The sequence below is a fragment of the Streptomyces aurantiacus genome (genome assembly GCF_001418335.1).
Lineage (GTDB): Bacteria > Actinomycetota > Actinomycetes > Streptomycetales > Streptomycetaceae > Streptomyces > Streptomyces aurantiacus.
The window spans coordinates 1-43,909 of sequence record NZ_LIPP01000124.1 but is presented as its reverse complement, the minus strand read 5'-3'; the positions used below and the strand labels follow the sequence as shown (position 1 = coordinate 43,909).

Annotated in this window: 44 protein-coding genes and 1 riboswitch; of the genes, 21 read left to right on the top strand and 23 right to left on the bottom strand. The window is 69.3% G+C overall.

Annotated elements, in window-relative coordinates; genetic code table 11:
- The first annotated feature begins 395 nt into the window (after positions 1–395).
- From AOK01_RS18060 to AOK01_RS18040, 5 genes are all read left to right on the top strand, one after another.
- A complete protein-coding gene (locus AOK01_RS18060) occupies positions 396–785 on the top strand; it encodes a roadblock/LC7 domain-containing protein (protein WP_055512861.1) in 390 nt (129 codons plus the stop codon).
- 158 nt (positions 786–943) lie between these two features.
- Entirely contained in the window at positions 944–1,951 is a 1,008-nt protein-coding gene (locus AOK01_RS18055; protein WP_055512858.1) for a tetratricopeptide repeat protein, read from the top strand.
- A 227-nt stretch (positions 1,952–2,178) separates the two neighbouring features.
- Entirely contained in the window at positions 2,179–2,829 is a 651-nt protein-coding gene (gene def / locus AOK01_RS18050) for a peptide deformylase (protein WP_055512857.1), read from the top strand.
- Positions 2,830–3,191: 362 nt separating this feature from the next.
- Positions 3,192–4,277, top strand: coding sequence for an epi-isozizaene synthase (cyc1, locus tag AOK01_RS18045; protein ID WP_107099839.1), 1,086 nt, complete (start codon positions 3,192–3,194; stop codon positions 4,275–4,277).
- On the top strand, positions 4,274–5,644 hold the full coding sequence (locus tag AOK01_RS18040; RefSeq protein WP_055512855.1) for a bifunctional albaflavenone monooxygenase/terpene synthase: 1,371 nt from the start codon (positions 4,274–4,276) through the stop codon (positions 5,642–5,644). Before cyc1 ends, AOK01_RS18040 begins: the two co-directional genes overlap by 4 nt.
- Before the next feature lie 34 nt (positions 5,645–5,678).
- Here AOK01_RS18040 and AOK01_RS18035 read toward each other — a convergent pair whose 3' ends face one another.
- On the bottom strand, positions 5,679–6,644 hold the full coding sequence (locus AOK01_RS18035; protein ID WP_055512873.1) for a helix-turn-helix domain-containing protein: 966 nt from the start codon (positions 6,642–6,644) through the stop codon (positions 5,679–5,681).
- Between the two features lie 93 nt (positions 6,645–6,737).
- Here AOK01_RS18035 and AOK01_RS41270 point away from each other — a divergent pair, with 93 nt between their 5' ends.
- Complete coding sequence (locus AOK01_RS41270; protein ID WP_190850267.1) at positions 6,738–6,998, top strand: hypothetical protein; 261 nt, start codon at positions 6,738–6,740, stop codon at positions 6,996–6,998.
- On the opposite strand, the gene AOK01_RS18025 is transcribed toward AOK01_RS41270, so the two are convergent.
- From AOK01_RS18025 to AOK01_RS17990, 8 genes are all read right to left on the bottom strand, one after another.
- On the bottom strand, positions 6,911–7,936 hold the full coding sequence (locus AOK01_RS18025; RefSeq protein WP_055512851.1) for a ribonucleotide-diphosphate reductase subunit beta: 1,026 nt from the start codon (positions 7,934–7,936) through the stop codon (positions 6,911–6,913). The two genes, AOK01_RS41270 and AOK01_RS18025, sit on opposite strands and share 88 nt — an antisense overlap.
- A complete protein-coding gene (locus AOK01_RS18020) occupies positions 7,936–10,431 on the bottom strand; it encodes a ribonucleoside-diphosphate reductase subunit alpha (protein ID WP_425424742.1) in 2,496 nt (831 codons plus the stop codon). The genes AOK01_RS18025 and AOK01_RS18020 overlap by 1 nt, the downstream gene beginning before the upstream one ends.
- A 138-nt stretch (positions 10,432–10,569) precedes the next feature.
- Positions 10,570–10,729: riboswitch (cobalamin riboswitch) on the bottom strand.
- Positions 10,730–10,817: 88 nt separating this feature from the next.
- Entirely contained in the window at positions 10,818–11,342 is a 525-nt protein-coding gene (locus AOK01_RS18015; protein ID WP_055512849.1) for a GNAT family N-acetyltransferase, read from the bottom strand.
- 61 nt (positions 11,343–11,403) lie between these two features.
- Positions 11,404–13,032 (bottom strand): monocarboxylate uptake permease MctP, encoded by a 1,629-nt coding sequence (gene mctP, locus AOK01_RS18010; RefSeq protein WP_055512848.1) that lies wholly within the window; start codon positions 13,030–13,032, stop codon positions 11,404–11,406.
- Positions 13,029–13,310 (bottom strand): DUF3311 domain-containing protein, encoded by a 282-nt coding sequence (locus AOK01_RS18005; RefSeq protein WP_079103502.1) that lies wholly within the window; start codon positions 13,308–13,310, stop codon positions 13,029–13,031. The genes mctP and AOK01_RS18005 overlap by 4 nt, the downstream gene beginning before the upstream one ends.
- A gap of 160 nt (positions 13,311–13,470) precedes the next feature.
- Positions 13,471–13,671 carry a CstA-like transporter-associated (seleno)protein gene (locus tag AOK01_RS18000; protein WP_055512844.1) on the bottom strand — a complete coding sequence of 67 codons (201 nt, stop codon included), beginning with the start codon at positions 13,669–13,671 and terminating at the stop codon, positions 13,471–13,473.
- Positions 13,643–15,796 (bottom strand): carbon starvation CstA family protein, encoded by a 2,154-nt coding sequence (locus AOK01_RS17995; RefSeq protein ID WP_055512843.1) that lies wholly within the window; start codon positions 15,794–15,796, stop codon positions 13,643–13,645. The genes AOK01_RS18000 and AOK01_RS17995 overlap by 29 nt, the downstream gene beginning before the upstream one ends.
- Positions 15,797–16,085: 289 nt before the next feature.
- Entirely contained in the window at positions 16,086–16,850 is a 765-nt protein-coding gene (locus tag AOK01_RS17990; protein ID WP_055512840.1) for a GntR family transcriptional regulator, read from the bottom strand.
- A 420-nt stretch (positions 16,851–17,270) separates the two neighbouring features.
- Between AOK01_RS17990 and AOK01_RS17985 the strand changes: the two genes are divergently transcribed.
- The 4 genes from AOK01_RS17985 (at position 17,271) to AOK01_RS17970 (ending at position 22,054) form a co-directional block, all read left to right on the top strand.
- A complete protein-coding gene (locus AOK01_RS17985) occupies positions 17,271–18,548 on the top strand; it encodes an extracellular solute-binding protein (protein WP_055512838.1) in 1,278 nt (425 codons plus the stop codon).
- Positions 18,549–18,641: 93 nt separating this feature from the next.
- A complete protein-coding gene (locus AOK01_RS17980) occupies positions 18,642–19,643 on the top strand; it encodes a carbohydrate ABC transporter permease (RefSeq protein ID WP_055512868.1) in 1,002 nt (333 codons plus the stop codon).
- A complete protein-coding gene (locus tag AOK01_RS17975) occupies positions 19,640–20,470 on the top strand; it encodes a carbohydrate ABC transporter permease (RefSeq protein ID WP_055512836.1) in 831 nt (276 codons plus the stop codon). The genes AOK01_RS17980 and AOK01_RS17975 overlap by 4 nt, the downstream gene beginning before the upstream one ends.
- Positions 20,471–20,479: 9 nt before the next feature.
- On the top strand, positions 20,480–22,054 hold the full coding sequence (locus AOK01_RS17970; protein WP_055512833.1) for a glycoside hydrolase family 3 protein: 1,575 nt from the start codon (positions 20,480–20,482) through the stop codon (positions 22,052–22,054).
- A 122-nt stretch (positions 22,055–22,176) separates the two neighbouring features.
- Here the strand turns inward: AOK01_RS17970 and nagB are convergent, their stop codons facing one another.
- On the bottom strand, positions 22,177–22,962 hold the full coding sequence (gene nagB, locus AOK01_RS17965) for a glucosamine-6-phosphate deaminase (RefSeq protein WP_055512831.1): 786 nt from the start codon (positions 22,960–22,962) through the stop codon (positions 22,177–22,179).
- A 177-nt stretch (positions 22,963–23,139) separates the two neighbouring features.
- Complete coding sequence (locus AOK01_RS17960; RefSeq protein ID WP_055512829.1) at positions 23,140–23,892, bottom strand: SDR family oxidoreductase; 753 nt, start codon at positions 23,890–23,892, stop codon at positions 23,140–23,142.
- A gap of 95 nt (positions 23,893–23,987) precedes the next feature.
- Between AOK01_RS17960 and AOK01_RS17955 the strand changes: the two genes are divergently transcribed.
- Positions 23,988–24,632, top strand: coding sequence for a TetR/AcrR family transcriptional regulator (locus AOK01_RS17955; RefSeq protein WP_055512825.1), 645 nt, complete (start codon positions 23,988–23,990; stop codon positions 24,630–24,632).
- A gap of 438 nt (positions 24,633–25,070) precedes the next feature.
- The gene (locus AOK01_RS17950) at positions 25,071–26,546 is read left to right on the top strand and encodes a sensor histidine kinase (RefSeq protein WP_055512866.1); all 1,476 of its coding nucleotides are present in this window, start codon (positions 25,071–25,073) and stop codon (positions 26,544–26,546) included.
- Positions 26,547–26,977: 431 nt separating this feature from the next.
- Here the strand turns inward: AOK01_RS17950 and AOK01_RS17945 are convergent, their stop codons facing one another.
- Both AOK01_RS17945 and AOK01_RS17940 read right to left on the bottom strand, forming a co-directional pair.
- The gene (locus AOK01_RS17945) at positions 26,978–27,235 is read right to left on the bottom strand and encodes a WhiB family transcriptional regulator (RefSeq protein WP_016639615.1); all 258 of its coding nucleotides are present in this window, start codon (positions 27,233–27,235) and stop codon (positions 26,978–26,980) included.
- A 317-nt stretch (positions 27,236–27,552) separates the two neighbouring features.
- Complete coding sequence (locus tag AOK01_RS17940) at positions 27,553–28,521, bottom strand: diacylglycerol/lipid kinase family protein (protein WP_055512823.1); 969 nt, start codon at positions 28,519–28,521, stop codon at positions 27,553–27,555.
- A 137-nt stretch (positions 28,522–28,658) separates the two neighbouring features.
- Between AOK01_RS17940 and AOK01_RS17935 the strand changes: the two genes are divergently transcribed.
- A complete protein-coding gene (locus tag AOK01_RS17935; RefSeq protein WP_055512821.1) occupies positions 28,659–29,108 on the top strand; it encodes a hypothetical protein in 450 nt (149 codons plus the stop codon).
- Positions 29,109–29,224: 116 nt separating this feature from the next.
- Here AOK01_RS17935 and AOK01_RS17930 read toward each other — a convergent pair whose 3' ends face one another.
- From AOK01_RS17930 to AOK01_RS17920, 3 genes are all read right to left on the bottom strand, one after another.
- Positions 29,225–30,349, bottom strand: coding sequence for an RNA polymerase sigma factor SigF (locus AOK01_RS17930; protein ID WP_245702296.1), 1,125 nt, complete (start codon positions 30,347–30,349; stop codon positions 29,225–29,227).
- Positions 30,350–30,366: 17 nt separating this feature from the next.
- Entirely contained in the window at positions 30,367–30,780 is a 414-nt protein-coding gene (locus tag AOK01_RS17925; protein ID WP_055512819.1) for an ATP-binding protein, read from the bottom strand.
- Positions 30,781–31,031: 251 nt separating this feature from the next.
- Positions 31,032–31,292, bottom strand: coding sequence for a UBP-type zinc finger domain-containing protein (locus AOK01_RS17920; RefSeq protein ID WP_055512817.1), 261 nt, complete (start codon positions 31,290–31,292; stop codon positions 31,032–31,034).
- A gap of 61 nt (positions 31,293–31,353) precedes the next feature.
- Here AOK01_RS17920 and AOK01_RS17915 point away from each other — a divergent pair, with 61 nt between their 5' ends.
- Positions 31,354–32,949 (top strand): Na+/H+ antiporter, encoded by a 1,596-nt coding sequence (locus AOK01_RS17915; protein WP_055512816.1) that lies wholly within the window; start codon positions 31,354–31,356, stop codon positions 32,947–32,949.
- On the opposite strand, the gene AOK01_RS17910 is transcribed toward AOK01_RS17915, so the two are convergent.
- From AOK01_RS17910 to AOK01_RS17900, 3 genes are all read right to left on the bottom strand, one after another.
- Positions 32,946–33,905: a 1-aminocyclopropane-1-carboxylate deaminase/D-cysteine desulfhydrase gene (locus AOK01_RS17910; RefSeq protein WP_055512863.1), complete on the bottom strand. Its 960-nt coding sequence runs from the start codon at positions 33,903–33,905 to the stop codon at positions 32,946–32,948. The genes AOK01_RS17915 and AOK01_RS17910 overlap by 4 nt on opposite strands.
- A gap of 77 nt (positions 33,906–33,982) precedes the next feature.
- Complete coding sequence (locus tag AOK01_RS17905; RefSeq protein ID WP_055512814.1) at positions 33,983–34,561, bottom strand: N-acetylmuramoyl-L-alanine amidase; 579 nt, start codon at positions 34,559–34,561, stop codon at positions 33,983–33,985.
- A gap of 169 nt (positions 34,562–34,730) precedes the next feature.
- Complete coding sequence (locus tag AOK01_RS17900; RefSeq protein ID WP_055512813.1) at positions 34,731–34,964, bottom strand: hypothetical protein; 234 nt, start codon at positions 34,962–34,964, stop codon at positions 34,731–34,733.
- A gap of 235 nt (positions 34,965–35,199) precedes the next feature.
- On the opposite strand from AOK01_RS17900, the gene AOK01_RS17895 reads away from it, so the two are divergent.
- The 5 genes from AOK01_RS17895 to AOK01_RS17880 all read left to right on the top strand — a co-directional run bounded on the left by AOK01_RS17895 (position 35,200) and on the right by AOK01_RS17880 (position 40,279).
- Positions 35,200–36,606: a family 2B encapsulin nanocompartment shell protein gene (locus AOK01_RS17895; protein WP_055512812.1), complete on the top strand. Its 1,407-nt coding sequence runs from the start codon at positions 35,200–35,202 to the stop codon at positions 36,604–36,606.
- Between the two features lie 52 nt (positions 36,607–36,658).
- Positions 36,659–37,786, top strand: coding sequence for a family 2 encapsulin nanocompartment cargo protein polyprenyl transferase (locus tag AOK01_RS17890; RefSeq protein ID WP_055512811.1), 1,128 nt, complete (start codon positions 36,659–36,661; stop codon positions 37,784–37,786).
- A gap of 365 nt (positions 37,787–38,151) precedes the next feature.
- The gene (locus tag AOK01_RS41265) at positions 38,152–38,415 is read left to right on the top strand and encodes a hypothetical protein (protein ID WP_079103500.1); all 264 of its coding nucleotides are present in this window, start codon (positions 38,152–38,154) and stop codon (positions 38,413–38,415) included.
- A gap of 185 nt (positions 38,416–38,600) precedes the next feature.
- The gene (locus AOK01_RS17885) at positions 38,601–39,014 is read left to right on the top strand and encodes a YciI family protein (protein ID WP_055512810.1); all 414 of its coding nucleotides are present in this window, start codon (positions 38,601–38,603) and stop codon (positions 39,012–39,014) included.
- Positions 39,011–40,279 carry an RNA polymerase sigma factor gene (locus AOK01_RS17880; protein ID WP_055512808.1) on the top strand — a complete coding sequence of 423 codons (1,269 nt, stop codon included), beginning with the start codon at positions 39,011–39,013 and terminating at the stop codon, positions 40,277–40,279. The genes AOK01_RS17885 and AOK01_RS17880 overlap by 4 nt, the downstream gene beginning before the upstream one ends.
- 14 nt (positions 40,280–40,293) lie before the next feature.
- Here the strand turns inward: AOK01_RS17880 and AOK01_RS17875 are convergent, their stop codons facing one another.
- The 3 genes from AOK01_RS17875 to sodN form a co-directional block, all read right to left on the bottom strand.
- On the bottom strand, positions 40,294–40,707 hold the full coding sequence (locus tag AOK01_RS17875) for a VOC family protein (protein ID WP_055512806.1): 414 nt from the start codon (positions 40,705–40,707) through the stop codon (positions 40,294–40,296).
- A 4-nt stretch (positions 40,708–40,711) separates the two neighbouring features.
- Positions 40,712–41,125, bottom strand: a complete 414-nt coding sequence (locus AOK01_RS17870; protein ID WP_055512803.1) for a helix-turn-helix transcriptional regulator — start codon at positions 41,123–41,125, stop codon at positions 40,712–40,714.
- 197 nt (positions 41,126–41,322) lie between these two features.
- On the bottom strand, positions 41,323–41,718 hold the full coding sequence (gene sodN / locus AOK01_RS17865) for a superoxide dismutase, Ni (protein ID WP_055512801.1): 396 nt from the start codon (positions 41,716–41,718) through the stop codon (positions 41,323–41,325).
- A 145-nt stretch (positions 41,719–41,863) separates the two neighbouring features.
- Between sodN and sodX the strand changes: the two genes are divergently transcribed.
- Complete coding sequence (sodX, locus tag AOK01_RS17860; RefSeq protein WP_055512796.1) at positions 41,864–42,298, top strand: nickel-type superoxide dismutase maturation protease; 435 nt, start codon at positions 41,864–41,866, stop codon at positions 42,296–42,298.
- Here the strand turns inward: sodX and AOK01_RS17855 are convergent.
- Positions 42,202–42,831, bottom strand: coding sequence for a CGNR zinc finger domain-containing protein (locus AOK01_RS17855; protein WP_055512795.1), 630 nt, complete (start codon positions 42,829–42,831; stop codon positions 42,202–42,204). The two genes, sodX and AOK01_RS17855, sit on opposite strands and share 97 nt — an antisense overlap.
- A 98-nt stretch (positions 42,832–42,929) precedes the next feature.
- On the opposite strand from AOK01_RS17855, the gene AOK01_RS17850 reads away from it, so the two are divergent.
- The gene (locus AOK01_RS17850) at positions 42,930–43,688 is read left to right on the top strand and encodes a class I SAM-dependent methyltransferase (protein ID WP_055512793.1); all 759 of its coding nucleotides are present in this window, start codon (positions 42,930–42,932) and stop codon (positions 43,686–43,688) included.
- Positions 43,689–43,909: the final 221 nt, after the last annotated feature.

Here is a 43,909-nt window from a genome sequence, read left to right as displayed (position 1 = left end):
GGCGGCGAAGCGTCTTCGGCAGGGCAGGGGGAGAGGCGCGGGCAGAGGCAGGGGCAGGGGTGCGGGTGCCGCGTCCAGCACTTCGACTGCCGGTACCCCGACTGCCGGTACCCCGAGTGCCGGTACCTCGCCTGCCGGCGCCGCGCGTGCCGGCGCCGCGACTGCCGGTACCCCGACAGCTCACGGACCGCCGCCGCTGCCCGTACGGGGCGCGCCTTTGTCCTCCGGGGCGCCGGCCTTCGCTTTGCCCGTGCTGTCGGCCGAGCAGTTGGCCGCCGATCAGCCCTCCCTCGACATGCTGCACCGGGTCCGCCGGGGTCTGAGAGCCATTCCGGATCCCGACTGACGCCGCTCCGACCGCACCACGACCATCCATGCACGCAGCAAGGAGCGCCATGAGCGACACGTCGCCGCCCCATCCCCTCACCGAGATCCTGACCTCTCTGCGTGACCGGGTGATGGGAGTCTCCGAGAGCGTTCTGTCCACGGCGGACGGCCTCCTTGTCGTCGCCGACACGGACTCCTCGCACGCCGAGTCCGTCGCCGCGCTCGCCGCCGCGACCCTCGGTGTGGGCCGCCGGATGGCCGACCAGGCCGGTGTCGGCGCGCTGCGCGAGGTGGTGGCGAGGTGCGGCTCGGGGCACGTCATCGTGATGGCCGTGGGCGACCGGGCGCTGCTGACCGTCATGGGGGACGACGGCCTCGACCTCGCCGCGCTGCAACGGGAGTCGCCCGCCACGGTGGAGCGGTTGAGCCGGGCGCTCGCGGCCGACGTGGCCCGGTGAGCCGCTGAAGAGACGGTCTTACCTTGCCCCCGGGTGGGTAACCCATGGGTAATGAGCGCCTGTCCGACCGTCCGTGGTTGGATGCGAGGAAGAGGACATCAGGGGGCACAGTCCAGCCCGAGGCTGCACGCTCTTCAACGAACTGGCAGGCGGGAATCGTGAGGATCTTCGGCAAGGGGCGGCACCGGCCCTCCGCCTCATGGCGGCAGGCCACCGACCGTGCGTTCACACTGATCGGCGACGGCCGGTACGAGGACGCGGGGGCGCTGCTGACACGTGCGGCGGACCTGGAGCCCTGGCTGTCCGAGTCCTGGTTCAACCTCGCGCTGCTGCACAAGTTCCGGCACGACTGGGAGCAGGCGCGAGCCGCCGGTCTGCGGGCCGTGGCCCTGCTCGACCGGGAGACCGGGGCCCCCGATTGGTGGAACGTGGGCATCGCGGCGACCGCCCTCCAGGACTGGCCGCTGGCCCGGCGGGCCTGGCAGGCGTACGGCCTGCGGGTGCCGGGCGGTGCCTCCCGGCCCAAGGCCGGCGCGGGCGCCGCCGCCTCCGGTGAGCCGGTGGGCATGGACCTGGGCAGCGCGGCCGTACGGCTGTCGCCCGAGGGCGAGGCCGAGGTCGTGTGGGGGCGGCGGCTCGACCCCGCCCGTGTGGAGGTCCTCTCCATCCCGCTGCCGTCCTCCGGGCGGCGCTGGGGCGAGGTCGTCCTGCACGACGGAGTTCCCCACGGGGAGCGGACGACCACCGCCGGGCACGCCTATCCCGTCTTCGACGAGATCGAGCTGTGGGCGCCCTCGCCGGTGCCCACCTGGGTCGTGCTCCTGGAGGCGGAGACCGAGGACGACCGGGACGCCCTGGAGCGGCTCGCGGCCGACGCCGGGTTCGCCGCCGAGGACTGGTCGTCCTCGGTGCGGCTGCTCTGCCGGATGTGCTCCGAGTCGCGGATGCCGTCCGACGAGGGCGACGGTGAGCATCTCGACCCGCACGACCACAGCGAGCCGGGGCATCCCGGTCCCCTCGGGCACCGTACCGACGGGCAGCTGTGGGTGCCGGAGCGCGAGTGCGGGCTTGCGGCCCCCGCCTCGTTGGTGAGGGGGCTGTTGGACGGGTGGGTCGCCGACAGTCCGGATTCCCGGGACTGGCGGGATCTTGAAGAGGTCTGTTAGGTCTGACAGGTCTGACAAGCCTGACAGACCTGTCAGGTGGGGGTTGTCGGGGGTGCCTGGGTGGTTCGCGGGCCGCGGGCCGCGGGTCGTCCGTGGCCGGTCGCGCAGTTCCCCGCGCCCCTTGAAGCACGCCCCCTTCAGGAGCGTGTGAGTTCCGGTCGGGGTGCGCCCCGTACCCTGTATGAGCATTGCAACCCCCTGTTTTCCGAGGAAGGCTTACGTCGGTCATGGCGCAGCAGGACACTGAGCAGCAGCACTCCGGAGTGCTCCCCGTGGACGACGAGGGCTTCGTCATCGACACCGAGAACTCGGCGGAGCGCGAGGCCGCCTACCGCGGGCGCGGAACCTCCCGGCCCATCACGGTCGTCGGGAACCCGGTGCTGCAGAAGGAGTGCAAGGACGTCACGGAGTTCGGTGACGAGCTCGCCGGGCTGGTCGACGACATGTTCGCCAGCCAGCACATCGCCGAGGGCGTGGGCCTGGCCGCCAACCAGGTCGGCGTCGACCTCAAGGTCTTCGTCTACGACTGCCCGGACGACGAGGGGAAGCGGCACACGGGAGTGATCTGCAACCCCGTGCTCGTCGAGCTGCCCGCCGAGCGGCGTCACCTGGACGAGAGCAACGAGGGCTGCCTCTCGGTGCCGACCGCGTACGCGCCGCTGGCCCGCCCCGACTACGCCGAGGTCACCGGGCAGGACGAGAAGGGCAACCCGGTCAAGGTGCGCGGCACGGGTTACTTCGCGCGCTGCCTCCAGCACGAGACGGACCACCTGTACGGGTACCTCTACATCGACCGGCTCTCCAAGCGCGAGCGCAAGGACGCGCTGCGCCAGATGGCCGAGAACGAACCGCGGTACCCCATCGTCGCGAACGACTGAACACCCGCGAACCTCTGTAGACGTTTGTGAACGTCTGAACGTTCATGAACGTCCGTGAACGCCTGTGGCAGAACACGACAGCCGGGGCGCGTGCGTTTCTCCCCACGGCGCCTGGTCGGATTCCCTTCCGACCAGGCGCCGTTCGTCTGTGCGTCGCACGTTCGATCTAATGTGCGCCCTTAATGATCCAAATTCAGTCACACATAGGGAGATTCTCGGCACGGCGGGGTAGTGAGTGAAGCAAATCCGTTCCCAGAACGGTCGGTTGTGGTGCTGAATGGGAAGGCGGGGATACGCAACGGCGCACGCCCGGCACCGCGGGAGGGGTGTGGCGCCAACAGGCGGCTGAAAGGGGTTTGTTCGTGCCTGCTTTCTCACCGAGCACCACAACGAAGCACACCTCGGCCCTCGTTCCACCGGCGCTCTCTCTCCCGGTGATCGAGACCGAGTTTCCCCGTCGACTTCATCCGTATTGGCCGAAGCTCCAGGAGAAGACCAGGGGCTGGCTCCTGGAAATGCGCCTCATGCCGGCGGCCAAGGTCGAGGCATATGCCGACGGTCTCTGCTACACCGACCTCATGGCGGGCTACTACATTGGCGCGCCCGACGAGGTCCTCCAGGCGATAGCGGACTACAGCGCGTGGTTCTTCGTCTGGGACGACCGCCACGACCGTGACGTCGTCCACGGCAGGCCGGCGGCCTGGCAGCGGCTCAGGAACCGGCTGCACACGGCACTCGACTCCCCGAAGGACCATCTGTACCACCAGGACCCCCTGGTAGCGGGGTTCGCGGACAGTGTGGTGCGGCTGTACTCGTTCCTGGGCGAGGGGTGGAACGCGCGGTTCGCGGGCCACTTCCACGCCGTCATCGAGGCGTATGACCGAGAATTCCGCAACCGTACGTCGGGCACCGTGCCGACCGTCGAGGAATACCTCGAACTGCGGCGGAATACTTTCGCGCACTGGATCTGGCTCGACCTGCTCGAACCGAGCGCGGAGTACGAACTGCCCGCCACCGTGCGGGAGAACGCCGCGTACCGGCGGGCCGCTCTGCTGTGCCAGGATTTCGCCGCCTGGTACAACGACCTGTGTTCGCTGCCCAAGGAAATAGCGGGCGCCGAGGTCCACAATCTCGGCATCAGTCTCATTCATCACGAGGGAATGCGGCTTGAGGAATCGGTCAGAGAAGTCAGACGTCGTGTCGAGGAATGCATCACCGAATTCCTCGACGTCGAGAAGGAGGTACTGAGGTACGTGGAAAGGATTGACAACGGATCCGCCCGGGACGCTGAACTAGCGGCCGCCGTACGGGCGTGTCTGTGCAATATGCGGAACTGGTTCAGCTCCGTGTACTGGTTCCACCACGAGTCGGGACGGTACATGGTCGACAGCTGGGACGACCGCTCCACACCCCCGTACGTCAACAACGAAGCGGCAGGTGAGAAATGACCGTCGAGTCCGTACGGTCCGCTGCACACCAAGCGGCAGAACTGTCCGTCCCGCCCCTCGCCGGGGGCCGTGTCCCCGGCCTCGGGCACGGTCTGAAACTGGTCCGCGACCCGCTGGGCTTCCTCACCCGGCTGCGCGACGAGGGCGACGTCGTCCGGCTGAAGCTGGGCCCCAAGACCGTGTACGCGGTCACGACGCCGGCCCTCACGGGAGAACTGGCGCTGAACCCCGACTTCAAAATCGACGGCCCCCTGTGGGAGTCCCTCGAAGGCCTGCTCGGCAAGGAGGGAGTGGCGACCGCCAACGGGCCGCGGCACCGGCGTCAGCGGCGCACGATCCAGCCCGCGTTCCGGCTGGACATCATCCCCGAGTACGGGCCGATCATGGAGGAGGAGGCGCACGGCCTCGCGGAGCGCTGGCGGCCCGGCGAGACGATCGACGGCACCGCGGAGTCGTTCCGCGTCGCCGTCCGCATCGCCGCCCGCTGCCTGCTGCGCGGCGACTTCATGGACGAGCGGGCCGAGCGGCTGAGCATCGCGCTCGCCACCGTGTTCCGGGGCATGTACCGCCGCATGGTGATCCCGGCCGGTCCGTTCTATCGGCTGCCGCTTCCGGCCCATCGCCAATTCGACCGCGCCTTGGCCGATTTGCACCTCCTCGTCGACGAAATCGTGGCCGAACGCCGCACATCAGGTCAGAAGCCGGACGATTTGCTGACGGCATTGCTGGCAGCGAAGGACGAGAATGGCGAGCCCATCGGGGAACAGGAGATACACGACCAGGTGGTCGCGATACTCACCCCCGGCAGCGAAACCGTCGCCTCCACCATCATGTGGCTCCTACAGGTACTCGCCGAACACCCGGAACACGCGGACCGGGTGCGCGAAGAGGTGGAATCGGTCGCGGGTGGCCGTCCGGTCGCATTCGCGGACGTGCGGAAGCTGTCCCACACGAACAATGTCGTCGTCGAGGCCATGCGGCTGCGCCCCGCCGTATGGATATTGACGCGCCGGGCCGTGTCCGAAACCGCACTCGGCGGGTATCGCATTCCGGCCGGAGCCGACATCGTCTACAGTCCGTACGCGATCCAGCGCGATGCGCGTTCGTACGACGGGCATCTGGAGTTCGACCCCGACCGCTGGCTTCCGGAACGCGCCAAGGACGTACCGAAGTACGCGATGAGCCCCTTCAGTGTGGGCAACCGGAAGTGCCCGAGCGACCACTTCTCGATGGCCCAGCTCGGCCTCGTCACGGCGGCGGTGGCCTCACGCTGGCGTCTTGAACAGGTGTCCGAGTCCAACGACACCACACGGGTCGGCATCACCCTGCGACCGCACCGGCTGCTGCTGAGGGCCGTACCGCGGTGATCACTCGGTGACCTGACCACCGCGCGGCGCACGTTCAGGCGGCCTGCGGGCCCCTGAACGTGCGCCGGTACGCGTGCGGGGTCGTCCCCAGCGAGCGGACGAACTGATGGCGCAGCGCGGCCGCGGTCCCGAACCCCGCGCGGTCCGCGATGAAGTCCATCGTCTCGTCCGTGGCCTCCAGCAACTCCTGGGCCAGCAGCACCCGTTGCCGCAGCAGCCAGCGGTACGGCGTGGTCCCCGTCTCCTGCTGGAAGCGGCGGGCGAAGGTGCGCGGGGACATGTGCGCGCGAGTGGCGAGCTGTTCGACGGTCACCTCCTCGTCGAGGTGGCGGTCCATCCAGACGAGCACCTCGCCGACCGTGTCGCACTGCGAGCGCGGCAGCGGCCGCGCGACGTACTGGGCCTGCCCGCCGTCCCGGTGCGGAGGCACCACCATGCGGCGCGCGATGCTGTTGGCGACCTCCGGGCCCTGCTCCTTGCGGACGATGTGCAGACAGGCGTCGATGCCGGCGGCGGTGCCCGCCGAGGTGATCACCGGGTCCTCGTCCACGTACAGCACGTCCGGTTCGACCTTCGCGCGCGGATGGCGCTTGGCCAGGGTCTCGGCGTGCCGCCAGTGGACCGCGCAGCGCCGCCCGTCGAGCAGCCCGGCGGCGCCGAGCACGAAGACCCCGGAGCAGACGCTGAGCACCTTGGTGCCCCGGTCGGCCGCCCGCACGAGGGAGTCGAGCAGTTCGGGCGGATAGGTGCGCCCGATGTAGTGGCTCCCGGCGGGCACGACGATCAGGTCGGCCTCCTCAAGCCGGTCGAGACCGTACGGAGTGGAGAGCGTGAACCCCGGGACGTGTGTGGCGAGGTCGGGTCCCTCGGCCGAGGCGACGGCGAAGTCGTACACCGGCAGTCCGTCGTCGCTGCGGTCGAGTCCGAACACCTCGCACACGACGCCGAGTTCGAATGGATGCGCACCGTCGAGCAGGACGGCGGCCACGTTGGTCAGCATGCTGCCAGTGTGCACCGGATGTGGCAGGAAATCGAGGATGTGCGGCAGTACTGCCACTCACGGTCAGGACCGTTCGGCGGGACAGTGGTGTCCATGAACACAACACAGCTGGAAGGCCTGATCGGAATGCTCGCAGTCCTCGGAATCCTCGTCCTGCTCGTCCTCCCCTCGGTGTACGGCATCGTGCGCGACAGGCGCATCGACCGTCAGCTCAGGGAGGCCGAGCACGTCAGGGAGGCCGAGCGCGAGCACGGTCGCCGGCAGGATCAGAAGTCCTCGTCGAGGTCGACCGTTCCCTCCACCGCCACCTGGTACGCCGAGGCACGGCGCTCGAAGAAGTTGGTCAGCTCCTGAACCCCCTGCAGCTCCATGAACGAGAAGGGGTTCTCGGAGCCGTACACCGGGGCGAGGCCGAGCCGCTGCAGGCGCTGGTCGGCCACGCACTCCAGGTACTGCCGCATCGATTCGGTGTTCATGCCCGGGAGGCCCTCACCGCACAGGTCGCGGCCGAACTGCAGCTCGGCCTCGACAGCCTCCCGGAGCATGTCGGTGACCTGCTGCCGCAGCTCGTCGTCGAAGAGGTCCGGCTCCTCCTTGCGGACGGTGTCGACCACCTCGAAGGCGAAGGACATGTGCATCGTCTCGTCGCGGAACACCCAGTTGGTGCCGGTCGCCAGACCGTGGAGCAGGCCCCGGCTGCGGAACCAGTAGACGTACGCGAAGGCCCCGTAGAAGAACAGCCCCTCGATGCACGCGGCGAAGCAGATGAGGTTCAGCAGGAAGCGGCGCCGGTCGGCCTTCGTCTCCAGCCGGTCCAGCTTTTCTACCGAGTCCATCCACTTGAAGCAGAACTCGGCCTTCTCCCGGATGGACGGGATGCTCTCGACGGCGTCGAAGGCCGCCGCCCGGTCCGCCGGGTCGGGCAGATAGGTGTCGAGCAGCGTCAGATAGAACTGGACGTGCACGGCCTCCTCGAAGAGCTGGCGGCTCAGATACAGCCGCGCCTCGGGGGAGTTGATGTGCTTGTAGAGCGTCAGCACCAGGTTGTTCGACACGATCGAGTCGCCCGTCGCGAAGAACGCGACCAGCCGGCCGATCATGTGCTGCTCGCCCGGTGACAGCTTCGCCAGGTCGGTGACGTCCGAGTGGAGGTCGACCTCCTCGACGGTCCAGGTGTTCTTGATCGCGTCCCGGTAGCGCTCGTAGAAGTCCGGGTAGCGCATGGGGCGCAGGGTCAGCTCGAAGCCGGGATCGAGAAGGTTCTTCGCGGTCTTTTCGGGAGTGGTCGTCATTACTGGCAGGCCTCGCAGGACTCGGGGTTCTCAAGGGAGCAGGCGACCGCGTCGGGATCGGCGGCCTGCTGGACGGGAAGGGCCTTCTCGGACCGGGACGGGGGTCGGGCCTGGGCCTGGGCGGCACGGGCGATGCGGGTCGCCGGGCGCGAGCGCAGGTAGTACGTCGTCTTCAGGCCCGACTTCCAGGCGTACGCGTACATCGAGGAGAGCTTGCCGATGGTCGGCGTCTCCAGGAACAGGTTCAGCGACTGGGCCTGGTCCAGGAACGGGGTCCGGGCCGCGGCCATGTCGATCAGGCCGCGCTGCGGGATCTCCCACGCCGTGCGGTACAGGTCGCGCACGTCCTGCGGGACCCAGCTGAAGTCCCGCACCGAGCCGCCCGACTCGCGCAGCGCCTCCCGGGTCCGCGCGTCCCACAGGCCGAGCTTCTTCAACTCGGCCACCAGGTAGGTGTTGACCTGGAGGAACTCGCCGGACAGGGTCTCGCGCTTGAACAGGTTGGAGACCTGCGGCTCGATGCACTCGTACACGCCCGCGATGGACGCGATGGTGGCGGTGGGGGCGATCGCGAGCAGCAGCGAGTTGCGCATGCCGACGGAGGCGATCCGCGCCCGCAGGGCCGCCCAGCGTTCCGGCCAGTTCAGCTCGACGTCGTAGTGGTCCGGGTGCAGCACACCCTGGGCCGTACGCGTCTTCTCCCAGGCGGGCAACGGGCCGCTGCGCTCGGCGAGGTCGGCGGAGGCCTCGTACGCGGCGAGCATGATCCGCTCGGCGATCCGGGTGGAGAGCGCCCGCGCCTGCGGGGAGTCGAACGGCAGCCGCAGCTTGAAGAAGACGTCCTGCAGCCCCATCACGCCCAGACCCACCGGACGCCACCTGGTGTTGGAGCGGCCCGCCTGCTCGGTCGGGTAGAAGTTGATGTCGACGACCCGGTCGAGGAAGGTCACGGCGGTACGGACGGTCGCGTCCAGCCGCTCCCAGTCGATGTCGCCGGAGCCGGAGCCGGAGCCCGTGTCGGTGTCGGTGTCGCGGGAGCCGGCGTCCACGAAGGCGGCCAGGTTGACCGACCCGAGGTTGCAGACGGCGGTCTCCCCGTCGTCCGTGACCTCAAGGATCTCGGTGCACAGGTTCGAGGAGTGGACCGTGTGGCCGGGCAGCGCCGTCTGGTTGGCCGTGCGGTTGGCGGCGTCCTTGAAGGTCATCCAGCCGTTGCCGGTCTGCGCGAGGGTGCGCATCATGCGGCCGTACAGGTCACGGGCCGGGACGGTCCGCTTCGCGAGCCCGGCGGCCTCCGCCGCGCGGTACGCGGCGTCGAACTCCTCGCCCCACAGGTCGACCAGCTCGGGCACGTCCGAGGGCGAGAACAGCGACCAGACGCGGTCCTCGTCCACCCGGCGCATGAACTCGTCCGGGATCCAGTGCGCGAGGTTCAGGTTGTGCGTACGCCGGGCGTCCTCACCGGTGTTGTCGCGCAGTTCGAGGAACTCCTCGATGTCGGAGTGCCAGGTCTCCAGGTAGACCGCGGCCGCGCCCTTGCGCCGGCCGCCCTGGTTCACCGCGGCGACCGAGGCGTCGAGGGTCTTCAGGAACGGGACGACGCCGTTCGAGTGCCCGTTCGTGCCGCGGATCAGCGAACCGCGGGAGCGGATACGGGAGTACGAGAGACCGATGCCGCCCGCGTGCTTCGAGAGACGGGCCACCTGCTGGTAGCGGTCGTAGATGGAGTCCAGCTCGTCCAGGGGGGAGTCGAGGAGGTAGCAGGACGACATCTGGGGGTGCCGCGTACCGGAGTTGAAAAGCGTGGGGGAGGAGGGCAGGTAGTCGAGGTGGCTCATCAGCCGGTACAGGGAGGCCACTTCGTCGACCGCCCTGACCGTGTCGTCCTCGGCGAGGCCGGCGGCGACGCGCAGCATGAAGTGCTGGGGCGTCTCGATGACGGCCCTGGTGATCGGGTGCCGCAGCAGGTACCGGCTGTGCAGGGTGCGCAGGCCGAAGTAGCCGAAGCGGTCGTCGGCGCCCTCGGCGGAAGAGGCGTCGACCAGCGCGTCGAGCCGGGCCGCGTGGACGCGTACGAACTCGGCCGTGCGGTCGGCGATCAGGCCCTCGCGGTGGCCGACGGCGACCGACTCGGAGAAGGAGCGCACGCCCTGCGAGGCGGCCTCCGCGGCGATGCCGACCGTCAGCAGGCGCGCGGCCAGTTTCGAGTAGACCGGGTCTTCGGAGATGAGCCCCGCGGCCGCCTCCGTGGCGAGCTCGCGCAGCTCCGGCTCGTCCGCGGCGGCGGACCGGCCGCGCAGTGCGGCGGCGGCGACCTTGCCGGGTTCGGCGCCGGGCAGATCGGCGCTGAAGTCGGTGAGAATCCGCAGCAACGCGGTTCCCGGCCCGTCGGCCTCGGCCCTGCTCCGCTGGTGCTCCCGCAGGTGTTCCTGCTGGTGTTCCTGCTGGTCCCGGGTCGCTGTGGCGGAGACCGGATCGGCTGGCGCGATGGTCACGTGGGGCTCTCCCTCGCTCGGCACGGGGCCTGCGGGGAGGAGGGGTTCGGGGCACACGGGGGTACACGCTGCGCGCAGCGGTACGCCGCGTCCACCGGCCCATTCCACGAGGCCCGGACGTCATGCGCCCGGACCGGCGGCCTGGGCGCGCTGTCGGCAGGTCCTCGGACTTGACTCTTGTACGCGCATGCGGGCATCCAGAGGTGCAGGCATGGGGGCATACGCGTATAAGTACACCGTTGCGGGACAGTTCCGGATTCACACCGGATTCCCCTGCGACGACAGCGAGCTTGAGCATACATCTTGTGCCGGGCTGCGGAAGCACCCCTACATCTTGTGTCGCGTCGGCTCCGGAGGAGGAGCGGCCGGAGGAGTCGCGGAGTGTGTCACAGCGTCAACGTGTAGGTAAGGAGCATGAAGTCGTCCAGGTCCGGGACGGGGTTCCAGTCCCGGGCGGAGTCGCGACTGAAGCCGAGGCGCTCGTAGATTCGGTGGGCGCTGTGCATGGTGCGCTGGGTGGACAGCACGAGGCCCGCACAGCCGTCCGTGGCCCGTGCGCGGTCGACGCAGGCGCGTACGAGGGAGGCGCCGACGCCCCGGCCGCGGGCCTCCTTCGCGACCGCCAGCATCCGTATCTCGGCCTCGCCCTCGCGCGCGATCTCGGCCATGGGTCCGCCGGACGGCACGAAGGTCACTCCGCCGAGAAGCCGGCCCCGGGGCGACCCCGCCCCGGCCTCCACGGCCACGAGTACCTCGGCGGCGGTGGCGCGCTTCGCCACGTTCCGCAGTTCACCGAGGTACTCCTCGCTCTCCCCGAAGTCGAGCAGCCCGTCCCCGAGATAGGCCTGCGCGGTGATCTCTCCCAGCGCGGCGTACTCCCCGGGCTCCGCCCGTCCGATCACGATGTCCATGCGGGTCATTCTCGCCCTTGCCGCCTCTACCTGTCCCGTACCTGGGACAGCCCTTAGGGCCCTAGTGCCCAGCCCCCGCCGTAGCCGGCGGCAGCTCCACCTGGACACCCTTGTCGCCCGCGTCCGCCGTGTAGTCCTCGGCAGAGGTCTCGTCGACACCGTCGGGAGCCTTGAGTGCCCTCAGCACGAAGGTCAGGACCACCGTCACGATCACGTTCAGCACGATCGCCGTCAGACCGATGTACCCGATCTCCCCGATCCCGGGAATCTCCTTCGACGAGCCACCGAAGTGCTTCTGCGAAGGCGAGGCCACCCCGTAGGCGGCGACCGTCCCGTACACCATGCCGACCGCCCAGCCCGTGAGCAGCGCCCACCGGTGGAACCAGCGGGTGAACAGGCCGCCGACCAGCGCCGGGAAGGTCTGCAGGATCCAGATGCCGCCGAGCAGCTGGAAGTTGATCGCCACGGTCTTGTCCATGGTCAGGACGAAGACCAGCGCACCCACCTTCACAAGAAGCGAGACCAGCTTGGAGACCTTGGTCTCCTGGGCGGGCGTCGCGTCGGGCTTGATGAAGTCCTTGTAGATGTTGCGGGTGAACAGGTTCGCCGCCGCGATGGACATGATGGCCGCCGGCACGAGCGCGCCGATACCGATCGCCGCGAAGGCCACGCCCGCGAACCAGTCGGGGAACATGTTCTCGAAGAGCTGTGGAATCGCCAACTGCCCGTTGTCCACCTTGACCCCGGCCGCGATCGCCATGAAGCCGAGCAGCGCGAGCAGGCCCAGCATCAGCGAGTACAGCGGCAGGATCGTGGTGTTGCGCCGGATCACCTCACGGCTGCGGCTGGACAGCGTCGCCGTGATCGAGTGCGGGTACATGAAGAGTGCCAGCGCGGAGCCGAGCGCGAGCGTCGCGTACGTCCACTGGCCCGCCTCGCCCGGTGCCAGGGCGCCGCGTGGCGCGCCGGTCGCCGGGTTGGTCTGGCTGTACGCCTCGCCGGCCTTGGCGAAGATCTCGTCGAAGCCGCCCAGCTTGATCGGGATGTAGATGATCGCCACCGTGATGACGATGTAGATCAGCGTGTCCTTGACGAACGCGATCAGGGCGGGTGCGCGCAGCCCGGACGAGTACGTGTACGCGGCCAGCACTGCGAAGGCGATGAGCAGCGGCAGGTCCTTGACGAACCAGTTGGTGTCCTCACCCCCGCCGACGCCCATCACGTCGAGGACGGCCTGGATGCCCACCAGCTGCAGGGCGATGTACGGCATCGTCGCGAGGATGCCGGTGACGGCGACCGCGAGCGACAGCCCCTTCGAGCCGAAGCGCCCGCGCACGAAGTCCGACGTCGTCACGTACCCGTGCTTGTGCGAGACCGACCACAGGCGGGGCAGGAAGGTGAAGATGAGGGGGTAGACCAGGATCGTGTACGGGACGGCGAAGAAGCCGGCCGCGCCTGCCGCGTAGATCGCCGCCGGGACCGCCACGAACGTGTAAGCCGTGTAGAGGTCGCCGCCGAGCAGGAACCAGGTGACCCAGGTTCCGAACGACCGTCCGCCCAGGCCCCATTCGTCGAGCGTCTGCTCGTTGGCGGCCCGGCGCCAGCGCGAGGCCAGGAAACCCATGACCGTGACGGCCAGGAAGAAGAAGATGAAGACGGCGAGTGCCACGCCGTTCACGCCGTCGTTCATGCGGACGCGCCCCCGTTCTGCGACTTGCGGGCGCGCTGGTCACGGTTCCACAGGGCGTACGCGGTCATCGTGAGTACGGTCGAGATGACGACCCACAGCATCTGGTACCAGTAGAAGAACGGGATGCCGATGAAGGTCGGGTCGACCTTCGCGTACGACCCCACCCAGAGCAGCGCCACGAACGGCGCGATGAGGCAGAGGGCGATCACCACCCGGACCGGTGTCACCACCGGCGGATTCCCCTCGGGCGCTCTTGGCGCATCCGGCGTTTCTGACATACCGCGGCTCCGTCCCCTCACTGATCACCTGTGCAACGCGCAGGAAATCTAAGGGACGCTTTCGCTTTATGGAACCCCTGTCCGCATAACGGATGTGCCGTGTCGCCCGCCGACCGACCGGCCGTGGGGTCGGCGCGGCGGGCCGTCCGGCAGGCTCCGCTCAACAGCAGCGGAAGCCCTGCCGGGGGTCCTCCTCCTGACGGTCCGTGCGCATCCGCTCGAACTCGCGCCGCGAGGGCACGTCCGCCTCGGGCCGGTGTTCCCGTACATGCGCGACGTAACGGTCGTACGCGGACTCGTCCGTCAACTCCCGTACGTACCAACGCAGGCCGCTAACCGCCCGGTGCAGCGCCGACCGCATCGCGCGCCTCCTCCTTCTCCTCCTTGGTCGCGATCAGCCCGGCCGGCGCGACGATCCGCGACTCGACGTACGGCGCCTCGCTGAGCGTGGAGAGCGCGGGACGGCGTACGTGTCTGATGCACACCCGCGTCGCGTCCGCGATCACGATCACGATGAGCAGGGCGAGAACCGCCGTGAGGACGCCGTCGACCGTGGAGTTCGTGACGATCGTGTGCATGTCGTCCATGTTCTTTGCGGGCGCGATGACCTCGCCCCGGTCGATGCCGTCCTGGTAGATCGAGCGCTGCTTGAAGAAGCCCACGCGCGGGTCGCCGGAGAACACCTTCTGCCAGCTCGCGGTCAGCGTGACCGTGGCGTCCCAGACGAGCGGAATACCGGTGATCCAGGCCCATTTGAGGCGCCCGGACTTCACCAGCAGGGTCGTGCAGACCGCCAGGGCGACCGCGGCGAGGAGCTGGTTGGAGATGCCGAAGATCGGGAACAGCTGGTTGATCCCGCCGAGCGGTTCGTGGACGCCCACCCACAGGAAGTAGCCCCACAGACCGCAGACGATGCCGCTCGTGATGACGAGTCCGGGCTTCCAGCTCACGTTCTTGAAGGGTTTGTAGAGATTGCCCAGCGTGTCCTGGAGCATGAAGCGGCCCACCCGTGTGCCCGCGTCGAGCGCGGTGAGGATGAACAGCGCCTCGAACATGATCGCGAAGTGGTACCAGAACGCGCGCAGGCCGCCCCCGGTGACCTCGGAGAAGATCTCCGAGACGCCGACCGCGAGGGTGGGAGCGCCGCCGGTCCGCGACAGCAGGGACGACTCCTCGACGTTCTTCGCCGCGTCCGCCAGGTCCTTGGGGGAGATCTGGTACCCCCAACCGCCCACCACCTGCGAGGCGTTCTGGACGGTGTCCCCGATGACCCCGGCGGGCGCGTTCATCGCGAAGTACAGGCCCGGGTCGATGACGGACGCCGCGATCAGCGCCATGACGGCCACGGACGACTCCATGAGCATGGAGCCGTACCCGATCATCCGGACCTGCGTCTCCTTCTGGATCATCTTCGGCGTCGTACCGGAGGAGATCAGGGCGTGGAAGCCGGAGAGCGCCCCGCAGGCGATGGTGATGAAGACGAACGGGAAGAGCGATCCTGCGAAGACCGGCCCGTCGCCCCGCGAGGCGAAGTCGGTCACCGGGTCCATCCGCAGGGTCGGCAGCGCGATGACGACCCCGAGCGCGAGCAGCACGATCGTGCCGATCTTCATGAACGTGGAGAGGTAGTCGCGGGGCGCCAGCAGCATCCACACGGGCAGGATCGACGCGATGAACCCGTACGCCACCAGCCAGACGACCAGTGTCGAGGGTGCGAGCGTGAAGGTGCCGGCCCACGACGACTCGGCGACCCAGCGGCCCGCGACCAGCGCGAACAGCAGCAGCGCCACGCCGATCAGCGAGACCTCGGTGATCCGGCCGGGCCGCAGGACGCGCAGGTAGACGCCCATCAGCAGGGCGATCGGGACCGTCATCGCGATGGAGAAGGTGCCCCACGGCGACTGCGCGAGCGCGTTGACGATGACCAGCGCGAGCACCCCGAGCAGGATGATCATGATGGCGAAGGCGGCGATCAGGGCGGCCGCGCCGCCGAACGGGCCGATCTCCTCGCGCGCCATCTGCCCCAGCGACCTGCCGTCCCGGCGGGTGGAGAAGAACAGGACGACCATGTCCTGGACCGCGCCCGCCAGGATCACGCCGACGATGATCCAGATGGTGCCGGGCAGATACCCCATCTGCGCGGCCAGCACGGGCCCCACCAGCGGCCCCGCACCCGCGATCGCCGCGAAGTGGTGGCCGAGCAGCACCCGCCGGTCGGTGGGGTGGAAGTCGATGCCGTTGTTGAGGCGCTCGGCGGGGGTGGCCCGCGTCCCGTCGACCTTCAGCACCTTGTGGGCGATGAACTTCGCGTAGAAGCGATAGGCGATGGCGTACGAGCCGAGGGCGGCCGCGACCATCCAGGCGGCCGAGACCTCCTCGCCCCGCGAGAGCGCGAGCACGGACCAGGCGGCCGCGCTCACCAGTGCGACGAGGGTCCAGATGACGATGCTGCGGGGACGTGCCTTACGGGGGCTGTCGGTGCGCACGGGTCGTCCTCCCGTCCATGGATGACGGGAGGACCGTAGAACAGGACGAGCCCCAACACCACACCACACGCACACCGACTCAACTGGCGTCGCTTCTCATGGGCACGGGGGACGCCTTTTCAGGGGCGCGGGGAACGGCGCAATCTTTTGCTTTTAGGGGCGCGAGCAACAGCGCGGTCGTTCAGCTTTCAGGGGCGCGGGGAACTGCGCGACCAGCCACGACGGCCCCGCAGCCGACAACGCACCGCCCCCAACCCAACCCAACCCAACCTCACCCCGCTCAACTCGCTCAGTCCACCGGCCTCTTCAGCCGCGCAACGAACTTGTACCGATCCCCCCGATACACCGACCGCACCCACTCCACCGGCTGCCCACCCTTGTCGAGCGAGTGCCGCGACAACATCAGCATCGGCAACCCCACATCCGTCCCGAGCAACCCCGCCTCCCGCGGAGTCGCCAGCGACGTCTCGATCGTCTCCTCGGCCTCCGCGAGACGCACGTCGTACACCTCCGCCAACGCGGTGTACAACGACGTGTACTTCACCAGCGACCGACGCAACGCGGGAAACCGCTTCGCGGACAGATGCGTCGTCTCGATGGCCATCGGCTCACCGCTCGCGAGCCGCAGCCGCTCGATCCGCAGAACACGCCCGCCGGCCGTGATGTCGAGCAGCTCGGCGAGGGTGTCATCGGCGGTGATGTAGCCGATGTCCAGGAGCTGCGAGGTGGGCTCAAGCCCCTGCGCCCTCATGTCCTCGGTGTAGGACGTGAGTTGCAGCGCCTGCGACACCTTCGGCTTGGCGACGAACGTGCCCTTGCCCTGGATGCGTTCGAGGCGCCCCTCGACGACCAGCTCCTGAAGCGCCTGGCGCACCGTCGTGCGCGAGGTGTCGAACTCGGCGGCGAGCGTGCGCTCGGGCGGTACCGGCGTGCCGGGCGGCAACGTGTCCGTCATGTCGAGCAGATGCTTCTTCAGGCGGTAGTACTTGGGCACGCGCGCGGTACGGATGGGGACGCCACCCTCGTTCTCCGCACTGCTGACGTCGGTGCTCATACTCTGCCTTCCCGGCTCCGGGTGCCGTTGCGGCCGACGTACGCGCGTCGGCCACGGCTCACATCGTGGCACGCCCAGTCGTGCGGGTGTCCCCCCGCACGCTGCGTGATCCCCTCTATATACCGTCGGGGTCCCTTTTGGTCTAGTCCACCGCGTGCACGGGGCGGGCCGGGGACCCCGTCGCGACCTGCGCGCGGGCCCGCCCGTTCCGTCGCCCGCGCAGTGAAAGGTTCCTGCATATATAGGTCGCGTAACGGACCGTCGGGAGCGGCTTTATCGCCCTTGACACCCTTACAGGTCTAGGCCAAGCTCCCCGTACTGGTCTAAACCATTGAGGACCAGGTCCCAGCCCCACGGGCAGTACTCGTCGTAAGTCACGCGGTGGGCAGGGGGGTTGCTGGCATCCCTGAGGAGGATGACGTGAATCGCAAGCTCATCGCGGCCGTCGGTGTCGCGGGCATGTTGATGTCGGTCGCTGCCTGTGGCGGCGACGACGACAACGGTGGCGAGAAGACGGGGGCGGACGGTTACAAGGGCCAGACCCTGACCGTCTGGGCCATGGACGGCTCGACGCCGCCCGGCTGGACCAAGGACCTCACGGCCGCCTTCGAGAAGAAGACCAAGGCCAAGCTGAAGTTCGAGACGCAGCAGTGGACCGGCATCCAGCAGAAGATCACGACCTCGCTCTCCGAGGACAACCCGCCGGACGTCATCGAGGTCGGCAACACGCAGACCCCCGCCTACGCGGCCACCGGCGGTCTCGCCGACCTGTCGGACCTCAAGTCGGAGATCGGCGCCGACTGGACCGAGGCGCTCAACGAGTCGGCGGTCTACGACGGCAAGCAGTACGCGGCCCCGTGGTACTTCGCCAACCGCGTCGTCGTCTACAACAAGAAGGTCTGGGCCGACGCCGGCATCAAGGACACCCCCAAGACGCGGGCCGAGTTCTTCGACGCCCTCAAGGCCATCGACAAGAAGACCGACGCCGAGCCGATCTACCTGCCCGGCCAGAACTGGTACTTCTTCGACGGCCTGACCATCGGCCAGGGCGCCGACCTGGTGAAGAAGGAAGGCGACAAGTACGTCTCCAACCTCGCGGACCCGAAGGTCGGCAAGGCCATGGAGACCTACAAGGAGTTCCAGTCCTACTCCAAGGCCCCCAAGGACAAGGACGAGGCGACCCCGCAGCAGGCCGAGGTCTTCGCCAAGGGCAACGTCGGCGCCTTCATCGGCATGGGCTGGGAGGCCGGCACGGCCATCGCGGCCAACAAGAAGATCGAGAAGGACATCGGCTACTTCACCATCCCCGGTGAGACGGCCGAGAAGCCCGAGGGCGTCTTCCTCGGCGGCTCCAACTTCGCGGTGGCCGCGGGCAGCAAGAAGCAGGAACTCGCCAAGGAGTTCCTGAAGCTGGCCCTGTCCGACAAGTTCGAGGGCGCGCTCGCCAAGGAGAACGGCGTCATCCCGAACAAGGAGTCGCTGCAGACCAACCTCAAGGGCAACGGCGCGGCCGAGGCCGCCGCCCCGGCCGCGGCCGGCGGTGGCACCACCCCGCTGATCCCCGAGTGGGCCGCCGTCGAGAACGACCCGAACCCGATCAAGGCCTACATGACCGCGGTGCTGAAGGGGAAGTCGCCCGCCGCCGCCGCCAAGCAGGTCGAGGGCGAGATCAACAAGCGGCTCGCGCAGAGCAGCTGATCACCTCCGTGCCGGGGACGGGCAGCCCCTGTCCGTCCCTGGCACGCCGGCGCATCGAACTGCGAACTCCCGATGGTGGAAGAGATGGCGAGCATGTCAGTGCAGACCAAACGCACGGACACAGGCACGGCAGCGGCGCCCGGTGTCCGTAAGACCGACGTACCCCCGCCCGGCGGCCCCACGGGCCCGGGCCCGGCCGGCAGACGCGGCGGCGCGTCCGCCCCGTACCTGCTCCTGCTGCCCGGCCTGCTCGCCACGGTGGTCCTGCTCGGCTGGCCGCTGGTCAAGAACGGCATCCTGTCGTTCCAGAACCTCAACCCGCGCCAGCTGATCCTGCACCTCACCGAGTGGCGGGGATTCGACAACTACACGGACGTCCTGGGCAGTACGGACTTCTGGAAGGTCGTCCAGCGGACGGTCGTCTTCACCGCCGTGAACGTCGTCCTCATCATGGTGCTCGGCACGCTCATGGGTCTGCTCCTGGCCCGGCTGGGCAAGCGCATGCGCCTGCTGCTCCTGCTCGGCCTGGTGCTGGCCTGGGCGATGCCGGTGGTCGCCGCCACCACGGTCTACCAGTGGCTGTTCGCCCAGCGCTTCGGCGTCGTCAACTGGCTGCTCGCCAAGGCGGGCTGGTCGTCGATGGCCGACTACAACTGGTTCGGCACCCAGCTCTCCACCTTCTCCGTGATCATCCTGGTGATCGTCTGGCAGTCCATCCCGTTCGTGGCGATCAACCTGTACGCCGCCACGACCACCATCCCCAAAGAGCTGTACGAGGCCGCCTCGCTCGACGGGGCCGGCACCTGGAAGAGTTTCACCTCCGTGACCTTCCCCTTCCTGCGGCCGTTTCTGTGGGCGACGACCTTCCTTGAGGTCATCTGGGTGTTCAAGGCGTTCCCGCAGATCTTCGCCATCAACATGGGCGGTCCCGACCGGCTCACCGAGACGCTGCCGATCTACGCGTTCGTCGAGGGCCCCGGCAACCAGCACTACGGGATGGGCGCGGCGATCTCCTTCCTGACGATCCTCATCCTGCTCGGCCTGACGGCCTACTACCTGCGTACGGTTCTCAAGCAAGAGGAGGACGAGCTGTGAAGCGCTCCCTGATGGCCCGGCTGTGGCCCAACGCGACGGCCGTCGTCCTCTTCGCCGTCTTCGCGTTCCCCGTCTACTGGATGTTCGCGACGTCGCTGAAGCCGACCGGCGACATCATCTCGGACGACCCGGTCTTCGTACCGACCGACATCACCTTCGAACACTTCCGGAAGGTGCTGGACGCCGACCACTTCTGGACGCTGGTCGGCAACTCCCTGACGGTGACCGTCCTCGCGGTCGTCGCCTCCCTCGTCATCGCGCTGCTCGCGTCCTTCGCGCTGGCCCGCATGCGCTTCAGGGGCCGCCGCGGATTCATCCTGACCTTCATGATCGCGCAGATGGCGCCCTGGGAAGTCATGATCATCGCGATCTACATGATCGTGCGCGACGCCGACCTCCTCAACAGCCTGGTACCGCTCACGTTCTTCTACATGATCATGGTGCTGCCCTTCACCGTCCTGACGCTGCGCGGCTACGTCGCCGCCGTGCCGAAGGAACTGGAGGAGTCGGCCATGGTGGACGGCTGCACCCGCAGGCAGGCCTTCGTGAAGATCATCTTCCCGCTGCTCGCCCCGGGACTGATGGCGACCTCGCTCTTCGGCTTCATCACGGCGTGGAACGAGTTCCCGCTGGTCCTGATCCTCAACAAGGACGCCGAGAAGCAGACGCTCCCGCTGTGGCTCTCCAGCTTCCAGACGACGTTCGGCGACGACTGGGGGGCCACCATGGCCGCCTCCTCGCTCTTCGCCGTTCCGATCCTGCTCCTCTTCGTCTTCCTCCAGCGCAAGGCCGTCAGCGGACTCACCGCCGGCGCGGTGAAGGGATAACGACCCCCGATGACCACCATCGCCTCCGGCACGGACACGCTGACCCGTGACGCCCTCGCCGTCCTGCAGCCCGGCTTCACCGGGACCTCCGCTCCCTCCTGGCTGCTGCGGCGACTGGGCGAGGGCCTCGCCTCCGTCGGCCTCTTCGGCCGCAACATCGCCTCGCCCGGCCAGGTCGCCACGCTGACGGCCCAGTTGCGCGCCGAACGCGACGACGTACTGGTCGCCATCGACGAGGAAGGCGGTGACGTCACACGCCTGGAGGTGCGTACGGGGTCGTCGTTCCCCGGCAACCACGCGCTGGGCGCGGTCGACGACGTGGCACTGACCGAGGCCGTGGCCCACGAACTGGGCCGCCGACTCGCCGCCTGCGGGGTCAACTTCAACTGGGCGCCGGCCGCCGACATCAACTCCGACCCCGGCAACCCCGTCATCGGCGTACGGTCCTTCGGCGCCGATACCGCACTGGTGGCCCGGCACACCGCCGCATACGTCTCCGGGCTCCAGTCCGCCGGAGTCGCCGCCTGCACCAAGCACTTCCCGGGCCACGGCGACACCGCGGTCGACTCCCACCACGCGATGCCGCGCATCGACGCGGAGCCGTCGGTCCTGGAGTCGCGCGAACTGGCCCCGTTCCGCGCGGCCGTCGCGGCCGGCAGCCGGGCCGTGATGAGCGCGCACATCCTGGTACCGGCCCTCGACCCGGCCCGCCCCGCGACCCTCTCCCGCCGCGTCCTCACCGGGCTGCTGCGCGAGGAACTCGGCTTCGACGGGCTGATCGTCACCGACGGCATGGAGATGCAGGCCATCTCCGCGACCTACGGCATCGAACGGGGCAGCGTCCTCGCGATCGCCGCCGGCGCCGACGCCATCTGCGTGGGCGGCGGACTGGCCGACGAGGCAACGGTCCTGCGACTGCGGGACGCCCTGGTCACGGCGGTCCGCTCGGGAGAACTCCCGGAGGAACGCCTGGCCGACGCGGCAGCCCGGGTACGAGCCCTGGCCACCTGGACCACCTCGGCCGACGCGGCCACCCAGAGCGGCACTTCGACCCCGCCACACGGCTCACTCTCACCGACGCCGACGCCGACGGCCACGGCAGACTCCGCCGGCACCGAAGGCTCCGCCGACTCCGCCGGCACCGAGATCGGCCTGGTGGCGGCCCGACGCGCGCTGACCGTCACACGCGGCCGGCACTACGCGCCGGTCACCGAGGCCCCGTACGTCGCGGCCTTCACCCCCGTCGCCAACATCGCCGTCGGAGACGAGACCCCCTGGGGCGTCGCCGCCGAACTGCGGCGCACGCTCCCGGGCACGGAGACCGGGAGCTTCACGGGAGAGGGTGCCGGGGCCGAGGCGCTCACGGCCGCCGGATCACGCCGCGTGGTCGCCGTCGTCCGCGACGCCCACCGCCACGCCTGGATGTCCGAGGCCCTCGACACGCTGATCGCCGCCCGCCCCGACACGGTCGTGGTCGAGATGGGCCTACCCCAGGCACCACCCCGCGGCGCCCTCCACATCGCCACCCACGGCGCGGCCCGCGTCTGCGGACTGGCAGCGGCGGAGGCCGTCACCGGGGCCTGACCCCACCGCCCCAGCTCACCCTCCCCACGAAGGCGCCGGTCCCTCCACGGGCGAACCCGGCGCCTTCGCACACCTCACCGTTGTCCCCCGCATCCCCGGCACCCCCTTCGTCACCCTCGTCGTCAAATGCCCTGCCAGGCCGGCTTGTTGGCGTACGTGTGCCGGAAGTAGTGCGCCAGCTTCAGCTTGGACGCGGCCGCCTCGTCCACCACCACCGTGGCGTGGGGGTGAAGCTGGAGCGCCGACGCCGGGCACACCGCTGCGACCGGCCCCTCGACGGTCGCCGCCACGGCATCGGCCTTGCCCTCACCCGTGGCGAGCAGCACCAGATGCCGTGCCTCCAGAATCGTCCCGATGCCCTGGGTGATCACGTGATGCGGCACCTGCTCGATGTCGCCCTCGAAGAACCGCGCGTTGTCGACCCGGGTCTGCTCGGTCAGCGTCTTGATCCGTGTACGGGAAGCCAGCGAGGAGCACGGCTCGTTGAACCCGATGTGCCCGTCGGTCCCGATGCCGAGCAGTTGCAGATCGACCCCGCCGGCCTCGGCGAGAGCCCTGTCGTACGCCTCGCACGCAGCCCGTACGTCCTCGGCGGTCCCGTCCGGTCCCATGAACGCGGCCATGCCGAGGCCCAGCGGCTCCAGCACCTCGCGCCGCAGCACCGACCGGTACGACTCGGGGTGCTCGGCCGGCAGCCCCACGTACTCGTCGAGCTGTGCGACCCGTGCCCGCGAGGCGTCCACGGCCCCGGAGCCCACTTTCGCCGCCAACGCCTGGTAGATGGGCAGCGGCGTCGAACCGGTGGCCACTCCGAGCAGGGCGTCGGGTTTGTGCCGGAGCAACTCCGCCATGGCCCCGGCAATGAGCTCGCCACCCGCCTTGGCGTCCGAAACGATGACAACTTCCACGCTGGGCCTGCCGTTCTGAAGGGGGACTCACCTGCATATGTGGTATAGACCAATCTAGCAGAATGGGTCCTCCCCGGTCGCGCCTTCCGGGACGGATATTGCCCGCCTCGACGCTCTCCTCGACGCCCGCCCCGACGGGGGTTGCCCGGTGAGGCGCAGGTCGGCGTCCCTGCGTGCTCAGGTCAACGAACCTCCCGTCGCGTCCATCCAGTGCCCCGTCACCCACCGGCCCTCGTCCGAGGCGAGGAACGCCACCACGTCGGCGACGTCCGCCGGCGTGCCCACCCGTCCGAGCGCCGATATCGCCGAGGCCTGTGCCCAGGCCTCGTCGCTCGACCGCAGCCAGTCGGCGTTGTTGTCGGTGTCGATGATGCCCGGCGCCACCGTGTTCACCGTGATGCCACGGGGTCCCAGAACCTTGGCCAGATCCCGCGTGAAGATGTCCAGGGCGCCCTTCGTCATCGCGTACGCCATCTTGTCCGGCATCATCGCGGTGCGTGCGAGGCCCGAGGAGATGTTGACGATCCGCCCGCCGTCCCGCAGCCGGGTCGCGCCGAGCTGCGTGATGAAGTGCGGCGCTTTCACGTTCACCGCGAAGACCCGGTCGTACTCGGCCTCGTCGATCTCCTCGAACGGGCGTGACGTGCCGATCCCGGCGTTGTTCACCAGGATGTCCAGACCCTCCGCGTGCCGGTCGAACTCCCGCCACAGCTCGTCCGCGTCGCCGGGCGCTCCCAGCTCCGCTCGCAGCGCGAACGCGTAACCGCCCGCCGCCCGGATCGCGTCCACCGCGGCCTTCGCCGCCGGCTCGTCGCTCCCGTAGTGCACGGCCACCCGCGCCCCGTCCCGCCCGAGCCGCTCGGCGATACCCCGCCCGATGCCCCTGCTGCCGCCCGTCACCAGCGCCGTCCTGCCCGCAAGCACGCCCATGTCAGCCCCCTCCATATTTCCCTAATGGCCGTTACAGAAAAAACCGTACTACAGGGGACGGCCATTTCTCTAGCACCCGCTATAAAATCCACTCCATGGTGAACAGACAGGCAGCCGCCCGGCAGGCCGGGCCGGGATCCGAGGCCAGGCCGCGCGGCCGTGGCCGCCCCCGCTCCTTCGACCGCGAGACCGCGCTGGAGAAGGCGATCCTCGCCTTCTGGGAGCACGGCTACGAGGGGACCTCCGTCTCCGACCTCACCGAGGTCATGGGCATCGGCGCCCCCAGCCTCTACGCGGCCTTCGGCGACAAGCGGTCCCTCTTCGCGGAGGTCGTGACCGCGTACGGCACGAGGTACGGCTCGTTCAGCGACCGCGCGCTCACCGAGGAGCGGACGGCCCGCGCCGCGGTGGCGCGGATGCTGCGCGAGGCCGCGGCGGAGTACACCGAACCCGGCCGCCCGCACGGCTGCCTGGTCGTCCATGCCGCCACGAACTGCACCACCCCCGAGGTGGAGGACTCCCTGCGCGAGCGGCGCAACGCCAACGTCGCCGCCATAGAGAGCCGCATAAAGGCCGGTGTCGCCGCGGGCGAGCTTCCCGCGGACGTGGATACGGCGGCCCTGGCCCGGCACACCGGCGCCGTGATCCAGGGAATGTCCCAGCAGGCCCGGGACGGAGCCACGAAGGAGCAGCTGGAAGCGGTGGCCGAACTCGCCATGCGTGTCTGGCCCTGCCCGTGAACCGCTCGGCGTCCATGTGCGTGGTGGTGAGAGGACGCGAGTTGTCGGATCAGGAGACAACAACAAACATCCGGCAACGCATGGACAGCCGGAGTGGTCTAGTCCAGAATCGTAGGCAAAGCTTGAGCACGCAACTGAATGATCAAGCCAGCTGAGTGATCACAACACTTGACGACCAAGCCTCCGTCTTCCCCGCACAGGAAGACGGATCGAGGAGCCGGCGCTCTCTGCCCTGACTGCACCGGATCCTCATCCTTCGGCCGATCGGGACCGCACACCCCCCGGCCGATGTTGCTCCGGGCTGCGGTGCCGGGAGGGCTGAGGGTCCCTCTCAGGCGCCGCGGCCCGCGGGTGTCTCCGGGTGTCCTCCGGGGGCCTGCGAATGACCGATTTCAAGTCTTGTCGTACGCGGCGGGTACGCTCGCAGACGTGCCCTCCATGAACGACCTCGTACGCCAGCACACCGCCCTCGGTGACTCCGACCTTGAGTGGCTGCATCTGCTGGTCTCGGAGTGGCAGCTGCTCTCCGATCTCTCCTTCGCGGACCTCGTCCTGTGGGTCCCCACCCGTGACGGCACCCGCTACGTCTCGGTCGCCCAGATGAGGCCGAACACCGGCCCCACCTCGTACCAGGACGACATGATCGGACACCTCGTCCCGCGCGGCCGCCGTCCCATGCTGGACGCCGCCCTGGACGAGGGCCGGATCGTGCGCGAGGGCGACCCGGAGTGGCGTGAGGAAGTTCCCGTACGGGTCGAGTCCATCCCCGTCCGCAGAGAGGGCCGTGTCCTGGGGGTCATCGCCCGCAACACCAACCTGCTCACGGTGCGCACGCCCTCGCGGCTCGAACTCACCTATCTGCAGAGCGCGTCCGACCTGGCCCAGATGATCGCGGCGGGCTCCTTCCCGTTCCCCAACCAGCAGGTCGACATGGACGCCTCGCCCCGCGTGGGCGACGGCCTGATCCGGGTGGACGCGGACGGCGTCGTCCAGTACGCGTCACCGAACGCGCTGTCGGCGTACCACCGGCTGGGCCTCGCCGCCGACCTGGTCGGCCAACACCTCGGCGAGACCACCGCGGAGCTCGCCCCCTCCCGGGGCCCGGTGGACGAGGCGCTGGCCAAGGTGGCCAGCGGCTGGGCACCCCGCGAGTTCGAGATCGAGAGCGACGACGGCGTGATCCAGCTGCGTTCGATCCCGCTCAAACCCAAGGGGACACGTGTCGGTTCCCTGGTCCTCCTGCGTGACGTGACCGAACTGCGCCGCCGCGAGCGCGAGTTGATCACCAAGGACGCGACCATCCGGGAGATCCACCACCGGGTGAAGAACAACCTCCAGACGGTAGCGGCCCTGCTGCGCCTTCAGGCCCGCCGCATCGAGTCCGACCGGGGCAGGGAAGCCCTCGAAGAGGCGGTGCGCAGGGTCGGCTCGATCGCGATCGTGCACGAGACGCTCTCTCAGAACCTCGACGAGCGCGTGGAGTTCGACGAAATCGCAGACAGGGTGCTCGCCATGGTCGCCGAGATCTCGCCGGGCAAGGTCGTCGGCCGGCGGACGGGCCGTTTCGGCATACTCGACGCCGAGGTGGCGACCCCGCTCTCCATGGTCCTCACCGAAATCCTGCAGAACGCCCTGGAGCACGGCTTCCGCGAGGGCGAACGGGGCACGGTCGAGGTGTCCGTGGTCCGCGGCGGTACGTCGAAGGAGAACCGACTCCTGGTCACGGTCCAGGACGACGGAGTGGGCCTGCCCGAGGGATTCGACCCGCACCGCTCGGGCAACCTCGGTCTGCAGATCGTACGAACGCTCGTGGAGGGCGAGTTGGGCGGCACCTTCGACATGGTCCCGGCCCCGGAGCGCGGCACGCAGGTCGTGTTGGACATCCCGGTGCAGAGCCCCAAACGACCCGAGTGACCGAAGCCCGTCGAGCGGGCCAGTCTCCCTGAGCGACCTGAGCGACCTGAGTGAGCCGACCGGCTGACTCGACCGGCGGACAAGCCGACCGGCGGACAGCCGCCCGGCTGACCCGAGTAACCAACGTCACGTGAGCCGCCTAAGGAATCCAGGCGGTCCACGCTCTCGTCGACCGCTCTCGGACACCCCGCACCATGACGTCCCGGACACGTTGCGTAACCCTCGTGGGTTGGTTCGGCGGCGCCAGGGGCGCTCGAACAGCCGACGAGTCCACGATCGCAAACAGCAATGAGCCCCGGACCACTGAGTGGTCCGGGGCTCACAGTGTCATTCGGTTGTGCGCATCGGGGGTACTGCGCGCTGCGGCTCGGGGGCGGGAGATGCGTACTCGCTGTACGCGCCGCCAAGCCAGGCTGTCGTGGGGCGGGTTGTCAGGCGGAGGCCTGACGGGCCCTGTTGCGGGCGGCGCGGCGCTTCATTGCGCGGCGCTCGTCCTCGCTGAGACCACCCCAGACGCCGGAGTCCTGGCCGGACTCAAGCGCCCACTGCAGACACTGCTCCATGACGGGGCAGCGACGGCAAACGGCCTTGGCTTCCTCGATCTGCAGCAGCGCAGGACCGGTGTTGCCGATGGGGAAGAAGAGCTCGGGGTCTTCCTCGCGGCAAACGGCGTTATGACGCCAGTCCATGGCTGCTACCTCTCCTTGGTATTACATGCACGTTGCTTGTGAATGTGAACGCTTTCACGAATCCCTCAACAAGTGAAGGGCCGACTACCAGACGGACTGGCGTGGTCCTGGATGTGAGGAGGGGTTCCGGCGCTCTGTGGGGGCGATGTTGCGGCCCGACCCGAGCGCCACGTAGAGACTCGCAAACCTCAGCGGCGGATACAACCCCTTCCGGAAAGTTTTTTTTGATTCCTCGGTGTCGACTAGGTCACAGCCGTACTTCCATGGGGTGGACCCTGGCCTAAACGTTCGAGTGGAAGGACTTTGGCCCGTTCCGCTCACACAATCACACGCAGTGCACGGCGAACGCCTGTGAACGCGACGCTCGTACGCAGTCCGAGGTGGTCGCCGTCCATCTGCAGGGGCAGCGGGACCTTCGAATGCAAGGTGAAGTCGGTCAGATCGTGCAGGGACACCGCGTGCTTGCCATGGGGGCCGCGCTCGGGGGACGAAGTGAGCAACTGGGTGCCATACCGGGCAACCGCGGCCGTCGACATGCGGCTGAGGCCGAGTACGTCGAGGCCGGTATCGAACGAGGCCTTAGGTGACGCGTACACCGGGCGATTGCCCAGATACGTCCACGGAGACGTGTTGCACACTATCGACAGCACCAGATCGGTCACCGGGTCGGAGCCCGGCCGCTCCAGCGTGATGGTGCCGCGGCGCCGGTGGGTCTCCCCGAAGAACTGGCGCATCGCCTGGCGCACGTAGAGAGAGTGCGTGGAGCGTTTGCCGCGTTCGCGGTGCTGTTCGACGCGGCCGACCACGCCGGCGTCGAAGCCGAGGCCCGCGTTGAAGGTGAACCAGCGGGCGGGGACACCCTCGTCGTCGCTGCCCGGGGTGCCCGCGGCGAGACCGAGGCCCACCGTGCGCTCCCGGCCCTCGCGCAAGGCGTCCAGGAGGGCGCCGGTCGCCTCGACGGCGTCGTTGGGCAGGCCCAGGGCGCGGGCGAAGACGTTGGTGGAGCCGCCGGGGACGACGGCGAGGCCGGGCAGCCGGTCGGGGTCGGGGCCGTTGTGCAGCAGACCGTTCACGACCTCGTTGACCGTGCCGTCGCCGCCGAGGGCCACGACCAGCTCTATGTCCTTGCTCTCCGCGGCCTGCCGGCCGAGATCCCTGGCATGACCGCGGTACTCGGTGGTGACCGCTTCGAGCTTCATCTCGCTCGCCAGTGCATGGATCAAGACGTCACGCGTGCGTGCGCTGGTGGTGGTTGCTGCCGGATTGACCACAAGAAGTGCACGCATGCGATGCAGCGTACCTACCGCGCGGTACTCGTCCCATACCGAGGTGAGGATCAGGTGAGAGCGGCGGGACCTGTCGAATGCCCGGCGAAACGCCCCGGGGCCGTGGCCGGACAGGGGTCGAGGGCTACCCTTCACAGGTGAGCTCTGAGCAGAATCCCACCCCGGAAACCGTCGACGCCGAACCCCGCCCCGGGCGGCTGACCGTGGCGGCCGCGCTCGCCGCGCTGGAGGGGCTCGCCCTTGCCGCCGGGGGCGTCTACCTGCTCGTGATGGGCTTCACCGGCCATCCCGACGACCGCCGTCAGGCGGTCACCGGGGGCGTGACGCTGATCGTGCTCGCCCTGCTGCCACTGCTGGCCGCGCGGGGGCTGCTGCTGCGGCGCAGCTGGAGCCGGGGCCCCACGATCATCACGCAGATCATGGCGCTGCCCGTCGCGTACAACCTGCTCCAGGCCGACAGTCTCGCCATCCCCGGGGGGATCGCCCTGGCGGTGGTGGCGGTCGCGACACTGGTGCTGATCCTCAACCCCGAGACCACGAGAGCGCTGGGGATCACCGGGCCGGGCGGAGTGCGGGAGCCCGAGTAGCGCGGACCGGGTCGTGCGGTGCGCCGCGCCCCTCACGGGACGCGAGCTGTTTCACGGGACACGAGCTGCTTACGGGACGCGAGCTTTTACGGGACGCGAGCTGTGCCGCTCACTCCTCACTCCTCCACCAGCAACTTCTCGCGGAGCTGGGCCAGCGTCCGGGCCAGCAGCCGGGAGACGTGCATCTGTGAGATGCCGACCTCCTGGGCGATCTGGGACTGGGTCATGTTCGCGAAGAAGCGCAGCAGCAGGATGCGCTTCTCGCGCGGGGGAAGGTCCTCCAGGAGCGGCTTGAGGGACTCCCGGTACTCGACGCCCTCCAGGGCCTCGTCCTCCGAGCCCAGGGTGTCGGCGACGGCCGGCGACTCGTCGTCCGTGTCGGGGACGTCCAGGGACAGCGTGGAGTACGCGTTGGCCGACTCCAGGCCCTCCAGGACCTCCTCCTCCGAGATGCCCAGCTTCTCGGCCAGCTCGTGCACGGTGGGGGAGCGGCCGTGCTGCTGCGAGAGCTCCGCGGTCGCCGTGGTCAGCGCGAGCCGCAGCTCCTGCAGCCTGCGCGGCACACGCACGGCCCAGCCCTTGTCCCGGAAGTGCCGCTTGATCTCGCCGACGACCGTCGGGGTCGCGTACGTCGAGAACTCGACTCCGCGCTCCGGGTCGAAGCGGTCGACCGACTTGATCAGGCCGATGGTCGCGACCTGAGTGAGGTCGTCCAGCGGCTCGCCGCGGTTGCGGAAACGGCGGGCGAGGTGCTCCACGAGCGGCAGGTGCATACGGACCAGCTGGTTGCGCAGTTCCGCGTACTCCGGGCTGTCGTGGTCCAGCTTGCGCAGCTCGATGAACTTGAGCCGCGCCCCGCTCCTGTTGTGGGGATCGTGCTGCGTACCCGACGCGCCGTTCTCGGCATTTCGTTCGTGCTCGTGCTGCTCGCTCATGATCCCGCCCGTCACCCGCCGCCGCCCTTCCGAGGACGTCCCCCCAGACTCCGTCCGGGGGGACCCCCACTGCGCGGCAACGTCTGGATCCTGTCGCCCGTCGCTGCCGGAAAGCGCCTCGCGCTCGTCCTTGCCGATCGGCTCTCCCCGAGACACCCCGGCCGCCGGGGAACTGTCGTCCTCCGGGTGCGGCCGGGCCTGCTGCTCGGGAATGCCGTCGACGCCCTCCGCCAGGTGCCGGGGCCCGCCGGGGCCGTTCTCGCCCCCGGCGGGGAGTTCCCGTGTGCCGCGCTCTTCGTCCCGCACCGGCCCGTCCCCGTTCCTCACGCCGGCCCGGGTCCCGCGCCGCGCTGTTTGTAGAGGCTGATCGAAACGGTTTTGTCGTCGGCCACCGAGGAGGAGACCTTGCCCGCGAGGGCCGACAGCACGGTCCACGCGAAGGTGTCCCGTGCGGGAGCGTGGCCATCGGTGGTCGGGGCCGAGACAGTCACCTCAAGCGAGTCGTCGATCAGGCGGAAGACACAGCTGAGCACGGAGCCCGGCACCGCCTGTTGCAACAGGATCGCGCACGCCTCGTCCACCGCGATGCGCAAATCCTCGATCTCGTCGAGGGTGAAGTCCAAGCGCGCCGCGAGGCCGGCCGTGGCCGTACGCAGCACCGACAGGTAGGCACCCGCAGCCGGCAGCCGGACTTCCACGAAGTCCTGGGTCGCGGGCTCGCCTGCGATCTGGGACACCCTCACCTCCAAGGTGGTACAAGCTCTTTCGGGGGCCGAGGGTCGCCCCCCGGGGTAACGCGCTACGTGGTTCAGCGGTGACGCTATCGCGCTCTCAGGTTTCCTGTCCCCGGGACCCCAACCCCTTGCTGTCACTCATAGTAAACATATGGATACGCACAGTGGCTAGGGGTCTGCGGGCCCAATTGGGAAGAGCGCGCGCCGGATTGACGTACCCAGACGTCAGACGGTCGAACCGTCCGGAACCCACGTCACACCAGCACATGGTCGACGAAGCACCAGCGCCAGCTCTCACCGGGCTCGAAGGTCCGCATGATCGGATGCCCCGTCTCCTTGAAATGCTCTGTGGCGTGCCGCAGCTGCGACGAGTCGCAGCAGCCCACGTGACCGCAGTCCAGACACAGTCGCAGCTGCACCGGGTGCGACCCCGCCGCCTGGCATTCGAGACAGGTGTCGCTCAGCGGCGCGGGTTCCGTGGGCGGCAGCGCGTCGGCGTGCGTGCACTGTTTCATGATTGCCAGATTACGTCGGGTGTGCGGGAATCCGCGCGGAAACGAAAGCGGGCCTATACCGATGCATGTGATGCCCCTGCTCCTGCTGATCGCGGGCAGCGCCGCGGTGGCGGGCGCCGCGCGCCGTACTCCGGTGCCCGCGCCCCTGCTCCTCGTCGCGGCGGGGCTTGTCGTCTCGTACGTGCCCGGGGTGCCCGAGTACACCCTTGACCCGCACATCGTCCTGCCGCTGCTGCTGCCTCCGCTGCTCTACACGGCCGCCACGGACAGCTCGTACCTCGATCTGCGGGCGCAGCTACGGCCGGTGGCGCTCCTGTCGGTCGGGTACGTGCTGTTCGCGACGCTCGCCGTCGGCTGGGCCGCGTACGTGCTCGTGCCGGACCTGTCGCTCACCGCGGCGCTGGTGCTCGGCGCGGTCGTGGCACCGCCGGACGCGGTGGCGGCCACGGCGGTGGCGCGCCGGGTCGGGCTGCCGTCGCGGGTCACCACGATCCTCCAGGGCGAGTCGCTGGTGAACGACGCGACCGCGATCACCGCCTACAAGGTGGCGCTCGCCGCAGCCGTCGGAGAGGGCGCGACCTGGGCGGGCGGCATCGGCGAGTTCCTGCTCGCGGCGCTGGGCGGCATCGGCGTCGGGCTCGTCCTGATGGTGCCGATCCACTGGATGCGCACCCGTCTGAACGAGGCGCTGCTGCAGAACTCCCTGTCGTTGCTGACGCCCTTCTTCGCGTACGCGGTCGCCGAGCAGGTGCATGCCTCCGGAGTGCTCGCCGTGGTCGTCGTCGCGCTCTACCTGGGGCACCGCAACTGGGAGGTCGACTTCGCGACCCGGCTCCAGGAGGAGGCGGTCTGGAAGATGGTCGCGTTCATCCTGGAGTCGGCGGTCTTCGCCCTCATCGGCCTGCAGCTGCCGGTGATCCTGAAGGGCCTCGGCGCGTACGAGGGGGCGAGTGCCGCCTGGTACGCGGTGGCCCTCTTCGGGATCGTCGTCCTGACCCGTTTCGTCTGGGTGTATCCCGCGACCTTCCTGCCCCGCCTGCTGTCCGCGCGGATCCGGGAACGGGAGGAAAACCCCACATGGAAGGCGCCTTTCATCATCGGCTGGGCCGGGATGAGAGGCGTGGTCTCGCTCGCCATCGCCTTCTCGATCCCGCTCACCGTGGAAGGCGGCGAGGACTTCGCAGGCCGCGACCTGATCCTCTTCCTGACCTTCACGACGGTCATCGGGACACTCGTCGTGCAGGGACTGTCGCTGCCGCCGCTCATCCGCCTGCTGAAACTCCCGCCACGGGACCAGCAGGCCGAGACCCTCGCGGAGGCGAACGCCCAGGCGCAGGCCTCCCGGGCCGCCGAGCAGCGCCTGGAGGAACTCCTCTCCGACGAGCGCAACACGCTTCCACCGCCCCTCGCCGTCCGCCTCCGCGCGGTTCTGGAGCGCCGCCGCAACGCCGTCTGGGAACGCCTCGGCCAGGTCAACACCGTCACCGGAGAAACCGCGGACGACACGTACCGGCGGCTGTCCCGGGAGATGATCGGCGCCGAGCGCGCGGTGTTCGTGAAACTGCGCAACGGCCGCTACATCGACGACGAGATGCTGCGGACCCTGCTGCGGCGACTGGACCTGGAGGAGGCCGCGGCGTTCAGGGAAGCGACCTAGTCAGATGTACCGACCTGGGACTTGGGGCCGACCCGGACAGTGTCGTCCGGGCTGCCCGTGATCACGGCCGCGACCGTCGTCCCGCGCGGGAAAACGCCCTCCTGGGTGAGGGTCAGGAGTCCGTACAGCGACTTGGCGACATAGAGACGTTCGACAGGCAGGTCGTGGCGCCGCTTGAAGTCGGCCGCGAAGGCGTCCAGTTCGGGAGGTGTACGGGCATAGCCGCCGAAGTGGAAACGGTCGTCCAGGGACCAGTCGCCGCGGGGACCGCCGAACGCCGCCTCCTGGAGCGCGCGTATCTCCGCGCCGAGGAAGCCGCCCCTGAGGACCGGTACGCCCAGCGCGCGTTGGCCGGGAGACAGGCCCCCGGCCAGGCCCGCCAGTGTGCCGCCCGTGCCGCAGGCCAGCGCGACGACGTCGGCGTGGCCGCGCAGTTCCTCGCCCAGGGCCGTACAGCCGCGCACGGCAGGGGCGTTGCTGCCGCCCTCCGGGATCACGTACGCCTCCTCGCAGGCGGTCGCGCGGCGCAGGGCGGCCAGGGTCGCCGGATCGCTCTTGCGGCGGTATGTCGATCTGTCGATGAAATGGAGCCGCATGCCGTCCGCCGCACACCGGGCGAGGGACGGGTTGAGGGGGCGGTCGGCGAGCTCCTGGCCGCGGACCACGCCGACGGTGGGCAGGCCCAGGAGACGGCCGGCCGCGGCCGTGGCCCGCAGATGGTTCGAGTACGCGCCGCCGAAGGTGAGGACCGTGCGGCCCCCTGCCGCCAGGAGGTTCGGGGCCAGCTTGCGCCACTTGTTGCCGATCAGCTCCGGGTGGATCAGATCGTCCCGCTTGAGCAGCAGCCGCACACCGCGCCGCTCGAAACGCTCGTCCACGACCTCCTGCAGCGGCGACGGCAGCCGCGGCCGCAGGACGCCGAGGGCAACTGCGTCAGGGGTGTCGGGGCCGGTCACACCCCCATTGTCGGACACCCGTCCGAGCGACACGCGCGGGGCGTGTCACTTCAGCCGCGTATCACTTCAGCTGCGTGTCACTTCAGGCGGTCGCGGATACGGGCCCGCATGGCGGCCATCGTGAAACCGCGCGGGTCGATCTTGCCCGGCTGCCATTCGAGGTGGCCGATCACCGAGCGCTCCGTCCAGCCGTGATGGCGGCAGACCGCCGCGGCGGCCCGCTCGATGGCCTCCAGCTGGGCCTCGGGCCAGGGATCCTTGCCGTCGCCGAGGTTCTCGCACTCGAAGCCGTAGAAATGGCGGTTGCCGTCGGTGTTCGCCTCGTTGTCCGACGGCAGGGCCTTCTCCGCGATGACCGCGCGCAACACGTCGTCGTCGCCGAGGCCCGCGTGATTGGCGCGGCCGTAGCCGACGAGATGGACCCGGCCGTCCTTGGTGATGACGCCGTGACACAACGGGCCCGGTAACCCGCTGTACCCGTCGCGGCAGATCTCGACCGTCCGCCGGCTGCCCGACGTCACTGTGTGATGGATCATCACGCCGTGGACCTGGCCCCACGGGCCCTTGTGATTGCGGTTGTGATGCTCCCAGTCGCCGACCTCGACGACGGTGATTCCTTCCGCCTTGAGCCGGCTCAGAAAGCTGCTCGCGGACATGGGTGGGGACACGGCCGCCTCCTTGCAGGGGACGACGGCCACCTGTCGCAGCCGCCTCGTACCGCGGCTTGTACCCGGAACCGGCCTGGAGGGACCACTTCCTCGCATTCTTCGCACGGTGTGCGAGCCGACCCGGTCAGCGGTCCGAACGGAGCCGCCGACAGGTCGCCTAGGAGCGCAGGAAGCTGTCCCCGTGCGTCGCGATGTGGCTCTCCACCGCCTGGAGTGCCTGCTGCGTGGCCTGCGGAGAGCCACTGCCGCGCCGCTCCGCGAGGTAGGCCGCGCCGAGACTCTTCAGCAGATCACTGCCGGCCCGCTGCGCCTGCACATCGTCGATCTTCTGCTTGCCCTGCGTGATGCCGCGCTGCGCCTGCTCTTTGGCGCGGTCCAGAAAGCCTGCCATGTGCTCTCTCCTCCGTCGTCGGCGGTACTGCTGAATGAACGGGCGGCCCGATCTTGAAGTTCCCGGTCGGAAAGATCCACGAACCCTGGGGAGCGGCCGGCCGAAGCGGTCGGGGGCGCGCGATGTGCCCCGTTTCGCGAAGATCCATTCCCCCTCTTTCGGGTAATAGCACGACCACGGTCCGTGATGGAAGTGTGGTCGCCGCAGCTCATTGCACGATGGGGAGGACATTTTCATGTCGGTAGGCGAAGAGATCCGCGCGGACCAGGACCAGCCGCAGAAGAGTCTCGGCACATCCGCGGCGCGGAACCTGGCCACGACCACCAAGTCCGTACCGCAGATGCAGGAAATCAGCTCACGATGGCTGCTGCGCATGCTGCCGTGGGTGAATGTGCAGGGCGGCACGTACCGCGTGAACCGCAGGCTCAGCTACTCGGTGGGAGACGGCCGCGTCACGTTCGTGAAGACCGGTGACCGCGTCCAGGTCATCCCGGCGGAGCTCGGCGAACTGCCGGCGCTGCGCACCTACGAGGACCAGGAGGTACTCAGCGAGCTGGCCCAGCGCTGCGAGCAGCGGGAGTTCGAGCCGGGCGACGTACTCGCCTCCTTCGGCAGCCCGGCCGAGGAGGTGTTCCTGCTGGCACACGGCAGGGTCGAGAAGGTCGGCACCGGACCGTACGGGGACGACGCCGTCCTCGGAGTCCTCGCCGACGGCTCCTACTTCGGCGACCAGGCGATCACCGACCCGGACGCCATCTGGGAGTACACGGCACGCGCGGCCACCGCGTGCACGGTCCTCACCCTGCCCCGCGCGGACCTCGACCAGATCGCGGAGCGCTCCGAGTCCCTGCGTGAGCACCTTGAGCGGTTGCGCACGATTCCCGAGCAGCGTTCCAACCCGTACGGAGAGAAGGAGATCGACCTCGCGGCCGGCCACACCGGAGAGCCGGCCATCCCCGGGACGTACGTGGACTACGACGCCGCGCCACGGGAGTACGAACTCAGCGTCGCCCAGACCGTGCTGCGCATCCACACGCGCGTGGCCGACCTCTACAACCAGCCGATGAACCAGACCGAGCAGCAGCTGCGGCTCACCGTGGAGGCACTGAAGGAGCGCCAGGAGCACGAGCTCGTCAACAACCGCGAGTTCGGGCTGCTCAACAACTGCGAGTACGACCAGCGGCTCCAGCCGCACGACGGCGTACCCAGCCCGGACGACCTGGACGAACTGCTCACCAGGCGGCGCGGCACCAAGCTGCTGCTCGCTCACCCCCGGGCGATCTCCGCGTTCGGCCGCGAGCTCAACAGGCGCGGGCTCGTCCCCGAGACCCTCGACGTGGCGGGCCACCGCATTCCCACCTGGCGGGGCGTGCCGATGTTCCCGTGCAACAAGATCCCGGTCACCGAGGCCAGGACGACCTCGATCATCGCCATGCGTACGGGAGAGGCCGAGCAAGGGGTTGTCGGTCTCCAGCAGGCAGGAATTCCCGACGAGATCGAGCCGAGCCTGTCCGTGCGGTTCATGGGCATCAGCGAGCAGGCGATCATGTCGTACCTGGTGACGACGTACTACTCGGCCGCGGTCCTGGTGCCCGATGCGCTCGGCGTCCTGGAGAACGTCGAGATCGGCCGCTGGCGGTGAGCTCCGATGTGCCGAGCGTCGTGTTCCCGCCCGCCGGGGCGGGCCCTTGGGCATGGGTGAGTTCATGACGGAGACGCGACAGAACCTGTTACCGGCGGTGGAAGGGCCAGGACCGCACCACGGGTCGGTACCCGTCGGGCGGCACGGTCCGCCCGACGGGCAGGAGGCGGCCGTGATCCTGGAGCGGGCCCGGACATCGGTGGATCCCGAACTGCGCCGGGCCGTCGAGTCGCTGCCCGGTTCGATGCGGCGGATCGCGCTCTACCACTTCGGATGGCAGCACGCGGACGGCACCCCGGCCGCGGCGGACGCGGAGAAGGCGGGGAAAGCCATCCGGCCCGCGCTCGTACTGGCCGCGGCCGGGGCGCTCGGCGGCCAACGGGCGACGGCCGTACGGGCGGCCGCCGCGGTGGAGTTGGTGCACAACTTCACGCTGCTGCACGACGACGTGATGGACCGGGACACCACCCGCAGGCACCGGCCCACCGCATGGGCCGTGTTCGGCGACGCCGACGCCGTCCTCGCGGGGGACTCCTTGCAGGCACTGGCCCATCGGCTGCTCGCCGAGGATCCGCACCCGGCGTCCTCGGCGGCGGCCGCCCGGCTCGCGAGCTGTGTCGTCGAGCTGTGCGCGGGACAGCACGCGGACACCGCGATGGAGCGTCGCTGTCCCGACGACATCACGCTCGACGAGGTGCTCGCCATGGCCGAGGCCAAGACGGGCGCGCTGCTGGGGTGCGCGTGCGCGCTCGGTGCGCTGTACGCGGGCGCCGACGACGCGGATGTCGAGGCACTCGACGCGTTCGGGCGCGAGGCCGGGCTCGCCTTCCAGTTCATCGACGACGTGATCGGCATCTGGGGAGATCCGAGGCGTACCGGCAAGCCGGCCGGGGCGGACCTCATGGCCCGCAAGAAGTCCCTGCCCGTGGTCGCCGCGCTCGCCTCCGGCACACCGGCCGGGGCCGAACTCGCCGAGCTGTACCGGGTTCCCTACCGGGACGGCGATCTGGGGCGCACGATCCTCGCCGTCGAGCGGGCGGGTGGGCGCGACTGGGCCCAGGCCCAGGCCGCCGAGCGGATGGCACGGGCCCTGGACCACCTGTCCCGTGCCGTCCCGGACCCGGAGGAGGCGGGAGGTCTGCTGTCGCTGGCGGAGTTCGTGACACGCCGGAACACCTGACGGGGAGGCGCCGGAGCGGAGCAAGGAGGGAAAGAGCAGGAGGCATGCAAGGGCAGGAGACACGTATCGGGGGATCGGCGCGCTGTCTCCATGGGGCCATCCGAATTGGGCCACGGGGCCACCCGAATGGGGCCATGTGAACGGTGCGGCTCTCGTGGCCGTTTTCCGAGGCGCCGGGGTTCTCCATGTCGTGCGGCACCTGACGGCGCGGCGAGGTGGAGGGTCTCCGGTTACGGCGGGCCCCGCGCATCCCCACGGTGTGCGGGACCCGCCACCCCTGCACACGGACCCCCGCACGGGCGATCCCCAGTTCCGGGGCCGCCGCTCGGCTGTCGGCCCGGCTCCGTCCGCAATATCCTGGATCCATGGCCAGCGATGAATCCGTCTGTCCGGTCTGCAAGCAGCCCGTCGACATGGTCGTGCGTCGGCACAAGACCCTGGGTGTCTTCGTGCCCGTGTGGGGCTCCGGCCCCTGCCGTAACCCCCGGTGTGCCAGTTACGAAGAAGGTGAGGAATCCGGGAGGCCCGAGGTGAAGCCGGCCTCGGCGGTCTCCGAAGCAGGACCCGTGCCCATGGCCGAGCCGGGGCAGCCCGGGGAACCCCGGGCAACCATGGAACGGGATTCCTGAACCCGGGACCTGGGGTTCCGGACAGCCGCTTCCGCCTGCGAGGAGGTTGTCCTTCGCGGTGCCGCGAAGGTCCGAGAAGGTCGGCGAAAAGTTTTTTCGCGTGTGTGTAGAGAACCGCGGATCCGCTCCGACGTTCCCTGTGAGAACCGCCCACCACGGGCGGCCCCGACCGAAGGAGCGGACCCATGAAGTACCTCGTGATGATCCAGGGCACCCAGGCGGACTACGAGGCGCAGGCCGGCAAGGGCTCCGCCGGTGCGCCCGCCTGGACCGAGCAGGACATGCAGGCGATGTTCGCGCACATGAGCGCGATCAACAACGACCTCGCCGAGACCGGTGAGATGGTCGACGGCAACGGTCTGACGCCGCCGGCCCAGGCCCGGTTCGTCGAGCCCGGCCCGGACGGAAAGCCCGTGATCACCGACGGGCCGTACAGCGAGACCAAGGAAGTGCTCGCCGGCTACTGGGTCCTCGACTGCGTCAGCCTGGAGCGGGTCACGGAGATCGTCGGGCGGATCCTCGAAAGCCCCGTCCCCGAGGGCACGCAGCGGTACCCGGTCGTCATCCGGCCGCTCTTCGACGGCGGCGGCGACGTGTGAGCGGTCCCCCGAGACGCCCGTCGGGACGCACGACCGAGATCGAGGGCCTGCTGCGCCAACACGCGCCGCAGGTCCTCGGCGCGCTCGTGCGGCGGTACGGACACTTCGACTCCGCCGAGGACGCCGTACAGGAGGCGCTGCTCGCGGCGGCCGGACAGTGGCCCGAGAGCGGGGTGCCGGAGAACCCGCGCGGTTGGCTGATCAAGGTCGCCTCGCGGCGGCTCACGGACGTGCTGCGCAGCGAGGAGGCCCGGCGACTGCGGGAGGAACGGGCGGCGGCGCTCACTCCGCGCGACGCGTTCACGGCGCCGCCGCCGGGGGCCGCCCGCGCCCCGTCCGAGGACGACACGCTCACTCTGCTCTTCCTGTGCTGCCACCCCGACCTCACCCCGCCCGCGCGGATCGCCCTCACGCTGCGCGCGGTGGGCGGTCTGACGACCGCCGAGATCGCCCGCGCGCATCTGATGCCCGAGGCGACGATGGCGCAGCGGATCAGCCGGGCCAAGCAGAAGGTGAAGGGCGCGAGCTTCGGGCGCCCCGAGAACTGGGAGGAGCGGCTGCCGACGGTCCTGCACGTCCTGTACCTGATCTTCAACGAGGGGTACACGGCCACCTCAGGGACGGCGCTCCAACGGGCCGAACTCGCGGGCGAGGCCATCCGGTTGACCCGTACGACGCATCAACTGCTGCCCGGTTCCCACGAGGTCACCGGCCTGCTCGCGCTGATGCTGCTCACCGATGCCCGCCGGGCCGCGCGCACCGGCCCGCACGGCGAGTTGGTGCCGCTCGGCGAACAGGACCGGACGCTGTGGGACAAGGCGGCGATCGAGGAGGGCGTGGCGCTGGTGACAGGCGCCCTGACCCAACGAGGGCCGGGTCCCTACCAGGGCCCCGGCCCCTACCAGTTGAGGGCCGCGATCGCCGCCGTCCATGACGAGGCCGCCTCGCCCGACGACACCGACTGGCAGGAGATCCTCGGCCTCTACGACATCCTCGTCGGGCTCGTGCCCGGCCCCGTCGAACGGCTCAACCGCGCGGTGGCCGTCGCGATGGTCCACGGACCGCAGGCGGGCCTCGCCGCACTGGCGCCACTGGAAGCCGAGTTGGCGACGGGTCACCGTCTCGACGCGGTCCGCGCCCACCTCCTGGAACGCGCCGGTGACACCGAAGCCGCCCGCGCCGCCTACGAGTCGGCGGCCGACAAGACCCTCAGCCTCCCCGAACAGCATTACCTCAGGACCCGAGCCGCCCGCCTGCGGCCGTAGCGTGGCGTGGGCTCTCACCCCTTGCGCTGGGTGAAGCGCAGCAGGTTGCCCGCGGGGTCGCGGACCGCGCAGTCGCGGACTCCGTACGGCTGGTCCATCGGCTCCTGGAGGATGTCGGCATCCGCGGCGAGCAGTCGTTCGTACGTCGCGTCGCAGTTCTCCGTGGTGAAGATGACGCCCCGGAGCAGCCCCTTGGCCAGCAGCTCGGCCACGGCCCGCCGGTCCTCCTCCGGGGCGTTCGGATCGGCCAGGGGCGGTTCCAGGACGATCTCCACGTCCGGCTGGAGCGGGGGACCGACGGTGACCCAGCGCATGCCCTCGAAACCGACGTCGTTACGGACCTCAAGGCCCAGCACGTCACGGTAGAAGGCCAGCGCACGATCGTGGTCGTCGACCGAGATGAAGCACTGCGAGATTTTCAGGTCCATGGCTTCACGCTAGAGGCTTCGCCGCGGCGCGGCGCACCGGTCGCGTGTACATCTTCGCCACGCACGCAGGGATTGCCGCTCCCGGTTCGTGCGACTCCGCCCGGTACGCGCTCGGAGTCCGACCGACCAGCTCCGTGAAGCGGGAGCTGAACGAACCGAGCGACGTACACCCCACCGCGAGGCAGACCTCCGTGACGCTCAGGTCGCCGCGCCGGAGCAGCGCCTTCGCGCGCTCGATGCGGCGCGTCATCAGATAGCCGTACGGCGTCTCCCCGAAGGCCGCCCGGAAGCTGCGCTGGAAGTGGCCGGGCGACATCAGCGCGGTGCGCGCGAGCATGGACACGTCCAGCGGCTCGGCGTACTCACGGTCCATCCGGTCACGTGCCTTGCGCAGCCGGACCAAGTCCTCCGTCGTCATGCCCTCAGCATTCCACGCCCCACTGACAGGGGCCCTTGAGCGTTCCTCGGCCCTCTCGGCGGCCTCAGCCCCTGGTACGGAAGACGACCGCACCCGGACCGCTCCGGACGCCGTGTTCGGCGGCCCGCGGACCGGGTGCGGTCAGGAGAGCTGCGGTCCGGGCGATGCGACCGCAGGTCAGAAAGCATGACACCAGGTCAGGCCTTCTTCGTCTCCCAGAAAATCTTGTCGATCTGGGCGATGTAGTCCAGCGCCTTCTGGCCCGTCGCCGGGTCGGTCGAGGCCTTCGCGGCCGAGAGGGCCTTGAGGGTGTCGTTGACCAGCTGGTGCAGCTCCGGGTACTTCTCGAAGTGCGGGGGCTTGAAGTAGTCGCTCCACAGCACCGAGACGTGGTGCTTCGCGAGCTCGGCGCGCTGCTCCTTGATGACGGTGGCGCGGGCCTGGAAGTGCGCGTCGTCGTTGGCGCCCATCTTCTCCTGGACGGCCTTCACCGACTCCGCCTCGATACGGGCCTGGGCGGGGTCGTACACACCGCAGGGCAGGTCGCAGTGTGCGCTGACCTTGACCTTGGGGGCAAACAGGCGGGAAAGCATTGAGCTGTCCTTCCTCGTGATCGTCTTCTCAGGTGGGACATTACTCCGTGAGTGACGGGTTTTCGCGAGTGCCCCCATGGGCTTAGGACAAAAGTCCGGGGTCAGACTGGGACTCGTGGAGGATAGGACCGGGGAGGTGCCGGGGATGCCGGAGCTGTCGCAGGAGACCGAGCGCGGAAGGGCTGTCCTGCCCTTCGGGACCGCCGAGGTGACGGGGCCGTCCATGGTGCCCACGCTGCATCACGGGGATCTCCTCGTCGTGCAGTACGGGGCCAGGGTCAGGCCCGGTGACGTCGTCGTCCTGCGCCATCCGTTCCAGCAGGACCTGCTGGTCGTGAAGCGCGCGGCCGAGCGGCGCGAGGGAGGCTGGTGGGTGCTGGGCGACAACACGTACGCCGGCGGTGACAGTACCGACTACGGAACCGTGCCCGAGGAACTCGTCCTCGGGAAGGTGCGGTTCCGGTACCGCCCGCGGAAGAAGGGTCAGCGCTCGCCGTTCGCGCTCGCGCGCTGGCTGCTGTCGGCCGCCCGGCCGGTGCTCTCCGGCCGGTCCGCCTCCAGGCGTTTTCGCGCACGGTAGGCGGCGACGTTCGCCCGGGTGGCGCAGCGGTCCGAGCAGTAGCGCCGGGAACGGTTCGTCGACGTGTCGAGGTAGGCGTTGCGGCACGGTGCGGCCTCGCACAGGCCCAGGCGGTCCACGCCGTACTCGGTGAGGTGGAAGGCCAGCCCCATCGCGGCGATCGCCGCGTATCCCGCGGTCGCGTTCGACGGGTGATCCGCCAGGTGCATGTGCCACAGCGGGCGGCCGTTGTCGTCCCGGATGTCGTGGCCCGAGATCTGCGGGCTGACCGGGAACTCCAGCAGCAGTGAGTTCAGCAGGTCCACGGCGAGCGTCTCGTCGTCGGTGTCCGCCGCCTCGAAGACCGCGCGCAGCCGGGCCCGTACACCGCGGAAGCGGGTCACGTCTGAGTCCGTGGCGCGGCGGGCCGCCGACGCGTTGCCCCCGAAGAGATCACGGATGGCGTCGACCGAGGTGAGCGTGTCCGTGCCCCGGGCCGGCTCCTCGCTGTTGACGAGACGGACGGCGTAATCCGAGTAATAGGCCAGTTCCACTTGTAGTCCTTACGGAGGCGCTCTAAGGTCGTGGTGCGGACACTGTAATGGCTAATGCTGCCTTCAGGGTATTACATCTGAAGCGGAAAGGGGCTTACATGACGACCACCCTCGGATCCGACTGGCACGCGTGGCAGGAGAGCTGGGACCGGCAGCAGGAGTGGTACATGCCGGACCGTGAGGAGCGCTTCCGGGTCATGCTCGACATGGTCGAGGCGCTGGTGGGCCCCGAACCACGTGTCCTGGACCTCGCGTGCGGTACGGGAAGTATCACGGCCCGGCTCTTCGAAAGGTTCCCGAAGGCGGTCAGTACCGGCGTCGACCTCGACCCGGCGCTCCTGGCCATCGCCGAGGGCACGTTCGCGGGCGACGACCGGGTCACGTTCGTCACGGCGGACCTCAAGGACCCCGACTGGCCGTCCCGGCTGCCGTACGACTCGTACGACGCCGTGCTCACGGCGACCGCCCTCCACTGGCTGCACAGCGAGCCTCTCACGGTCCTCTACGGGCAGGTCGCCGGACTCGTCCGCGACGGCGGGGTGTTCATGAACGCGGACCACATGATCGACGAGACGACCCCGCGGATCAACGCGGCGGATCGCGCGCGGCGGCACGCGCTCATGGACGGGGCCAAGGCGGCCGGTGTCCTCGACTGGGCCGAGTGGTGGCAGCTCGCCGCGCAGGATCCTGTCCTCGCCGAACCCACCGCGCGCCGCTTCGAGATCTACGGGGAGCATGCCGACGGGGACACTCCCTCTGCCGAGTGGCACGCCCGGGCTCTTCGGGGGGCGGGGTTCGCGGAGGCTCGTGGGGTGTGGCGCTCGCCGTCGGATGCGCTGGTCCTGGCGCTCAAGTAGCCACGGTCCTCGCCCCCCGCCGCCCTTACCCTTCCCGTCGCTTCTGGGGGCTGCGCCCCCAGACCCCCGCATCGCGCTGAACGCGCTCGTCCTCAAACGCCGGACGGGCTGAAAAACAAACGCCGGACGGGCGCGCGAAGCAGGATGCCGGGCGAGCTGAAAGGCAGGGGCGCAGCCCCGCCTTTCAGGGGCGCGGGGAACTGCGCGACCAGCCCCCACCC

What these genes read in the sequence shown, in the direction of transcription:
- AOK01_RS18060 (WP_055512861.1), top strand. Translation starts at nt 396, where the DNA reads ATGAGCGACACGTCGCCGCCCCATCCCCTCACCGAGATCCTGACCTCT.
- def (WP_055512857.1), top strand. Translation starts at nt 2,179, where the DNA reads ATGGCGCAGCAGGACACTGAGCAGCAGCACTCCGGAGTGCTCCCCGTG.
- AOK01_RS18040 (WP_055512855.1), top strand. Translation starts at nt 4,274, where the DNA reads ATGACCGTCGAGTCCGTACGGTCCGCTGCACACCAAGCGGCAGAACTG.
- AOK01_RS18035 (WP_055512873.1), bottom strand. Translation starts at nt 6,644, where the DNA reads ATGCTGACCAACGTGGCCGCCGTCCTGCTCGACGGTGCGCATCCATTC.
- AOK01_RS41270 (WP_190850267.1), top strand. Translation starts at nt 6,738, where the DNA reads ATGAACACAACACAGCTGGAAGGCCTGATCGGAATGCTCGCAGTCCTC.
- AOK01_RS18025 (WP_055512851.1), bottom strand. Translation starts at nt 7,936, where the DNA reads ATGACGACCACTCCCGAAAAGACCGCGAAGAACCTTCTCGATCCCGGC.
- AOK01_RS18015 (WP_055512849.1), bottom strand. Translation starts at nt 11,342, where the DNA reads ATGGACATCGTGATCGGACGGGCGGAGCCCGGGGAGTACGCCGCGCTG.
- mctP (WP_055512848.1), bottom strand. Translation starts at nt 13,032, where the DNA reads ATGAACGACGGCGTGAACGGCGTGGCACTCGCCGTCTTCATCTTCTTC.
- AOK01_RS18005 (WP_079103502.1), bottom strand. Translation starts at nt 13,310, where the DNA reads ATGTCAGAAACGCCGGATGCGCCAAGAGCGCCCGAGGGGAATCCGCCG.
- AOK01_RS18000 (WP_055512844.1), bottom strand. Translation starts at nt 13,671, where the DNA reads ATGCGGTCGGCGCTGCACCGGGCGGTTAGCGGCCTGCGTTGGTACGTA.
- AOK01_RS17990 (WP_055512840.1), bottom strand. Translation starts at nt 16,850, where the DNA reads ATGAGCACCGACGTCAGCAGTGCGGAGAACGAGGGTGGCGTCCCCATC.
- AOK01_RS17980 (WP_055512868.1), top strand. Translation starts at nt 18,642, where the DNA reads ATGTCAGTGCAGACCAAACGCACGGACACAGGCACGGCAGCGGCGCCC.
- AOK01_RS17970 (WP_055512833.1), top strand. Translation starts at nt 20,480, where the DNA reads ATGACCACCATCGCCTCCGGCACGGACACGCTGACCCGTGACGCCCTC.
- AOK01_RS17960 (WP_055512829.1), bottom strand. Translation starts at nt 23,892, where the DNA reads ATGGGCGTGCTTGCGGGCAGGACGGCGCTGGTGACGGGCGGCAGCAGG.
- AOK01_RS17955 (WP_055512825.1), top strand. Translation starts at nt 23,988, where the DNA reads ATGGTGAACAGACAGGCAGCCGCCCGGCAGGCCGGGCCGGGATCCGAG.
- AOK01_RS17950 (WP_055512866.1), top strand. Translation starts at nt 25,071, where the DNA reads ATGAACGACCTCGTACGCCAGCACACCGCCCTCGGTGACTCCGACCTT.
- AOK01_RS17945 (WP_016639615.1), bottom strand. Translation starts at nt 27,235, where the DNA reads ATGGACTGGCGTCATAACGCCGTTTGCCGCGAGGAAGACCCCGAGCTC.
- AOK01_RS17940 (WP_055512823.1), bottom strand. Translation starts at nt 28,521, where the DNA reads ATGCGTGCACTTCTTGTGGTCAATCCGGCAGCAACCACCACCAGCGCA.
- AOK01_RS17920 (WP_055512817.1), bottom strand. Translation starts at nt 31,292, where the DNA reads ATGAAACAGTGCACGCACGCCGACGCGCTGCCGCCCACGGAACCCGCG.
- AOK01_RS17915 (WP_055512816.1), top strand. Translation starts at nt 31,354, where the DNA reads ATGCATGTGATGCCCCTGCTCCTGCTGATCGCGGGCAGCGCCGCGGTG.
- AOK01_RS17905 (WP_055512814.1), bottom strand. Translation starts at nt 34,561, where the DNA reads ATGTCCGCGAGCAGCTTTCTGAGCCGGCTCAAGGCGGAAGGAATCACC.
- AOK01_RS17900 (WP_055512813.1), bottom strand. Translation starts at nt 34,964, where the DNA reads ATGGCAGGCTTTCTGGACCGCGCCAAAGAGCAGGCGCAGCGCGGCATC.
- AOK01_RS17895 (WP_055512812.1), top strand. Translation starts at nt 35,200, where the DNA reads ATGTCGGTAGGCGAAGAGATCCGCGCGGACCAGGACCAGCCGCAGAAG.
- AOK01_RS17890 (WP_055512811.1), top strand. Translation starts at nt 36,659, where the DNA reads ATGGGTGAGTTCATGACGGAGACGCGACAGAACCTGTTACCGGCGGTG.
- AOK01_RS41265 (WP_079103500.1), top strand. Translation starts at nt 38,152, where the DNA reads ATGGCCAGCGATGAATCCGTCTGTCCGGTCTGCAAGCAGCCCGTCGAC.
- AOK01_RS17885 (WP_055512810.1), top strand. Translation starts at nt 38,601, where the DNA reads ATGAAGTACCTCGTGATGATCCAGGGCACCCAGGCGGACTACGAGGCG.
- AOK01_RS17875 (WP_055512806.1), bottom strand. Translation starts at nt 40,707, where the DNA reads ATGGACCTGAAAATCTCGCAGTGCTTCATCTCGGTCGACGACCACGAT.
- AOK01_RS17870 (WP_055512803.1), bottom strand. Translation starts at nt 41,125, where the DNA reads ATGACGACGGAGGACTTGGTCCGGCTGCGCAAGGCACGTGACCGGATG.
- sodN (WP_055512801.1), bottom strand. Translation starts at nt 41,718, where the DNA reads ATGCTTTCCCGCCTGTTTGCCCCCAAGGTCAAGGTCAGCGCACACTGC.
- sodX (WP_055512796.1), top strand. Translation starts at nt 41,864, where the DNA reads ATGCCGGAGCTGTCGCAGGAGACCGAGCGCGGAAGGGCTGTCCTGCCC.
- AOK01_RS17850 (WP_055512793.1), top strand. Translation starts at nt 42,930, where the DNA reads ATGACGACCACCCTCGGATCCGACTGGCACGCGTGGCAGGAGAGCTGG.